Below are 49682 nucleotides of genomic sequence, written 5' to 3' on the forward strand. Positions count from 1 at the left end.
CGGCTGCGGCACGATCCGGCCCTGGCGCGGCGCCGGCAGCGGGGCTGCAGCCGGCGCCTGGATCCGCGGGCTCTGGATGCGGCGGCCCGCGACGGGCGCGGGATCCCGGGCCGGCGGCGCGAGGTCGTCGTCATCCTCCTCGGCCGGGTAGAAGTCGTCCTCAGGGGGGTAATCCTCGTCCGGCGCGGGCCCGTCGGGGCTCGCGTCCGCCTGGCGCTGTCCCTGGAATCCGGAAAGGACCGGCTCCCGTCGTGCTCCGCCCGCCGGCGATGCGACGGGCTCGATTCTCGGCTGGCCGCCGCGCTTCCGCTTCGAGCCGAAGCGCCGCGCGAGGCCGGCCCGGAACGAAAGACCCCAGTGGGCGAGAAAGCCGGCCAGAAGCCGGAGGCGCCCGCTCTCTCCATCGTCGTCTTCGCCGTCGAACGCGGAGGAAGGCGCCGCGACCTGCGTCGGCGAGGCCTTCGGCGCCTTCTGGCGGCGCGGACGGTTGAGGCGCTCGGCGAGCGGCTCGGTTCGCGCGAAGCTCGCGACGAGGAGCGGCAGCGAGACCATGCCGCAGACGATCCCGATCGCCGCGCGCGCGCCGGCGCTCATCATCTCGCCGGACATCGCTTCCGGGACCCGCAGCACGAGATCGCCCACCGCGCCGCCGAGTCCGACCGGGAGCGGCCAGCCAGCCGGCGTGGGGAAGCAGGCGAGCGCCGTCGAAAGCAGCAGGATCCCCCCGAGCCAGTAGGCGGACTGAATGCGGATCTGGCGCGGCACGCGGAGCCGGAAGAGCTTCCAGCCATGCCCGGCGACCGGGAGCACGAGGCCGAGAATGGCCAGCCCGAGAAACTGCATCGCGAGATCGGCGAAGATCGCTCCCGGTCCGAGGAGCAGGTTCCGGACCGGGCCGTCCGCCGCATAGCTGAGGCTCGGGTCGTCGGCGTGCCAGCTCGCGAGGCTCACCGTCATGGCGAGCGCGACGAGGATGAGGAGAAGCCCCGCGAGCTTCGTGCCGTTGCGGGTGGCGAACTCGCGAAATCGGCCGTGGCCGCCGTGGAAGTCGGCGAGAGTTCCGTAGGTCATGTCGGTCTGACGCACACTGCTGGGGCCAAGCGGCCGTCCCGATCCGGACCGTAGTGAACCCCGGTAAATCGTGCATTAACCACGCGGCCCGGGGGCCGGCTTCCGTGAACGCCAAACGGCCCGGCAGTTGCCTGCCGGGCCGTCCAGGTCCGCTCGCTTGGGAGGGAGCGAGGAAGTCTTCTCAGCTGTGGTACGCCGCCTCGCCGTGCGAGCTCAGGTCGAGGCCGGTCCGCTCGGCCTCGGTGCTGGCGCGCAGGCCGATCACGAGGTCGGCGATCTTGTAGGCGATCGCGCTGCCGATGCCGCACCAGACGATGGTCACGCAGACCGCAAGGAACTGGGTCCAGACCTGGCCGGCAATGCTGAAGTCCTCGGCGCCGGTGCCGCCGAGCGACGGCGCGGTCAGGATGCCGGTTCCGAGCGCGCCGATGATGCCGCCGATGCCATGGACCCCGAAGACGTCCAGGCTGTCGTCATAGCCGGCCGCGGGCTTCACCACGGAGACGAAGAAGTAGCAGCCTGCGCTCGCCACGACGCCGAGGATGATCGCGCCGACCGGCCCGATCGTGCCGCAGGCCGGCGTGACGGCCACCAGGCCGGCCACCAGGCCGGACGCGGCGCCCAGCATCGACGACTTGCCGCGCACGACGGCCTCGATGATCGACCAGGCCACGATCGCGCCGGCCGTCGCCGTGAAGGTGTTGATCATCGCGAGCGTCGTGCCGCCGTTCGCCTCGAGATTGGAACCGGCGTTGAAGCCGAACCAGCCGACCCACAGGAGCGAGGCGCCGACCATGGTGAGGGTCATGGAATGCGGGGCCATCATATCGCGCCCGAGGCCTTCCCGCTTGCCCACCATGAGGCAGCCGACGAGGCCGGCAATGCCCGCATTGATGTGGACGACGGTACCGCCGGCGAAGTCGAGGGCGCCCCAGTTGAAGAGCAGGCCGCTGCCCGCCCAGACCATGTGGGCGACCGGGAAGTAGACGATCGTCACCCAGATCGCGGCGAAGAGCATGATGGCGCCGAATTTCACCCGCTCGGCGAAGGCGCCGACGATGAGCGCCGGGGTGATCGCGGCGAACGTCATCTGGAAGCAGATGAAGACGAACTCCGGGATGACCTCGTCGGAGAACGTCGCCGCGGTCGAATCCGCCGTCACGCCTGCCAGGAACATCTTGCCGAAGCCGGAGATGAACGCGTTGCCGCCGTCGCCGAAGGCCATGGTGTAGCCGTAGAGGACCCAGATGATCATCACCATCGCGGTGATCATCATGACCTGCATCAGCACCGAGAGCATGTTCTTGGCGCGGACGAGGCCGCCATAGAACAGGGCGAGGCCGGGGATCGTCATCAGGAGGACGAGCACCGTGGCCGTCATCATCCACGCGGTGTTGCCGGGGTTGGGGACCGCGGGTGCGGCCTCTGCCGCCGCCGGCGCGGCGTCCTGGGCGAACGCGGCCATCGTGCTCGCCGCGACCAGGGCGAGCGCGGCCGGAATGATCCTACTGAACTTCATCGTTTCCCTCGCGAATGGATAGTGCCCGAGATCAGAGCGCATCGATGTCGGTCTCGCCCGTGCGGATGCGCACCGCGTGGTCGACAGGCACCACGAAGATCTTGCCGTCGCCGATCTGGCCGGTCTTCGCGGTCATGACGATCGAATCGACGACCTTGTCGGCGTCGGCGGCGGGCACCGCGACCTCGATCTTCACCTTCGGGATGAAACTGACCGCATATTCAGCGCCCCGGTAGATTTCCGTATGGCCCTTCTGGCGGCCGTATCCCCGAACCTCCGTGACGGTCAGGCCCTGGACTCCAAGTGTCATGAGCGCGTCACGCACCTCGTCCAGCTTGAATGGCTTGATGATCGCAATGATGAGTTTCATGCGGTCGCTCGCTCCTGTCTGGCGGCTTCGGATGCCGCGCTCGAACGCGGGCGACTGCCCGCTGCGAGGAGCTGTCCAAATTGCGTGCCAGTTTCAGCGTTTGCGGCGGAACCGCGGCGCCGAAGCGCCTACAGACTGATCGAATGCACAAATCGTGGGCAGAATCGGTCGAAAGGCGAATCTTTTAGTCAGACTGCCTCACCCGGATCAGCCCTTCCTGGGCCACGGAGGCCACCAGCGTTCCGTCCGGCGCATAAATCGCGCCCCGCGTGAGGCCGCGGCTGCCCGAGGCGTTCGGGCTGTCCTGGTCGTAGAGGAGCCAGTCGTCGGCGCGGAACGGCCTGTGGAACCACATCGCGTGGTCGAGGCTTGCGACCTGCAGGTCGCTGTCGAACACGGAGCGCCCGTGGGCAAAGAGCGACGTGTCGAGGAGCGTCATGTCGGACGCGTAGGCGAGCACGCAATCGTGGATGGCTGGATCGTCCGGAAGCGGGCCGGTCGCCCGGAACCAGACGCGCTGAACGGCCTCGAGCTTCGTGCGGCTGACATAGTGCTTCAGGCTGACCGGGCGGAACTCGAGCGGACGCTCGCGCTCCCAGTAGGCGCGGATCGGCTTCGGCGCGCTCGACATCATGAGCGCCTTCATATCCTCCTCGGACATCAGGGATTCGGGCCGTGGCACGTCGGGCATGGCCATCTGGTGCTGGAGCCCGCTCTCGCGGACCTGGAACGAGGCCGACATGGAGAAGATCGCCTGGCCGTGCTGGATTGCGACGACGCGGCGGGTCGTGAAGCTCTTGCCGTCGCGGATGCGGTCGACCTGATAGACGATCGGAACCGTGGGATCGCCGGGACGCATGAAATAACCGTGCAGGGAATGCACGTTCCGGCCCGGCTCGACGGTCCGGGTCGCGGCGACCAAAGCCTGCCCGATGACCTGGCCGCCGAAGACGCGCTGCCAGCCGGCCTGAGGGCTGCGGCCGCGAAACAGGTTGTGCTCAAGCGGTTCGAGATCGAGAATGTCGAGCAGGTTCTGAATGGCGTTTGGCATGGACCTTCCGGTCGTCGCGGATCCCAGTCGGGGCTCGGCAAGGTCGGCAGAGTGCCGGGCTGAGTCAAGCAAGCGGGGACAAGGAATGGCGAACATGGGAGATCGCGAGGCCCCGGAGGTGGTCGTTGCGGGCGGCGGCTCGGCCGGCCTCTGCCTCGGCCTTGCGCTCAAGCGCTTCCTGCCCGATCTCGCCGTCGAGGTGATCGATGCGCGCCCGTCCGGCGCGGCATCCTCCGACGAGCGCTCCTCCGCGATCGCCGCGGCCGCCCGCCGCATGCTCGAGCGGCTCGGCGTGTGGGATGTCCTCGCCGACGACGCCCAGCCCATCCTTTCGATGGAGGTGACGGACAGCCGGACGGGCGACGCGACGCGCCCGGTGTTCCTCACCTTCGACGGCAATGTGGCGGAAGGCGAGCCGTTCGCGCACATGGTGGGCAATGCGCCTCTCCTGGAGGCGCTGCGCGCCGAAGCGGAGGCGGCGGGCGTGAAGACGACCTGGAGCGACGGCGTCGCCGGGTTCTCTCCCGAGCCGGGCGCCGTGCGGATCGACCTTTCGTCGGGCAAGCGCCGCAGCGCCAGGCTGCTGGTGGCGGCCGACGGCGTCAGGTCGCGGCTGCGCAGCCTCGCCGGCATCAAGACCGTCGAGTGGAGCTATCCGCAGATGGCGCTGGTCTGCACGGTGGGCCACGAGCGGCCGCACCACGGCGTCGCGGTGGAGCACTTCCTGCCGGCGGGCCCTTTCGCCATCCTGCCGCTCAAGGGCAACCGGTCCTCCCTCGTCTGGACCGAGCGGAAGGAGGATGCCGAGCGGCTCCTGAACGGCGACGAGTTCGTGTTCCTGGTCGAGCTGGAGCGCCGGTTCGGTCACCGGCTCGGCAGGATCGAGCTGGAGAGCCGGCGGCAGGGCTATCCGCTCGGCCTGATCCTCGCCCGCGATTTCGTGAAGCCGCGGCTCGCCCTTCTCGGCGATGCGGCCCATGGCATCCACCCGATCGCCGGCCAGGGGCTCAATCTCGGCTTCCGCGACGTCGCGGCGCTCGCCGAAACGCTCGTCGATGCGGCGCGGCTCGGGCTCGACATCGGCGGTATCGACGTGCTGCGCCGGTACGAGCGCTGGCGGCGCTACGACACCTGGCAGATGGGGGTCACGACGGACATCCTGAACCGCCTGTTCTCGAACGACATAATGCCCGTGCGGGCGTTCCGCGATTTCGGGCTCGGCCTGGTCGACCGCATGCCGCAGCTGAAGCGGATGTTCATCGGCGAGGCCGCCGGCCTCGGCGGCGACCTGCCGAAGCTCCTCGCCGGCCACGCGATCTAACGGCGGGAGGCGGGGCGCCTATTCTTCCAGGGGTCGCGCCTCCTCCTCGAGAAGGATCGGGATGCCGTCGCGGATCGGGTAGGCGAGCTTCGCCGCGCGGCTCACCAGCTCCTGCCTGGCGCGGTCGTATTCGAGCGTCGTCTTGGTGACCGGACAGACCAGGATCTCGAGCAGCTTCGGATCGACCTGCCGCGGCTGTGAACGCTCTTCCATGTCTGCTTCCTCCGAGCCGGCCTATTGCAGCGACGGCGATGCGCGGCCGCCGGCGAGCGCGATCTCGGTTATGGCGATCAGGGTCTGCGCGCGGCGCGCGTGGTCCGGCGCCTCGAGGAGCGCCTGCTTCTCGGACGGACCCCACGGGCTCATCATGGAGAGCGCGGTCACGAGGCTTGCATTCGATGCCTTGTTGACGCTCTCCCAATCGGCCTCGAGCCCGTGCGCGTCGAGATAGGCCCGGAACGTCTTCAGGAGCGCCTTGCGGTCCACCCCCGCCTCGCCCTGCCGCGGCTCGGCGATGTCGAAGAAGGAGGCCGTGCTCACGCGCGCCTGCCGGAACGGCGTCTCCACCTCGATCTCCTCGACGACCTTGAACCGCGTGATGCCGGCGAGCGTGACGAGGTACCGGCCGTCGCCGCTTTCGGAGAACTGGACGATCCGGCCGGCGCAGCCGATCTCGCAGAGGTCCGGGTCGCGCTCGTTGGCGATCTGGTCGAGCTGGGGCTGGATCATGCCGATGATGCGGTCGCGTCCGAGCACCCAGTCGATCATGGCGACGTAGCGCGGTTCGAAGATGTTGAGCGGAAGCTGGCCGTTCGGCAGGAGCAGAGCGCCGGCGAGCGGAAAGACGGGGATGACGTCCGGCAGATCGGACGGCTCGTCGTAGCGCTGATTGCCCGCTTGCACCGTCACGTCTCGCCTCGCGCCGCACCGCCTTTCAGAGAAGTTAGGCGAAAAGCAGGGACGACAAGCGCTGGCGGCCCCTGATCGTCGCCGGATCCTTCGGACCCCAGGCCTCGAAGAACTGCACGAGCTGCTTGCGCGCGCCGTCCTCGCTCCACTCGCGGTCGCGCCGGATGATCTCGAGGAGCTGTTCCACCGCGCCGAGGCGGTCGCCGCGGGAATTGAGCGCGAGCGCGAGATCGAAGCGGCTCTGGTGGTCGTGCGGGTGCCGCTCGATGCGGGCACGGAGCTCCGCCGGGCTGCCGAGCTCGGAGGCCTGCTCCGCCAGCTCCAGCGCCGCCCGTGCACCGGCGACGGCGGCATCCTTCGCCAGTTCCGGGGGAAGGCTGTCGAGGATCGCGCGGGCCTGCTCGACGCCCCCGAGCGCGATCTCGCAGCGTGCCAGGCCGGCGACCGCCTTGGCGTTCTCCGGCTCCTCCTGCAGCACCGCGCCGTAGAGGTTGGCGGCACCCGCATAATCCTTCTCGGCGAAGGCCGCCTCGGCCGCCTCGAGCGCCTGCTCGGCCGCGCTCGGTCCGATCGGCCCGGCGACGCGTTCGATGAAGGCGAGCACCTGGCTCTCCGGCAGCGCGCCCATGAAGCCGTCGAGCGGCTGGCCGTTCTTGAAGGCGATCACCGCCGGAATCGACTGGATGCCGAGCTGGCCCGCAATCTCCGGGTGCTCGTCGATGTTCATCTTGACGAGCCTCACCTTGCCGCCGGCCTGGCGGACGGCCTTCTCGATGACGGGACCGAGCTGGCGGCACGGGCCGCACCAGGGCGCCCAGAAGTCGACGAGAACGGGGACGGTTCGCGAGGGCTCCAGCACGTCCGCCCGGAAGGTGCGGGTCGTGGTGTCCTTGACGAGCTCGTCCTGGCTCGACGGCGCGCTCTGCCGGCCGCCGGTGATGAAGCTGTCGCTCATGATGTCGGTCCTTGTCAGGTTCGGCTCAAATGTGGCGTCGCGGCGGCCTTCAGGGAAGCCCCGCCGGCACCGTCTCCGACAGGGCGACGATCAGCGGCTCGTGCCCCGTCGCGCGGAGGAAGGCGATGAGATCCGCGCCGGCGATCGCGGTGGTGGCGGTGTTCTCGAGCGGATGGAAGTTGAGCGGATCGTGCGAGAGCAGGGCCTCGTCGAGCACCACCGTGACCCGGCGCTCGCTGTCGTTGAGCGCGCCGAACGGCGTCACCGAGCCGGGCGCGACGCCGAGCGTCTCGTAAAGCAGTTCCGGCCGCCCGAACGAGAGGCGGGCGCTGCCGATCCGGCCGTGGAGCGACTTCAGGTCGATCGCCGTGTCCTCCTCCGCGACGACGAGGAACAGCCGTTCCTTCTTGTCCTTGAGGAACAGGTTCTTGGTGTGGCCGCCGGGGATTGCGCCGCGCAGGCGCTGCGATTCCTCGACGGTGAAGAGCGGCGGGTGCTCGTGCGTGGTCGTGGCGATCCCGAGCCGGCCCAGGAAGTCCATAAGGTCGCGGCGGCTCATCGGCATGGCTCTGTTCCTGCAGGCGTGCGACGGCGCGGGTTAACGCATGCCGGCGCCCTCGACAACTCCCGCCCCCTGGCCCCGCGCTGCGCGGGATGGCGCCAAGGGGCGGGACATGCCGCGCCCGCCGAAGGGGCCCCGGACCGCAGTCACTCCGCTGTTGCATTCGCCGGGGCCTTGCGCCATATACGCGCCACTGGATGCGTATCGCGCGTCGACGCGGGTGTAGCTCAGGGGTAGAGCACAACCTTGCCAAGGTTGGGGTCGAGGGTTCGAATCCCTTCGCCCGCTCCAGTTTTCTTCAGCAACTTCAGAGACTTCGAAGCGGCCCTGCGGGGCCGTTTCTGCTTCCCTGGCGTCTCTACAAACTCCGGGGAAGCATGGGGGAAGCAGCCGTCAGGGAAAGTTTGCGCGCTCCGCACAGCCGTGGCGTAGAACGGACGCCCCTGATGTTCGCACAGGGAAGTGCTCCGCGGCGCAGAGCGCGCTGCTTCGCAGTGCTTCCCCAAACTTGCTTCGATCGCCATTCGGCTTCCCCGAACTGCTTCCCCGGCTGAATCGTGTCCTGACGGTATCACCGCGCCAGTAGCAAAATCGCTTGCCCTGCACGGCGATCCACCGTACAATCTATCGCAGATTGGAGGTGATATGGCAAGCTCATCCGAACGCAGACAGGCGCCCAAGGACCGGGAGTACAAGACCGAACGCCTGGAACTCCGGCTGGCGCCGTCGGCAAAGCAGCTCATCCAGCGAGCCATGTCGGTTACCGGCCTTAATGCCGGCGACCTAGCCTACGAAGGCGCGCGGCGCGTGCTCGATGAGCACGAGCGAATGGTTCTGACCGGCGCGGACCGTGAAGCTTTCCTGGAGGCGGTAAGAAATCCGCCTGAGCCAACAGACGCACTCGTCGAGGCCCTCCGGCGTCACCGCACCGTGGTCGGCTGACCGCCCCTTGCCCGTGACCATTGAGCCGCTCGGCCCGCATCATGAGCGGCGTGCCTTCACCTGCGGTCAACCTGCCCTTGACATCTGGTTCCGCGAACGCGCTGGCCAGGACGAGAAACGCAATCTTGCGCGCGTGTTCGTGGCGACCGACGACCAGGGCATTGCCGGATTCTACTCGCTCAGTACCTATACGCTGAGCCTCTCCGACCTGCCGACTGACCTCGCGCGCAAGCTGCCCCGCTATGAGGCCTTGCCCGCTGCCCTCGTGGGGCGCCTTGCGCGGGCCGAGCGCGTCCGCAGGCAGGGCGTGGGCGAGCTACTGATCGCCGACGCCCTGAGGCGCACGCTCTCTGCTGCGCAGAGCGTGGCTGTCTATGCCATTCTGGTTGACTCGAAGGACGAGCGCGGATCGGCATTCTACAAGAGGTTCGGATTTCAACCTTTTCCGTCAAGGCCAAGCCGCTTGTTCCTTCTGGCCGAAACCGCCGCAAAGGCACTTAGACGGCTCGGATGAAGTTGCGCCATCCAAGGCGAGACCCCCGTGGCTTTGCACTCCGAAGGCTGCCAACCTCTTGGATTTGGGTTTTTACATCAGCAGCTTAAAGCCTGTTTGGAGTCTCCCTCCAGAGCCTTGCAACCACATTGCAACCACCTGAGGCGCACTCTGATTCCGTTTAGGCGTCCTGGAACGTCTTCGGAACGGTCGGACCTAGCGCCGCTTTGAACCGCCTCGCTCGCCACTTCGCACAACGAGACGTGCGCTGTGCCGTTGCTCCTCCACCCTCGAAAGAAGCTTCGCTCGTGCGCACAGTCTCCGGATAGGTTGGCCCTAGTAGCTTGTCACCAGCCGGCCAGGCGCCGGGAACACGGAGGATGACAATGACCATCGACAGCCAGACCAGCGACCGCCTGCTAACCGAGATCGAGCGGCAGCAGAAGTACCTCGACAAGTTGCCCGAGGACTTCGAGTTTCCGCTTTTCAATGCGGCTCAGGCTCTCGAGTCGCAGCGCCGTAGCGGCTACCGCAACACCGCCGCCGCCGCGCGCGAGATCGTCGACAACGCCATGGAGGCCGGCGCGAGCCGCATCGACGTCTGCCTCGCGAAACCTAAGCAGCTAAAGCAATATCAGCGCTCGGAATCGATCAACGCGATCGCGTTCATCGACAACGGCTCGGGCATGCTGCCGAAGATGGCGCAGTATGCGCTCTCCTGGGGTTCGGGCACCCATTTCGACGACCCCTCCTTCATCGGTAAGTTCGGCTTCGGGCTGCCGAACGCCTCGATCAACCAGACGCGTCAGGTCGAGGTTTATACCCGCACCAAGGCCGATGAACCGATCACCATGGCCAAGCTCGATGTCCGTGAGGTGAAGCAGCACGGGCTCCAGACCATCGGTGACCCGGTCGAGGCTTCGTTGCCCGATTTCGTGCAAGCCTATCTCGACAAGCATGGGCTGCCCTTCGATCACGGGACCGTCGTGGTCTGGGTCGAGCCGGACCGGCTCACCTACCGCACGCTGTCGACCATGCGCGAGCACCTGCTCGATGACTTCGGGGTGACATATCGTTATCTCCTGGATCGCGCCAGCATCTACATTGATGGCAAGAAGGTCGAGCCGGTCGATCCGTTGTTCCTGACTCCAGGCGCCCGCTACTATTTGGACCCGGACAAGGGTGGAGCAGAGCAGAGCGCGGAATGGAACATTGCGGTCAAGTACGCGCTCGATCCCGAGACTGGTCAGATGGTGCTGTCGAGGGTCGCGGACGAGGCCGAACTCGACGCCGCAGATCCCAACGTCGTCGCCATGGGCGCGATCTATGTGCGGGTCAGCCGCTTTCCTTACGGCTTCGCCGAGCACAAGGATGGTAAGGCCGAGACTGACGCCCATCGCCGCTTCGAGATCCGTAAGAGCCGACGCGGCATGGCCTTCGTGCGGGCCAAGCGCGAGATCGAGACCGTGGACGTCTTTCCCAAGTCGCTGCGCGATCAGGCGAAGGGACTGGGCGACTGGCCACTCCTGCAGTCCTACGCCTATCACTGGGGCGTCGAGGTCCGCTTCGAGCCGGCGCTCGACGAGGTCTTCGGCATCACCAACGACAAGCAGACGGTCCGTCCGATCGAGGACCTGTGGCGACTGTTTGCCAGCAAGGAGATCGGCATCGACGCGCAACTCGGTCGCGAGCAGACCTTCCAGCGCAAGATGCGCAAGGCTGAGAGCGACAAGCGCAAGGCGGCCGAAGCTCGCCAAGCTGACGCTCCCACCTTGGGCGAGGCGGCTGCCGCGAAGGCCGACAGCGTGGCGGGCCAGCGTCCGCGCGTCGCCGATCACGGCAAGGCTGACGCGCGGGAAGCGTTCGAGGAGGAAGCGAAGCGCCGGTCGAAGGTCAATAAGGTCTCAATCGACGCTGCGCGGAAAGCGCTTGAGGATGAGGCCAAGAAGCGGCCCTATGTCATCGACTTCTACGACGAAGCGCGCGGGCCGTTCTACAAGCCGGAGTGGCGGCACGGCACGCAGGTGGCCGTTCTGATCAACCGCCAGCACGCTTTCTTCCAGACGCTCTATGGCCCACTTCTCAAGACGCCCGATGTCGGTCAGGCCAAGCACGCGCTCGATGTGCTGCTGATCGCCCTGGCTCGCGCCGAACTCACGGTCGACGACGAGCAGGCGTCGCTCTGGTACGAAGCGCAGCGCGAACGCCACTGGAGCAGCTTCCTCAACGACGCCTACCGTTCGCTCCAGCAGACGATGGCACCAGTGGACGAGGAGACCGCCGAGCACGAGACCGCTGGCAACCCACCCGGCGAGGACGGCGACTTGGAGAAGGCGGCGTAGCGCCAACAGACGTTACGTCGAAGGCCAGCTTGGCAGGTCGCACCGCGGCCTGCTAGGCTGGCCCTAGTAGGTGTACAGCTCGAGACCAGTGTAGGTACGGCCAAGTGCCGTCATGTCCCCGGACGCTGCATCGGCCTTCAAGCTGATCTGAAGGCCAACGCAGCGAAAGGAGGACTCCGTGAAGAACGGCGTCTCGACGATCACGTTTGCCGCCCTGATACAGGCGGCCCTCACTGGCACCCCCAAGTACAATAACCAGCGCTTCGGTCTCGCGGTGCTCGCCTATGCCCGCCGCATGTGCCGGGCCCGTGCGCCTGACCTCCCTGATCATTTGATTGAGGATGTGGCACAGGAAGCGATTGCCAATCTCTTTGCCTCCGGACCGAGCGCCCTCAGCATGACGCCGCCTATGAAACTGCTCCGGCACGCCATGCTCGCCGCCATCCGCAAGGTGCGGGCCGACCACGCCCCTCCCGGCCAGCGCACGCGTCGCTACCGCGAGGAGCCTCGCGACCGGGTCGCGGCCGAGGACGCCGCGCGCATCCCGAACACCGCCACGATCGAGGCCGCGACCGTCAGGCAGGGCGAGCACGCGGCCATCGACGTCAACGACTTTCCCTGTCCCGCGGCGGAACGCGCTATCATGGAGGCCGAGCAGCGGATCACGATCGACCGCGCGCTCGCCAAGTTGCCGCCGAACATCGCCCAGGCGCTTCGGCTCGTCCGTTTGGAGGAGCGGCCAATGTCGGAGGTGGCGGCCCTTGCCGGCATCAGCCGCTTCGTCCTGCATCGCCGCATTGAGCAGCACTGCGCCGTGTTCCGCATGGCGGCCTGAGCCGTGTCGGGCATCACTGGTTCGCTGCGGGGAGCGGGCTTCGCGCCCGCCCTCGCGGCCCAGCGCGCCTACCTCGAGCAGGGCGGCGCGCGATTGAGATTCGGCCTGATCGTGCCAGAGGCCTTCGTCCGCGGCATCCGTGACCTCGGCTACCGAAGCAACGGTGATGCGATATCCGAACTGATCGATAACGCCGTCCAGGCCTACGCCGACCGCGTCGACGTGCTATTCGGCTTCGAAGGCGGCACTTCGCTCAAGAAGCCGGCGCAGCTCGCCGTCGTGGATAATGGTCACGGGATGGAGCCCGACATGATTCGCATGGCGGTCATGTGGGGCGGCACCCACCGGGAGAACGATCGTGGCGGACTGGGCCGCTACGGCTACGGTCTGCCCTGCGCCTCGGTTAGCCTGGGCCGCCGGTTTACCGTTTATTCGGCGGTGGAAGGCGGTCGCCTCTTTGCCGTGACAGTCGACCTCGATCGCCTCGCCTCCGGCGACTATACCGATCCGACCGGTGAGATAGTTGTTCCAGTTGCGGAGCCTGCCACCCTACCGCCGTTCGTCGCGGATGCGATCGCTGCGGCCTATCCAGCGGGCTGGAGATCCGGCACGGTGATCCTCATTGAGAAGCTGGATCGGCTCGAGTGGACCACCGCACAGGGATTACGCGAGAACCTGTGTCGACAGTTCGGCGTCACCTACCACAAGCTGCGCGGCGACGCGGCAATCTACGTAGATGGGCAGTTCGTCGAGCCGATCGACCCCCTGTTCCTTACACCTGGTTTCAGGTTCTTCGACCTCGACGCTGATCGAGCTGTCCCGCTCGATCCGATTCGGCTCGAGGCCCGGAACCCCGAGGACCGCACGTACATGGGCGCGGTTACGCTGCGCTACGCTTGGCTGCCCCCGAGCTTCGGCTCCGTCGACAAGGCCCGCGACGCCGTAGGCGTCAACGCTAATGATCGCTTCGCGGTCATGAAGGACTACCACGGGCTCATCTTCAGCCGGAATGGCCGGCTGATCGACGTGCAGACACGGACTCCCTGGACCAGCTTCATCAACAATGACCGCTACATCAAGGTGGAGGTCGAGTTCTCGGCCACGCTCGACGAGGCGTTCGGCGTAACGACCTCGAAGCAGCAGGTGACTGTGTCCCCGTTCGCCTGGGACTTGCTCCTTCAGGCCGGCCTGCCCAAGGCGATCGAGCAACTCAGGATGAAGGTCAAGGAAGCCAAACTCGAGCGTCGCGCGCGAGCTCTGTCGCCGTCGCCGGGCGAACGTCGCCTGTCGGAGCGCGCCATGAGCGCACCGACTGGCCTCGCGTCGGGCCAAGGGCAACTCGACCTGCGACCGCCGCGCTACCGCACCGTGCTAGAGCATGTGCCCGACGAGCCCTTCTTCAAGGTCGATCGCAGCGGTGACCTTCGCACCCTGCGCCTCAACACGGCCCACCGGTTCTTCAGCGACATCTACGATGCGCCGGCGGCCACGCCCGAGTTGCGCGCCGCGCTTGAGGTTATGTTGTTCGCATTCGGCGATGCCGTTCTATGCGACGAGCCCCGAAGCGCGCACGGCACCGAGGGAGGCCTCGCGCCATGGTCGCAACGCCTTAACCAAGCTTTGGAAATGCTTGCTGCGCATCTACTTTCCGGTGAAGAAGAGGACGTTGGAGCGGGTGCTTGGGACAATGCCCGCTAGCGGCTCCCCGCAGGATCGGCCATAGAATAGGAGGGTCGTGATCGGCCCAGAGGCGATTCTGGAGGCGGGGTGACGGCAGATAAGGACTTGTACGGGCCGGGGCGTCAGCGGCTCTTCTCCCCGTATCTCGCGCCGGGTGAGCGCGACCGCCTTCATGACGTTCTGGATTTTGGACGCGCCGTGCCACCCAGCTTCGCGAACGAGCTTCGCTCGCTCGCGCGGCGCTTTGTTGACGATGGCGACAGTCTCAAGCTGCGGGCGATCTGCCTGCTCATAGCGGATCTCCACGAACAAGGTTGGCAGATCGACTTCGCCAAGGGTAGGATCACCTTTGCGCCGCCCGGCATCGGGCGCGAAAACCAGCAGAGCATCGAAGATATCAAAGAGCGCGTCCGCACCTCCTTGCAGGCGGCTCGCCAGCGGCAACTTGCCGAGCCATCCGTACGGCAGTTTCTCACACGCATGGAACGGCGCACGGCCCGGCCAGCCGGCCGGTTCTCCGTACTCGACTTGGTGGACAGCGGCGCCGACCTCGCTCGCGAAATTCGGGCGCTCTCACGCTTCGGCGATCTCGACCGTGAGGCTGCGCTCGCCCGCCTCATCGACCCGGTGATCGAGGTCTGTGAGGCCGGCGCCAAGTGCCCCGACACCGGCCTCGCTCTGACCGACATCTGGCGTTACTTCCGGCACACCTGGGCGCACGAGTATCGGGCCATTCCGGGGCGCCAGATGCTGGTGCTCGTCCGTAATGCCGCCAGGCCGCGCAGGCCGATTATCGGCATTGCCATGCTGGCGAGCCCGGTCATGCGTCTCGCCTGCCGCGATAATTGGATCGGCTGGCTGCGAGAAGCTGCGCGGGATCGGGTTGAAACGGGCCTGTGGGATGCTCCGGCGCTCGGCGGCGCTCTTCTCGACCGTCTCACCGAGTCCATCGCCAACATCCGCTCAGACGACTTGGTGACGGCAAAGGAGCTCAGGTCACCGTCTGAGGCCGTATGCCTGCGCTTGGAGCAACGCGCGGCCGGAGCAGCGGCTGCACGCGACGTCCAACTCCGAAGGCACTACGAGCAGCACCGGGACGAGGACGGCCGGGTGAAACCCCACCGTGGTGAGGTGAAAAGCGCCGGCCATGACGTTGATTGGCGGCGCGCGTCGGAGGACCTCCTATTCGTCCGCAAGCGCGCCGAGAGCTTGGCACAGCTTCTTTTCGCCAAACGCACCTTCAACACGGCGCGCGTGGCGCGCGATCCGGTCGCTGGGCTGGAGAACCTATTCGCCTCCACTACGGGTCAGCGCGCGCTCGACATAGCCTTTGCCGAATTCCGCAAATCCGGCTTATCGAGCCAAGTCGCTGACGTAAGCATCTGCGGGGCGGTTCACCCCTACAATCAGTTGCTCGGCGGAAAGCTGGTTGCCTTGCTCCTCGCGTCTCGGGAGGTCAGCGACGCTTACGCCCGGCGCTACGGCGGGCAGGTCAGCGTAATAGCGTCGCAAATGGCGGGACGCCCGATCAGCAAACCCGCCGACCTGCAGATCCTGACCACGACCTCGCTCTATGGCGTCGGCTCCAGCCAGTACAATCGCCTCGCGCTAGCGAGTGCCGATCATCCTGAACTCGAATACGATTTGCGCTGGGGCGCAATTGGTAAAAGCTTGACTGGCGGCTTTGGAACACTGCACCTCGGGACAGAAACCGCCCACGCGTTACGTAGCATGGCTATGTTCCGGCACGACGCCCGGCGCGTTAATAATCGCTTCGGTGAAGGTACTAGCCCAAGACTTCGCCAGATTCGCGAGGGTTTGGACGCGCTCGGCCTTAAAAGCGATTCCATCCTTCACCACGCGACTCCCCGCCTGTTCTACGGCTGCGAACTCAACCCGCAGGCGCGCGAGGCGCTCGTGGGGCTGACGAGCGTCGAAGTACAGGGTCCCGACGTACGCAGCGTTGCCGCCGCATGGCGCCGGCGCTGGCTCAGCAAGCGCGTTCTGCGAGAGGAGACGCTGGTAAGGCTCTCCTCGCTCGGCCCCACCAGCGTCCTCGCCGCGCTCCACACCGATGCGAACGGCCAGTTCTCGCTGGCGCTCAACGATGGCTGAGCCGGACGTCATTTTCGGGTTGGCACCGCGAATAAGGACGGTGGCCAGCGCAATGATCCTTCGGCCCCGGCTGTGTGGTCGAGTGCTCTAGATTTAGGAGCCACTTCAACTCTATCGTGCATCGCGGGAAGGCTATGAAGTGGTCGCCACAGGAGGCAGAGGGGATATCGTGAAATGCACCGAGGACATATGTCCTCTCAAGGCGAGCCGACGGAACCAGACCTCGGGGTGATAACGTCGCCCCCCGGCGTCCCTACTCTTAATGACTGGCAGAGGCGGCTCGAAGAGCATTTCGCCTCCCTGTCGGCCGTGCGGCGCGTGCGTAACCTCCCGCTTTTCGCGCTCGAGCATGGGCTAGATCGCCAAGAGCGCGCCAGCATCGCGACGGCTCTTCACGAAAGCCTGCGATCCGGCGAGCGGCTCGGTAAGCACTGGCTCGTCTGGGTGGTCTACGCGGCCGAGCAGGGCTACGACTACGACGGCGAGGAGTTCTGGTCGACCTTCGAGGCCAGAACACCTTTGTGGACCCAGCGCGCCGACCGCACCTCGCTGCGCAACTGGTTTCGCAAGTTCCACACCGCCTACGGCGGGTTCAAGCCCACCGGCCCCTGGGCGAACTGGTTCTCGATCATCGCCTGGCCGATCACACACGCGCTGCTGCCCAAGGATCTCCAGCAGCAGCTGGCCCGCGCCCTCTACCAGCTTCGCTTTCAGGTCGCCGCCCGCATCGAGAGCCCCCCAGCCGACCTCGGCCGCTATATCGCGCGCTTCTCCCAAGATGCCAGTTCGCGGTTTCGCAACTTCCTCGAACAAGAGGAGATCGTCGGCCGCATCGTCCTAGCGCTATTGGGCGGACGCGCCGCCGAAGCGCAGCACTTCATCCACCCCCCGACGCTGGCGCGGGTCGTCGAGGACTTGGAGCGGGCTCGAAGCGCCCGGGCCTGGCTACGCGACGCTCGTCAGGCGGTTGAGCGCGCCCAGATGAAGGGAGCGTCCCGAGGACTGGTGGTCACGCGCGGCCAGGCCGCCAACGAGCAGTCCGAGCCACAGAAGTCCGCCGCACCCTACATTCGTCCGCGCCTAACGCTGCGTCGCACGGGAACGTCCGAATGGACGCCAGTCGTCGAACTGCCGAGCTTGAGGCCGATTGCCGACCTCCATCCCGATGTCGGTCATTTCCTTCGGCGAACGCGATGCACGGTGGCCGGCTCGGCCGGCGCGCTCCCAGCCGGATGGCTCGCCTCAGGCGATCAGCGGCGCGTCCTCGCCGAATGGCCCGCGACCGGCCAACCGATGGTCCGATTCGAGAGCCAGAATGCCGTCGTCGAGAATCTTCTGCAAAGCGATGGCTGCATCAGCTCAGGCCCGCTCTGGGTCTTCCGCGTCGGTCCTGACGGCCTCGCGCATGAGATCATCGGCCGCTTGGTGCGACCAGGCCGAACCTACGTGCTGGTCTCAAGAGAGACGCTCCCTATACCTGCCCTCGCCGAGGCGGCGGTTCTCCGCTGCGCGGGCGTGCAGGCGTGGGTGCTCCGGGTGCCGGATCAACTCTCGGCCGCTGACATCGTCGCCTTCAAGGCCCTTGGTCTCTCCGTCGCCCAGACGGTCCGGATTCGGCCCGCTGGCCTCGATGCCCGCCGCTGGGATGGCGAGGGATTTAGCGAATGGGTTGAAGGTGAAACACCCTGCTTTGCCCTAGAGAGCGACTTCCCTCTCGCCGCGTACGACCTTCGCCTGAACGGAGAACAGTCCGTCCGTGTGTCGGCCGCCGGCGGACAGTTGCCACTGTTCATCAAGCTGCCGGCGCTCTCGACCGGGCAGCATCAGCTTATGGTCCGCGCCATCAGAGCCGACGGTGGTGGCGACGCCGCGTTGGCGCCGGTCGAAGGTTTCGTGTCGCTCGTCGTGCGTCCACCGCAGCCGTGGAGCACCGGGAGCGCGGGTCACAACGGCCTCGTCGTAACAGCGGAGCCGGCCGAGCCCAGCCTGGATCGCCTCTGGGAAGGCGAAGTGGCACTCCAAATCTTCGGGCCTTCTGGGCGCCGCGTCAGCGCGTGGGTCGAACTGCTCGACGGCGGAGGCGATCAGTTGTCCAGCGAGAAGGTCGCCGAACTCACGCTACCAACGACGCCAAGCGCATGGGAGCGCGCGTTAGCATCGTTCCTGCAGAGAGACCGTGATCCCTGGGCGTATCTGAGCGCGAGCGCCGGCACTCTCATCGTCGATGGCGAGGCGCTCGGCAGCCACCGCGTCCCGCTGACCCGCGACGTTAGCCCCGTCCGCTGGGTGTGGCACAAGACGCAGCGCTCGACGGCGCTTCGCCTTGTCGATGACCACGAGGGTGACGATCCCCTCCATGTAATGTTCTATCCCTTCGCCGCGCCCGCCGAGGGGGTGCCGATCAGTCGCGACGTCCTCGCGACCGCGTGGGTTCCCGACGGGATTGGCGGCCTTTGCGTCGCCAGTTACGGCGCTCAGCGTCAAGCCCTCGTCGCGAGCATGCCGCAAGTAGTGGGCGGGTTCGCCGGACTGCTCGTCCAGCCGGTCATAAGGTCGCTACCGACCGGCGACGAGGCTGTGCTATTGCTCCACGACCTCATTCAACTCTGGTCTGGCGCGCGCCTCACCGGCCCCCTGGCTGGCCAGCGCCGTGACCGAGCCGTAGAGGGTCTCGCGGAACAGCTTATCCGATTGCTGTGCGGCGCCGACTGGGCGGCGGCCGAGGCTGCCTACAAGCGGTCATCGCGCGGCGAGCACGATCTGCGGCGCTTGGCAGACCGGGTCGGCGGGCCGCCGGCTTTTGCCTTCGTTCTCGCGCGCGATGCCATTCTCTACCGATCAATGGGCCGGGACGAACGGCTCAATCACTTTGCTGGCCTAGCCGATCGGTACGGCGTTGCCCGGCGGGAGGCCTGCTCGGCGGCGCTCGACCTGTGTGACACCATGGGTCGCTACGCACCGCTGGATCGGCCGGCGGTCAGCCGTCTCGTCGCCGCCTCGCGGCCTTGGCCTGCCGTCATCCGGGGTGCGCGGCTGATCCACATCGCGACCCCGGTGCGCAGCGCCGCGCCTCTTGCGACGTCCGCGCCGAGGCGCGGATGATCGAACTCGCGAAAGCTGAGGACGTCGTCCGCGCGGCGCGGACGAACCTCGGCCTTGAAGCGTCGGCAACAATCGACGGCGAGTACATCGCTGCAGGACTGCGACGCCTGGCCGGCTTCCTATGCCCTTGCTCGCCGAAAACACTGCTTGGATCCATGGTGGAGAGCCACCGCGGGCTGGCCGGCGATGATTTCGCCGACCGCGTCGAGGAGGCTATCGATGCCTTGGTCGCTATCGGCGACCTGCTGGAGTTGAGCGACGTCACGACGCTTGATGAAACGGTCAAGTCGACTTGGCTGTTCGCCGCCCCGCCGTCGTTCGTTCTGCGGGCCTCGGGAACCGCCTTTCTGCTGGGCTTGGCACCTGACGAGGCGACGCCGGTGCCCGTTGACCTTCAGCGTCGGCTGCGCACCCGCGGCACCACGCGCACGATCGATCCCTCGCCCGGCGAGGATCTCGAGACCCTGCTCACAGGGCTCGGGCTTCGACACCTCTCCATGGAGAATTGGCTCCGACATCCCAAACAGGAGGCCGCACGAGCGCTCGTCGCGTCGCTGGACTCCCTGCTGGACCGTCAAACCCGTTCCGGCGAAGTGGCCGACCTTCGCGTTCTCGACGGGAGGCGGCCCTCGCGACGGTACCGGGCGCGTTGGTGCGAGCCCGGCACGCTGAACGGCCGGTATATCGTCCGCCGTCCGCAAGCCTACGGGGCCGATCTCTGGGGCTACGCCGAACTGGCCAACGGAGCGGCGGTTAGGCTGATCGACTTTCCTCCCGCGGGCAGTCGTTGGCGCGGCTGCGACATCGCTTGGCGCGCCCAAATGGCCGTCGACGCGCTCTCGGGTGACTGTCAGCTCTATCGCCGGCAGGCCTCGGGTGACGCGGTGACCATTGACCTCTTCTCGCCGATTCCCGACTGGGCGCGACGCCGCCTAGCGTTCGTCGGAGAGGAGTTGGAGCCCGAATCCAGCCTGCTGTCCTACCGCTTTTCTCCGGCAGAAGCGGCAACGGAAGAGCAGTTCCTGCGCGACTTCCTCTTCCTGCAGTCAGATCCAGCGTGGAAATGAAAAGACACATGGCCCGAACAATCCAAGACACGATCGATCATCTTCACGCTTCGCTGAAGGACTACATCGAAGCAACCTATCATATCGGGAACCCGGCTCTGATCTGGCAACGGCGTAAACTCCTCGAGCGTGCGGGCGTTACTCACCAAATACCCTATCTCGAGTCGACCCCTAAGTATCAGGCCGGGAAACGGTTTGCCGAAATGAGCGGGCTACCGCCCGCAGCGCTCGCGATTTACACCACGCTGGCCAAGCCCGGAGACGAAGGTCCGAGGCTCCTGTTCGATCCGCCCTACCGGCACCAGGGCGACGCGATTACGCACGCGCTGATCGAGTCCAAGAACCTCGTCATCATGACTGGTACCGGCTCGGGCAAGACCGAGTCCTTCCTCATGCCGATCCTGGGCAAGTTCGCGCGCGAAGCCGCGGAGCGACCCGGCGGCTTCAAGCACAATGCCGTGCGCGCGCTCCTGCTCTATCCTATGAACGCGCTGGTCAATGACCAATTGGGGCGCCTCCGCGCGATCTTCGGGGACCCGCGACTGGTCGAGATGTTTCGCGGTTGGGCCCAGCGACCGCCGACTTTCGCCCGATATACGAGTCGTACGCCCTACGCCGGCGTGCGGTCCGGAAAGCGGGACGGCAAGAAGCTGGCCTCGTTCGAGGAGTTCTTCGTCGAGATCGAGCGGCAGGCGTCCGGGCCGTCGTCCGAGGAGCAGGCCCGCGCGGTGGAACTCCGCGCGCAGTTGAAGGCTCGTGGGAAATGGCCCGCCAAGCCCGATCTCAAACGTTGGTTCGGCGACAAGGGCGCGCGTTGGGTGAACCCGAAGACCGGCGAGTTCCTGCGCGCGGTCACGCTCGAAAACGATTCGGAGTTGATCACCCGACACGAGACTCAGGTTGCGGCCCCCGACCTCCTAGTCACCAACTACTCGATGCTCGAGTACATGATGATGCGCCCGATCGAGCGGCCGATCTTCGACCAGACTCGCGCGTGGCTGGCGAGCAATCCGGGCGAGAAGTTCACCGTCGTGCTCGACGAAGCGCACCTTTACCGCGGCGCCGCGGGAGCCGAGGTCGGATTGCTGTTGCGTCGCTTGCGTGATCGGCTGGACATTCCGGTCGAGCGCTTCCAGGTCATTTGCGCGACCGCCAGCTTCAGCAGCCGAGACTACGCCAGCGACTTCGGCGCTCAGTTGTCGGGTGTGCCCGCGGAGAGCTTTGTTCCCGTCACCGGCAAACTCGATCTGCGCTCGCACGCCGCTTCCGGGTCGGTGCACGAGGCCGAACTGCTCGCATCGCTCGATCTTGTGCGCTTCTACGCAGCCGATCCCGCTGATCGCGCGGCCGCCGTCGCACCCCTCCTCGCGCATCGATCCGTCGAGCCCACCGGCGATGTTGAGAAGGACCTCCACGCTGCGCTCGTCGACTTCCCACCGCTCGGCCTGCTCGTGAACATGACCATGAAACAAGCGCGGCCCGTCGCGAGCCTCGGCGGCGCGCTCTTTCCTGACAGCCCGGCGCTCGCCGATCAGGCGGTGACAGCCCTGCTGGCGCTCGGCAGCGTCGCCCGCGAGTCGCCCGAGGCGGCCGGCCTGCTTCCGTGCCGGATCCACAATTTCTACCGCGGCCTGCCGGGACTGTGGGTGTGCATGGACGCCGATTGCACCGAACTGACGGACGAGGAGCGGTCGGGGATCTGCGGCCGCATGTACAGCCAGCCGCGGGAGACGTGCGGGTGCGGTGCGCGCGTCCTGCAGTTTTACACCTGCCGCAACTGCGGTGCCGCGCATGCACGGGCGCATTCCGATGACGTCGACACGCCGAACGCGCTCTGGTCGGAGCCCGGCCGCCGGCTCAGGATGCAGGGTGGCGAAACAGCGCCGTTGCTTGACCTCGACCTGCTCCTCGAAGCGCCGCGCCTAACCGACCTAGCCGAACTCGCCGACTACGACCTCGAGACAGGCCGCCTAAATCCGCCTAAGCTGGGTGCTCGCGCGCGGTCGGTCTACATCCGCAAGGACCGCATCACGCCGGCCGCCGACGATGACGGCGAGGTCGACACCCGGGCGGAGGTTCGCGGCCAGTTCACCCCATGTGCGGTCTGCGGCGAGAGCGCCGCCTACGGCCGCACCTCGATCCAGGATCACCAGACCAAGGGTGACCAGCCGTTCCAGGCGCTCGTAGCGCGGCAGATACAGGTCCAACCGCCCGCCCCGCAACCGGCAACCGGTTTCGCGCCACTTCGCGGTCGCAAGGTCCTGGTGTTTTCCGATTCCCGGCAGGTCGCCGCGCGGCTGGCGCCCAATTTGCAGATGTACTCCGTGCGAGACGCGCTGCGCTCGCTTATCGTCTGGGGCTTCGACCGGCTGCGGCAGCATCCGATGATCCCGGCGATGCTGAGCCTCGACGACCTCTACCTCTCGGTCCTGCTCGGCTCCAAGGGGCTCGGCGTCCGCCTTCGGCCCGAACTCAAGCCGGGAGAGAGCTTCGCTGCCGAGGCGAGCGTCGACACGGCGGTCAGGGACGGCGCGCTCGACGACCCCATGAAGCTCCAGATGCTCTGGATGGAGGTGCGCAACGAGACCCCGCCGGAGGCGCTGCTCGACGACATCGTCAAGACCGTGCGCGACCGCCATCTCGGCTTAGAGGCGCTCGCGCTCGCCTCGCTGCGAGAGGCAGCGAACAAGGCCAAGGACGTGCACGCGTTGCCCGCGATCGCGGGCGTTGCTGAGACCAATGAGGACAAGATCGCGCTCGCGCGCGCATGGCTGCGCTGCTGGCGTTCCGAAGGATTCTGGCTGAACGCCATGCCGAGCACCTGGTACAAGCGGCCAAAGGGCCGGGGGACCAGCGTCAAAGCGCGCAAGGGCTCTTTCCAGGCGATGCGAACGGTGCTCCCCGACAAGGCCGCTTACAAGATCTTCGACAAGAGCTGGCACCCGACGCTGATGACCATATTCGCCGCCGATATGGAAAGCGGGTACAAGCGGCTCGCCGGGAAGAATCTCTCGCTTGAGCTGGACGGAGATTGGGTGCGCTGCTCCGCCTGCCGCTCGGTGCACCGGCCAGTTCCCAAGCTCCCGCATTGCCTGGATTGCGGAAGCGCGGACGTGGCCGCGCTCGACCCCGAAAACGATCCCGTCTTTGCCGCCCGCAAGGGCTACTACCGGTCTCCGGTCGTCGCCGCGCTGACCGATCCCAGCGGCAAGCCGATGGCACTCATCGCGGCCGAACACACGGCGCAACTGAACGCCCCGCAAAGCGAGGACGTGTTCTCCAAGGCGGAAGAGAACGAGTTGCTGTTCCAGGACGTGGAGATGAACTGGGGCGCGGCAGCGAAGCGTGCAACCGCCATCGACGTGCTGTCGAGCACGACGACGATGGAGGTCGGCATCGACATCGGGGCGCTCTCTGGCGTGGCCCTTCGCAACATGCCCCCTGGGCGCGCCAACTACCAGCAGCGCGCCGGCCGCGCCGGCCGCCGCGGCAACGCCGTCGCGACGGTCGTGGCCTTCGGGAGCGCCGATAGTCACGACGAGCATTACTTCAGCGAACCAGACGCGATGATTGCGGGGCCGGTCGTCGACCCCAAGCTCACGCTCGACAACCCCGACATCGTCCAGCGGCACATCCGGGCCTTCCTGCTCCAGAGCTACCACCAGGATCGGATTCCCGCGTTCGATCCGACGGCGGATCCTAACCTGTTCTCGGTTCTCGGCACGATCGAGGACTTTCGGACCACGACCGCCCGACTCAACCGAAGTGACTTCGCCGATTGGCTGGCTTCGAATGCTCCGGCGCTTCGGGCGCGCGTGGCGAGTTGGATCCCGCACCAATTGACTCAGGGGGATCGCGCCAAACTGCTCGACGAGATGGCGTCCGACTGCTTGGCGGCGATCGATGAGGCGATGCGATCGCAGGCGCTGGGCGGAGACAAGTTCACCGAAGAGACGGAGGACACCAACGACAACTCCGTCGAGGAGAGCGCTGAGGCACCTCCCGAAGCGGGCGAGGAAGCGCCGCCTCAGAAGGCGCTCACCGGGAAGCTCTTGGACCGGCTGCTCTATAAGGGAGTGCTCCCGCGCTACGCGTTCCCAACCGATGTGGCGCCCTTTAACGTGTTCGATGTCGACCGTTCGACCCCCCACCGCCCGATCATGAAGTTCGCCCCGTCGCAGTCGCTACCCGTTGCGCTTTCGCAGTACGCGCCCGGCAAGACGGTCTGGATCTCGGGCAAGTGCTACACGTCGGGGGCGATCTATTCGCCGATGGCGGAGGATCGCTACGATGCCTGGCAGAGTCGTCGCCTCTATCGCGAGTGCTCGGAATGTAGCTTCGCCGAGACGGTACCGCTCGACGCCGGGCTTGAGCCTGGGGTTGCCAAGGACTGCTACGCGTGCGGCGCGGAAGGGACGTTCGGGCCGACCCGCTACTGGCTGCGCCCGCCGGGGTTCGCGCATCCCGTCTACGAAGAGGAATTAACCTCTCCCGACGACATGCCGGAGACGGCGTACGCGACGCGCGCCAAGCTGACGATGCCGACGCCCGCCGACGACGCGAAGTGGATCGCGGTCAACGAGCGCATCCGCGCCATGCCCGACCGCAAGCATCTGCTCGTCTCGAACACGGGGCCCAAGCACGACGGCTACAACTACTGCACCAAATGTGGGCGGATCGAAGCGACGGCCGAAAGTTCCGCGGCGATGAGCGGCCCCCACCGTAAGCCCTATCCCAACGACAAGGAGCCGGACTGCCCAGGGTCCGGCACCACGCGCCACCTGGTTCTCGGCACGGACTTCATCACTGACATTGCGCTCTTCTCGCTGCGGGTGGCGGCCCCGCTCAAGCTGAAGCCAGGCTTTTACCCGACCGATGTGGCGCTTCGTACCGTCAGCGAAGCGCTCGCGAAAGCGGCCTGCGAAATGTTAGAAATCGAAGCCGGCGAGCTAATGGCGGAGTACCGACCGGCACTCACGCCGGGTGGTCGCAACGGCCTCGAGGCGGAGATTTTCCTCTACGATACGCTCCCGGGGGGCGCCGGCTTCGCGGGCCAACTGGCGGGGCAAGGCGAGGAGTTGTTCCAACGAGCTCTAGCGCTCATGAAGACCTGCCCGGAGAGTTGCGATGCATCCTGCTATCGCTGTCTGCGCAGCTTCAAGAACAAGTTCGAGCACGGCTTCCTCGACCGCCATGTCGGTGCTGAACTGCTCGACTACCTGCTTCACGGTGAAATACAGCCGTTCGACCCGGGACGCATCAAGGCGTCGACGGAGCTACTGAAACAGGATTTGGAGCGTCAAGCAGACAGCACGAAGTTCACGCTGGAAGAGGAGATCAGCGTACCAGGTGTAGGCCAAGTGATCGTTCCCATCCTAGCCACCCGACCAGACGGTCGCCGCTACGCCATTGCATTGTCGGGCGCGCTCACCACCGATCATCCCGCTGACCCCCTGATCGCGCAGATGCGCGAGGAATGGGATGGAGTCACTGTGATCTCAGTCAATGAATTGCTGGTGCGCGGTAACCTGCCTGCCGCCACTCGCGCGGTGCAGAGCCAGATCGCGAACTAATACCCCGCTGCGGCTGCGTGAGTGAGATACGCGTGATCCAGATCCTAGGTGTTCAGGAAGGCCAGGAACATGAGGCGGCGATCCATCTTCGTCGCCTCATGCTCAATCGGTGGCCGGACCTCGCCCAGAGCAAGGTAGACATTGTAAAGATATTCGTCGGGCTGAAATTGTATGGCTACAGGGTCGAGGATCTCGACCTCGTCGTCATTGGCAACTTCGCCAGTCCACGTCCGTTTGATGTTGAGTTCCAATTCCACCCCCGAGACGGAGAGCCGTTCGTTCCGAAGAGCGCCAGCGTGAAGAACTTCGCTCTGGTGGTCGAGGTTAAATCCCATGACGCCACCGGTGTCCGATTCGAAAACCGGGTCGCGTCGGTCCGGTACGTTCGGAACGGTCGTTCGACATGGGAATGCGTGACGGAAAAGAACCGAACGCAGATGTTCGAGTTCAAGAAGTATCTGTCCCGCCAGGGCGTCGAGCGGGTTCACGTCCAGGACCTCGTTCTCTTCACGGGCCTTCGGGAGAGCGATTTACCCAAGCGGCCCCACAACTGCGTCGCCGGTGACGCAAGCTTCGAACGTGTCCTGAACGTCCTCGGGCAAATCTCGCGACCCGTGCGCAAAGGAAGCGCGGTCGACCTGATTTTTGGTTCTGATGATGTCTTCCGGGAGCTTTTGTCGCCGAACTTCCCGTTGTTCGAGGAGTTGGAGCCAACGCCGCTCGATCGTCGACGCATGGACATGATCGCCAAGCGCTCGCTCCCAGACGCTTGGCTGGACGATCTTGGTGAACGCCAAGTCATCCTCAAAGGCCGCGGCGGGGTCGGAAAGACCGTTATCATCCTTCAGATGGCCTATCGCGCATACGAGTTGCGCCAATTGCGGTCGCTCGTCTTAACCTTCAACAAGGCCCTTGTCGCTGATCTGCGTCGAACCATGGCGCTTCTCGGCGTACCGCGCGGCGTCGGGGGTGGCGGCATCGGTGTTGAAACGGTTCACAGCTTCTTCGGCCGGCTGATGCTGGGGCTTGGCGTCATCAACTCGTATGATGGCTTTCTAGAAGGCTACGACGGCCATAAGGCGACGTTACTGAACTATCTCGAGAGTGGTGCCATCAGCCCTGGCGACCTTGACGCCCTTCGCCAACGGCAACCGTCCGACTTCGACTGGGATCTGGTTCTTGTCGACGAAGGGCAGGATTGGCCACGGGATGAAGTTGCGATCCTGCGCGCGGTTTTTGGTCCCGATCGGCTGACCGTCTCCGACGGTGTCGACCAGTTCGTGCGCGAGTCGGTTGCCGACTGGTCGACCGGAGTCGGTAAGTCCTCGCTCAGGGCGCGTCGCCTTACCCGGTGCATGCGAATGAAAGCCAATCTCGCGGCTTTCGTCGGCGACATGGCGGTTCATCTCGGCCTTGAGGGCTGGGACCTTGAGCCCAATTCTGAGGCGTCGGGCGGCCGGGTGATCATCGTCGAGGGCGACCTGGCATCCGACCCGGCGATGATCAAGCGACTTTGCGCCGAAGCGCGTGATCTCGGTAACTATCCCGTCGACATGCTCGCGTGCGTGCCGCCTTCGATGGTCGATCCCTCAGGGCCTGATCAGCTATGCCGGCCTGCATCGCAGTTCGTCAAAGCGGGTGGTGAGGTCTGGGACGGCACCTCGCGAGACATTCGCGAGCATTTTCCCACGCACCGCGATCAACTGCGGTTCGTCCAATACGACTCCTGCCGCGGTTTGGAGGGATGGACCACGATCAACTACGAACTTGACGGCCTGTGGGAGTACAAGCGGCGCCAGTGGCTGGTAGAGCGTCACACAGTCGATGACCTATACCAAACGGCTGACGAAATGGCGCGAGCCCATGCATCTCGCTGGGTGATGATTCCGCTCACGCGATCAATCGATACTCTGGTGATAAACGTGGGACTACAGCAGAGCTCCTTTAAGGAGGCGCTGCTTAAGACGTCGGCTATGCGCGGTGACTTCGTCCAATGGCTCAGGGTTCCCGCTCAGGCGGAACCGGCCCCGCAAACGTTCGGGAGCCCGCCCTGAGCGAGAGGCGCAGCGGGTGCGGACGTCGCTGAAGTTGTCCAACCTGCCCGTCGGGCAGACCCTGGAGAACTTCGACTTCGCCTTCCAGCCGGCCATCGGGCGCTCGCGCATCGACACGCTGGCCACCTGCGCCTGGGCCGGGCGGCGGAGACGGTCCTGATGCAGGGGCCGCCCGGCGTGGGCAAGACACACCTTTGCGTTGTGCTCGGGATCCGGGCGGTGGAGCAGGGCTTCTCGGTGCAGTACTTCCGCTTCGACGAGCTGATGGTGGCGCTTAAGGCCGACGCCGGGCAGGCGCCGACCCGGCTCAAGCGGCGCAAGTACATGTCGACGGCGCTGCTGCTGGTGGACGAGTTGGGCTTCGAGCCGATGACGCGGCAGGAGGTCAGCCTGTTCTTCCGGCTGGTGGCATACCGGTACGGCCGCGGCGCGATCCTGATCACCACCAACAAGGGGATCCGGAACTGGACCGAGCTCCTGGCGGGCGACGAGGCGCTGGCGACCGCCATCCTGGACCGGCTGCTCCATCGGGCCGACGTCCTGAACATCAAGGGCCGCAGCTACCGGCTTCGAGACCTCGAGGAGGCCATGAAGCACGCCTGAGGAAGCCGCCCGAGCAGGACGGTTCGTAGACCTGGGTGTCGCCTTAGTTCGCAAAGCTGGGTGTCGCTTGACAGCTGGACCTATTGCGGTGCCGCGGCGCCGAACCTGCCACCTGGATCGTGGAGTTGTCCGGGAAGGAGCGAAGCGCGTGGTGGCTGCCGCGGACGCCGCAGTGCAAGCCCCCGCGGCGTCCGCGGCTGTATGACCGTGGGACCTTACCGAGAGAGAGACCATTCAATGCGATACAGCCGACGGGGACACGCCTCAGGCGAAATGGAGGTGTCGGCCGGGATGCGACAGGCGCGTTGATTCTGTTATCATACTCCGATGAAGAAACGATCCCCGAATCGCGCAATGCAGGACGCGCCAAGCCCAACGCCTGCTGCCAAAAGCCGGCCAACCGACGACTTCCGCAACCTAGTTAGGGAGCAGCCCGCTGGGCTTGATGAGCTACCTTCCGTGCATGTCACCGATGGACTTGGGTTCCGCTCGATTATGCAGGAGAGTGCTCTCTCAGCAGAACCCTGTTCGGTGTTCAACGATGAGCCACTCCTTTATCTGTTTTACGGGCGGCCATCGTATCGCGTGAACAGCCAGATACTCGCCTCAGCGATCCGCGCCTATGCACCAGTGTGCTTCGTGCTCAAGCCTGGGGTCGTCCAATCACCTAAGAGGGTCTTTCCGTTCGACAGCGGTGCCTTCCACAATGAACTCTTCCGCGCGTCCATGCACCGAAAGATGCAGCGCGACGACTTCGCGCTGGAGCCTGATCCCGCCTCGGCGCAACGCCTGATCAAACTCTTCTTCGGCGACAACCAGAGCTACTATGACAATAAGCCGATCACCTCGCTCGACCTCCCGCCACTGGCGTTCGAAGCGTCGAGCTATCACGCGTTGATCACCGACCGTCAGGAGAATGTCTACGACGAGCGCATCTCATCGATCGAAATCCAGATCGCCGAAGACCTACCCCTGAAGGGTGCCGTCGAGGCAGTGGTCCTGCCGGACGCCTTTCTGGTCAGGGAGGTCGTCGACTCGGTCAGCGCCATCGGTGCTGACGCGATACCCTATGCCTTCATCGACCGGCTCCGGCCCGAACTGTACGCCGCGACCATTTACCCTATCGTGAAGGACTATTATCGGCGCCGAGGCTACCTCTGACCAGCTGCCTGGAGACCTATCGCCTCTACGGGACTATCGATCCGGTCGGCGTGCCGCCCGGCTTCGTGGTACCGCTGTTTGTCAACACGGCACCTGACAATCGCCTTTATGTCCAGCAGATCACGCAGGATGACCGCATCAGGAGCTTCGAGGCGATCGACATCGGGGATGCTCGAGTTACGCCATATGATGGCGGATCCATTCGCGCGCCCGGCGACCTCGCACTGTGGAGTTTCCAGTTCGAAGACGAGAGTTGCGTGGTCGACATTCGCCCGGCCTTGCGCGCGACCCTTGCGAAGGGCGAGAGCCGCTTCTCCCCGCTTCTGCGACTTCAAATCGCCACGTTGTTCGAAGCGAGTGATCTGGCGGCGCACGTGGGAGCTGCTCATCGCTTCCTAGGCCAGATCGCGCCCCGATCGGCCGATCTCTGGCGCGATCTGGTCATCCTTCTGCCTCGTGTCCGCAAGACCGCCTCGGGCAGCTTGAAACACTTAGATTCTCGGCTTCACGCCGCAATCAACGCAATTGACCTCGAAACGCATGGCGATACGCTCAGGGTCACCGTTCCAGCCAATCTGGTCGAGAACGCGGGCGGAGAAAGCGCGTTCGCCCGGTCACTTTCGGCGCTTAAGCCCATCTTCGCGGCGCTGGGAATTGTCCATCTCGACATTCAGCAGCGCAGCTTCGAGGCGCCGTCAGGCCCGTTGTTCCGACCAAGCGGACTGGCGATCGTGCATTGCTTGCGCGAGAGCGAGGCGGCACCGGCCAGGAAACTTCGTGGCGTCCGACACCTGGTTCAGCCGGACATCGTCGATTCCCAAGGCGTCCTCAACCGAGCGAAGCTACCCGACCCTCGCGAGATCGTCTTCCTCTTGGTGGAAGATGAACCGGAGCAACTTCGCGCCGCCGCTTTGATTGCGCAGGCGACGGCCGGCCTCAGTTCGATGACTGCTGCGCTGATCGTTCCCCGAATTTTTGGAAAGGGGCGGCAGCAACTCCATACGCCGATCCGGAAGACCGTCCAGGTGTCTGCATTGGGGAGTCACTGTCGATGGGTTGCCTTCTGCGGCGACGTGATCGACTATGACGACGATGGATATGAGCCGCTTGGCACCAATCCGCATTTCGATCGCCAGATCAGCGACGTCGCTCGATGGACGCCGCACGCCCTGCGCGCATGTCTTCGTGCGGGGCAAACAGGCGTCTCAGCACTGCATGCGCTAAGTAACGCCACCTCCGAGTCCAAGAGCGCGTCAATCGCAAGCGCCGCTTCACGCGGAAAAGATGCCGGCGCGGTGGCCGCCACTGCCGCACTTACCGCCAGCAGGCGCACCGAGCACCCTGCGGCGAGGGCAAAATTGATCGTCCTCGTAGCTTTCCACAATCGAGCGATCAGTGCGCAGACGCGCGACGAGATCGAGCATGCTGCGCGAGCGCACAATCCCGAAGCCAAGATCTTGGTGGTCGAGGAACATCGCGAAGACATGCTCAAGCGGGTCCGTGTCGTTGCTTTCAGCACCGGATCGCGGCGGGTCGCTCGCGACACCTACACCCCGCCGGCTCGATTCATGCCGCTCGTGAGAGCAGGATGGAAGGTCGGCCCATCACCGCCCCGATCTCCTTGGCAAGCTCATACCATTATCCATGGCGGCCATTCGTACCCATTACGCTTCGAGCCCCAACTCGTCGTTACAGAGGGCAACGTCGATGACATCATCCGCTCTACGCCAATGCATCATGGCGAAGTGGCGTTGCTCGTTCAGACTATCAGCGATGACCCAGCAGTCGATCGCCTGCTTACCTCTGGCATCTTTTGCGCGGAGATCAGCAGTCGCCAGTCCTTCGATCGGTTTGGACATCACCCGGGTTCGGCCATTCGGTCTGCACAGGCAGGGCTGAGCCGGCCGCTCATTTGTGAGAGATTAAGCCACCTCACCCGCCACTTTGTCCTGTCCGCGCTCGTGGATTTGATGATCCGCTGGCAAGTTGACGGCAAGACTTACACACATTGGGTAGCCAGCGGGAATGAGAGTGAACCGACGCTTGAGCAGTTCGAAATGTACAGAGTGACGCAAGACGGAACCTGCTTTTTCAAAGGTATCATTCGCCTGGACGCTGCCGAAACCGACGTTCCAAAGCTTCGCTACGCTTTTGGGATGGCTCTCGAGAGAACTGGGGTTCGTCTCACCCGATTGAAGGCCGTGGAAGGTGAATACGACGTGCGCGCGGAAGCCCGCCGCCGCTTTGATGATCGTTTCGATGCTTCGCATGGACGCGATCATCGGAAACGCGTCGCGCGAAGCGATACCGCCAGCGCCGGCGCAGACGCGCAACTGGAACTGCCCGGACTGTCTGACCCAGAGCGGTCGCCGGACAACTGAGCCTTCTCACCCCGTGAGGGAGCTTTGCGGCGCCCGCCGATCCTCCCTGCATCTGACGTTTCGGCACGCGTACGGGGGGGGCGGCACGGAGGGTGCCCTGCCGAGCCCCTTAGGCGAAGTCGGTTCAGCGGGTCTCCTGGCTGGTCCGGCTTCGGGGGCGTGATCTCTCGCGGGCGCGATCTCCTTGGCTGACGCCGGGGAACTCTCGCCCGGACCTCGGCGACGATCTTCATGCAGTCCGCCTGAACCGCTTGGAGGCGGCAAGGATCGGTGACGATCTTGACGGCCAGGTGTTCAATTCGGCCTCGATCTTACCGACGGCTTCGAATGCCTTCACCTGCTTGACCTGCTTCAGACCCATCTGAAGCGCCTGCCCATGATTGGCAGTCAATGTTCATGGCCATGAGAAACCTGCGCCTTTCCTGCCGGCCATGTAGCAAGCGCGATCCGGGAATCCAGGATCGGGGAGGGGAAAGCCTTCCCCTGACGGCGAGCCGCGGTCTCGCCGGACCCCTTCAGCGGGGCCGCGCCCCGCAACGCCCCGCGAGAGGAAGAGGCCGGCGGCTGTCGCCGTGACGGGTTTGAGGGCTGCGAGAGAGGCTCGCGGCCGGCCCGTCACGGAGATCAGCCATGGCGCGTTCAGCCGCTCGCGGCCGCCCCGGTCCTAACCGGGCGAGCCTCTACCAGGAAATCACCGACAAGATCATCGCCGAGCTGGAAGCGGGGCGGTTGCCCTGGGTCCAGCCCTGGGGGTCGAGCGCCGTGGCCGCGCCGCTCGCCATGCCGAAGAACGCCGCCACCGGACGGGCCTACTCGGGGATCAATGTTCTCATCCTCTGGGGCGCGGTCGTCGCCCGCGGCTTCTCCTGCCAGAGCTGGCTGACCTTCCGTCAGGCGCTCTCGCTCGGCGGCAACGTGCGCAAGGGCGAGCGCGGCACCATCGTCGTCTACGCGGACCGCTTCGTACCGGACGACGAGCGCCGCCGCGCCCGCGAGACCGGCGAGGAAGCCGAGGCGATCCCGTTCCTGAAGCGCTTCACCGTGTTCTCGACCGACCAGTGCGAGGGCCTGCCCGAGGACCTCGTCACCGCGCCGCCGCCCGTCCCCGAGGGCCTGATCCTGCCCGAGGTCGAGGCGCTCATCCGGGCGAGCGGGGCCGATCTCCGGCTCGGCGGCGACAAGGCGTTCTACTCGCCGGCGCTCGACTACATCCAGGTGCCGCGACCCGAAGCGTATTTCGAGCCAGTCAACTGGCACCGCACCGCGCTCCACGAGCTGGGCCACTGGACCGGGCACCCGACCCGGCTCGCCCGCGACCTATCCGGCGGCTTCGGCTCGGAGGGCTACGCCAAGGAGGAGTTGGTGGCCGAAATGACGGCCGCCTTCTGCTGCGCGTCGCTCGGCATCACACCGACGGTGCGGCACGCGGACTATATCGGCTCCTGGCTCGGCGTGCTGCGCGAGGACGACCGCGCCATCGTGCGCGCCGCCTCATCCGCATCGAAAGCCGCCGACTTCATCCTGGCGTTCCGGCCGGAGCAGGCCGGGGCCGCGGCGCTCGCCGCCGAAGACGAGCGGGAGGCAGCGTGATGCGCTTCCGCCGCTGGCCCCGTGTCGAGCCCTACAACGACACCTCGCGCAAGCGGGCGGCATTCCACCGCTCGCAGCGCCAGAAACGAGAGAAGCTGCCGCTCTTCGCCGAGCTGATTGCGGAGACGCAGCACGACGTCGACACCGAGATGGCGCGCCGGGCCGTCTGGTGGCCCGCGGAGCAGCAGGAGGGGCGGGACCGCCGCGCCGCCGAATGGCGGCGGGCCCGCGTGCGCCTGTTCGCGCACGGCGGCAATGTCCGCGCGCGGCTCACGGAGCTCTGGCGCACCTGTCCCTATCCGGCCGATCCCGTGTACCTCCACCGGCTTCTCACCGACTTCGATCGCGGCAGGCTCGACCTCGACGCGCCGCCCTGGACGCCGAAGGCGCTCCAGCCCCGCACCGCGCCGAACCCGGCGCGCTTCGACGAGGCGTTCCGGCAGATCGGCCGCTGGCAGGTCGGCGGCGGCCCGAAGACCACCCCTGCCGACGAGCTCCTGTTCTGCGGAAACCTGGGATCGGGGATCATCTTCCTCACCACGCGGGTGCGCCTGATCGAGCCGAACGAGAGCTTCTACACGCCCTCCAACATGCGGCTGCGCGACAGCCATGTCGGCCGCGCAGGGCATTGGGTGGACATTGTGGTGCGCGGCGATTGCTCGGACGCGGACCTCGCGCTCATCGAGCGCCTGGCGCGGGACGCCGACGAGCGGCCCATCCGCGTCCGCCGCGCCTGCGACCTGCCGGATCGTGAGGTGCTGCCATGAGCACGCGCCTCCTCATCCTCGCCTGCTCGGGCACGAAGCGAGCGGATCCTGGTTACATGCCGGCGCGCGAGCGCTACGACGGCCCGCTCTGGCGCACCCTGCGGTTCGTCGATCCGGACGGTCCCAAGGCCAAGGTCGCGTTCCTCTCGGCGCGCTATGGCTTCCGGGCCGCCGACACCCCGATTGAGGACTACGACGCTCGGCTCACGGCCGAGCTGGCCGAGCGCATGATCGCGGGTGGCATGACGACCCGCTGGCCACGGCCGCCGTCGCCGCGCAAGCCCGACACCTACGGCATGCACCCGGGAGCTGAGATCGCCTCGCTCAGCCGCTACGGCGCCGAGCCGTTCGACGAGGTCGCGCTCGTCGGCGGCTCGCTCTACCTGGCCGTGATGCGCGCCATGCTCGGCGGCTTCCGCGACATGCGGTGCGTAACACCGGACGCCGTGGTCACGGAGATCAACGGCCCAATCGGGATCATGCGCCGCCGCCTGCGCACCTGGCTTTTCGGCTGGACGCTCGGGCCGGGAGAGCGGCCATGAGCGCGGGCCGGACCCCTGGCCTTGGCCACAACGGCGGCCCGCCGCTCGATGAGCCGGGGAGCGAGGCTCGCCGCTGTTGCCGCGACTGCCGGCACTGGCATGCGCCGCCAGAGACCGAGCAGCGCGCCTACGAGTGGTTCCGGCTCGGGCTGTCGCGCCGGCGGGTGCGGCGGCCGACCGGCGCGTGCGACCGCGTCGTGCTGAGCGCCGGCCGCGCGCCGGCCTTCTCCGCCACCACGGCCGAGTTCGGCTGCATCAACTTCGAGCCGAAGCCGGAGCAGCCTCGGCCTCGAGGCGGCGGGTTCGTCACGATCTACGAGGGCGGCCGGATCGTCTGGCAGGGGCCGGAGGACGCCGTGCCCGCGCGGTTCAACAGCCAAGAGCTGGACCTGTTCGGGCCCGGCGATCCGTAGAGACGGCTTTCCGGCTCCGCGTCTTTCTTGATCTCCGGGTCTCCGGCGCAGCTCTCCCGAGAGGAAGAGGGCTGCGCCGGGCTTCGTGACGGGCTGGGGCGCCGAGAGAGAGGCTCTCGGCCGGCCCGTCACGGAGACTGACCATGGCTCAAGCTGCCAAGAAGATCGTCCTGAGCGCGTCCCGGGACATTCCCTTCAACAAGCTCATCCTCTCCCAGTCGAACGTCCGACGCGTGAAGGCCGGCGTCTCGATCGAGGAACTCGCCGAGGACATCGCCCGGCGGGGTCTGCTGCAAGGCCTCAGCGTCCGGCCCGTGCTCGACGGCGAGGGCCAGGAGACCGGCATGTTCGAGGTGCCGGCTGGCGGCCGGCGCTACCGCGCCCTCGAGCTCCTCGTGAAGCAGAAGGGCCTCGCCAAGACCGCGCCGGTCCCGTGCGTCGTGAAGACGGCGGATGACGGCATCTCGGCCGAGGAGGACTCGCTCGCCGAGAACGTCCGCCGCATCGACCTGCACCCGCTCGACCAGTTCCGCGCCTTCCAGTCCTTGCGCGAGCAAGGCCAGTCCGAGGAGGAGGTCGCCGCCCGCTTCTTCGTCACGCCCGCGGTGGTGAAGCAGCGCCTGCGGCTCGCCGCGGTGAGCCCGAAGCTCCTCGACCTCTACGCCGAGGACGGGATCACGCTCGACCTCCTGATGGCGTTCACCGTGACGAACGACCATGCGCGCCAGGAGCAGGTCTGGGAGGCGCTCGCCCGCCAGGCCTACAAGGAGCCCTACCAGGTCCGGCGCATGCTGACCGAAGGCGCCGTTCGCGCCTCCGATCGCCGCGCCCAGTTCGTGGGGGTCGCGGCCTACGAGGAAGCCGGCGGCGTGGTGCTACGCGACCTGTTCCAGGCCGACGATGGCGGCTGGCTGCAGGACCCGGCGCTCCTCGACCGGCTCGTGGTCGAGAAGCTGCAGGCGGAAGCGCAGGCGATCGCCGAGGAGGGCTGGAAATGGATCGAGGTCGCGACCGACTTCCCCTACGGCCACAGCTCGGGCCTTCGCCGGCTGCGGGCGACCGGTCCGGTCCTCACCGACGAGGAGCAGGCGACCTATGACGCGCTCCAGCAAGAGTACGGCGCGATCGAGGAGCAATGGGCGGATTCGCCAGACGACCTGCCGGACGAGGTCGACCAGCGGCTCGGCGAGATCGAGGCGGCGCTCGACGCCATCCACAACCGTCCGCCGAGCTTCGAGCCGGCCGAGGTGGCGCGCGCCGGCGCCTTCGTCAGTATCGACAGCGCGGGCAACCTGAAGGTCGAGCGCGGTTTCGTGCGGCCCGAGGACGAGGCGCCGGTCGAGCCGGTAATCCTGGCCGGCGGCACGGGCGATGAAGAGACCGCTACGGCGTCCGGCTCCGACGTCGGCACGGCGCCCGCCGTGCAGCGCGCCGTCATCACCATCGGCGGCGCGAGTGAGCCCGAGCCGGAGGAGGACGAGGGGCTGAAGCCGTTGCCGGAGCGGCTGATGCAGGAGCTGACCGCCCACCGCACGCTCGCGCTCAGGGACGCGGTGGCGAACGATCCGCACGTCGCGGTCACCGCACTCTTGCACAAGCTCGTCACCGACACCTTCGTCCGCACCTCGACCGCGGGCGGGTGCCTTGAGGCCTCGGTCCGGCACGTCTTCTTCCCCGCTCAGGCGGCGGACCTGAAGGACAGCCCGTCCGCCCGTTCGGTGGACGAGCGGCAGAAGGCGTGGGCGGCGGACATGCCGGTCGGCGACGACCAAGCGCTGTGGGACTGGCTGGATGCGCTCGACGAGGCGAGCCGGCTGGCGCTGCTCGCCCACTGCGTCAGCTACGGCGTCAACGCCCTGTTCGAGAAGGTCGACCGCTATGGCGGCGCGGGCCTCTCCCAACACGGGCTCGAGCGCCGCATGCGCCAAGCCGACCGGCTCGCCCGGGCGGTCAACCTCGACATGGCCGAGGCCGGCTGGACGCCGACGACCGAGAACTATCTCGGCCGCGTCACCAAGGGCCGGATCCTGGAGGCGGTGCGCGAGGCGAAGGGCGAGCAGGCGGCGCAGCTCATCGACCACCTCAAGAAGGGCGATATGGCGAAGGAGGCCGAACGGCTCCTCGCCGACACGGGCTGGGTGCCCGAGCCGCTGCGCACGCCGGGCGGTCCCGAGGAGTCCGTCGATGCCGGGCAGCCCGAGGCCGATGCCGCCGAGCTGCCGGCCTTCCTCGCCGATGACGAGGACGGGTCCGCTCCGGGCGAGGAGCCCGAGCCGGTCCACGCGATCGCCGCCGAGTGAGCGTCGGCTGCCGGGGTGCGCCCATCGCGCCCCGGCAGCTCCTTTTCCGAAGGAGACATTCCATGGATACCTGCCGTTACGGCGAGGTCTCGGTGCTGCATCTCGAGCCCGAGACCTACGCCAGGCTCCTCCACCTCGCCGAGACCGGCCCCGGCCGGCCGGGCGGCTCGCGCTACGATCCCGAGGATCCCTGGCACGGCCTGATCGTCGAACCGCACTCTTACGGCTGCTGGGTTCACACCGGCATCGTCGAGGACGGGGACACTGAAGGCCTGCCCGCTTCGCTTCTGGCCGTGTTGCGCGAAGCGCACGCGAGCGACGCCGCTTGGGTGCTCTTCGACGCCGATCTCGAGCCGATGCTCGACCTGCCCGTGTTCGAGCATCCGGACGGGCCGTCGAGACCGGGCCGCGGCGGAGCTCCTCCGCCCGAACCGCGACGGGTCGTCTTCTCCTACCTCGTCCCGGTCCATGTCGAGGTGGAGGACGACCAGGTGACCAGGGTCGTCGTGATCGACGAGACGCCGGTCACCGACCCGAAGGTCGTCGAGGGCGACCCGGCCTACCTCGATCAGGCGCTCGCCGCGTCCGACAACGGCCAGGACTGGCCGAGCTGGCGCTTCGGCTACTGACCACCAACCGTACCGACCAACCCCACGAGCCCGGCCGCGCCGGGCTTCGTCGTTTCTGGAGATCGATCATGAACGACACGACCCAGGCGGCTGCGTCCGCCCCGACCATCAACCCCGATTACTCCGCCTACCTCGCTCGGGAAGCCGAGCGCGACCGCCTCGCCGCCGAGCTGCTCCCGGCCAACAAGGCCTCGCTGTTCGGCGCGCTCGAAGCCGCCGGCATCGTCATCGTCGTCGTCACCTTCGACGGCTGCGGCGACTCCGGTCAGATCGAGTCCATCGAAGCGCGCGACACGCACAACAATGTCGTCGCTCTGCCCGAGGATCGGATCGAGGTCATCAAGGCGCCGTGGGAAGGCACCGAGCCGGAGCGGCAGACGCTCCCGGCGCGCGAGGCGATCGAGGAGATGGCCTATCGCTTCCTCGAACAGACGCACGGCGGCTGGGAGGACAATGAGGGCGCCTATGGCGAGTTCAGCTTCGACGTCGCCACCCGGACCATCACGCTCGAATACAACGAGCGCTTCATCGACACCAAATATTCCGAGCACGAGTTCTGAGGAGGGCGCGATGGGACATTGCTATCACCACGCGCTTTCCTCGGCGAAAAAGTGGGGCGGGACGGCCGAAGACTATCTCGCGCTCCACCAGTGGTTCGACGAGTCGAAGGCGATCACCGCCGATTTCCGCCACCGGGCCCTCCGCCACCATGCCGAAGGCATCTTCATGCTGGAGCGCTTCTTCGGCGCGACCATCACGGTCTCGACCGGCCGCGTCGTGCCGGTCCGGCTGATCGGCGAACAGCACGTCCGCGAGGATCTCGGCTTCATCCCGAGCTTCGCTGACTGGGTGCGCTGCATCCGGGCCGAGCCCTGGATGGGCCGCGCCCAGCCGATCCACCGCGACGTCGATCCGTTCGAGGCGACGACGAGCCCCGCCGCCGCCTGACCTTCCATCACCAGCAACCATTCGAAGAGCCCGGCCGTCGCGCCGGGCTCTTCGCATTTCAGGACATGAGAAAGGAACTACGCCATGGGCTGGCTCTACATGCAATCCCTCAGCGGTCACTCTGGCCCGCGCCAATATCTCGACGCTCAGTTCACCTACGAGCGTCCCGATCATCGCTCGACCGTGGTCAAATCGGCGCTCGTCGGCATGCGCGTCTACTATGCCGCCGTCGAGCACATCCGGACGGACAGCGGACAGCGCGAGGTCTTCGCAGCCGTCTGCCTCGTCCGCTACAACCCGCGCGACCGCGAGGGCTACATCTTTGGCTACAAGGATATGGACGAGGGCATGGGGCCTTGCGAGGCCGACTGCCCGGAGTCGATCCTCGACCTCCTGACGCCGACCGATCGTCTCTATGCCGTGAAGTGGCGCGCCCGCTGCCGCGAGAACGCGGCGGCGCGCCAGGCGCTCGCCGCCAAGCCGACGCCCCGGCCCGGGCAGACGATCGTCTTCGAGGAGCCAGTCGCCTTCGCCGACGGCCGCAGCTTCGACCGGCTCGAGGTCGTGAAGAACCGGCGCAGCCATCGCACCGTGCTGTTCCGGGACCCCGAACGTGGCGGGCTCTACCGCATCCCCAACGTCAAACGTCGGGAATACCGGCTCGTTGACGCGCCGCGCGCCTGAGCGCGGCCGTTCCGTCCACCTCCAGGCCCGGCGCGTCCCTGCGTCGGGCCTTTTCTCTTGGGGCGTCGGAGAGTGAGAGGCGGGCCGGGACGGGGTGAGCCGGGCGGGTCGAGAGAGCGCCCAAGTCCGGCCGATCCCGTCCCCGCTCTCCGAAAGCTCAAAACATGACCCCGATCTCGTCTGCGGCGGCGGCTCCGGCCGCGTCGCCGCTTCCGTTTGCGTCATCCCCCGCCGACCGTGCCGTCGCACTCTTCCGTGCCGGCGAGCAGCTCTTGCCCGTCCTTGCCCGCGGCGAAGCGGTCGACGCCCGCGCGCTGCGCACCACGATGGAGTCCGCCTTCGGCGGCTCCGACGCGGAAGGGCTGTGGGGCTGGAAGGACGCCTATGAGGCGTGCGAGGTCGCGCAGCTCCTGTTTCTCCGCAAGTTCGGCCCGGCCATGCGCGCGAGACCTGTGGCCGCGCAGCTCGCCATGCTGGCCAAGGTCGCGGCGCTGTTGCCGTCGCAGACGCGCCGTTCGGAGGAGAGCCAAGCGCTCCAGCAGTTCTCGACTCCGATCGCGCTCGGCTTCGTGGCGGGCGTTGCCGCCGGGGTCACGCCCACCGATCTCGTGCTGGAGCCCTCGGCCGGCACGGGCCTCCTCGCCGTCTTCGCCGAGCTCGCCGGCGCGTCGCTCGTCCTCAACGAGCTCGCCGAGACCCGCGCAGGGTTGCTCGACCGGCTCTTTCCGGACGCGCCCGTCACCCGGCACGACGCGGCCCACATCAACGACCATCTCGACGCCGCGATCCAGCCCACCGTCGTGCTGATGAACCCGCCCTTCTCGGCGGGCGCGCACGTCGAGGGTCGCACCGCCGACGCCGCGTATCGGCATCTCGCTTCCGCGCTCGCGCGCCTCGCCGAGGGCGGTCGCCTCGTCGCGATCACCGGGGCAAACCTCTCGCCCGAGAACCCGTCCTGGCGCGACGCCTTCGTGCGGCTGCAGGAGCGCGGGACGATCCGGTTCACGGCGGCGATCGACGGGCGGGTCTATGCGCGTCACGGCACTTGCGTTCAGACGCGGCTCACCGTCATCGACAGCGTGCCGGCCGCCGATCCATCCTCCTTCCCGGCTTCGCCCGGCATCGCGGCGGACGCCGCCACCTTGCTCGCCCGGGTCACTGAGCAGGTTCCGCCCCGCGCCGCCGTCACGACGAGCCGGACAGGCGCACCCCCGGCTCTCCGCAAAGCCGCTTCTCCGGCTTTGCGCCCGCGGGCGCATGTCGCGCGTCCGCTCGCGCCAATCGCGGCCGATGCCGTCGAACTCGCTTACGAGACCTGCGACTGGGCGCCGGCCGAGGGGCGGCCGATCAGCGAGGCGCTCTACGAGCCCTATGCGCTCCAGTCGATCCGCATCCCGGGCGCGCAACCGCATCCGACGCCGCTGGTCCAATCGGCCGCAATGGCCTCCGCCGCGCCGCCCAAGCCCAGTTACCGACCGCACCTGCCGGCCTGGCTTGTCGCCGAAGGGCTGCTCTCGGAGGCGCAGCTCGAGACCGCCATCTACGCCGGCGAGGCCCATTCCGGTCATCTCGCCGGGTCGTGGACGGTCGACGAGACCTTCGATCAGGTCTCGGCCGCCCCGGACGATGCCGAGGCCGCGGTCCGCTTCCGGCGCGGGTTCATGCTCGGCGACGGCACCGGCGCGGGCAAGGGCCGCCAGGTCGCCGGCGTCATCCTCGATAACTGGCTGAAGGGCCGCCGCCGCGCGCTCTGGGTCTCGAAGAGCGACACCCTGATCGAGGACGCTCAGCGCGACTGGTCGGCGCTCGGCCAGGAGCGGTTGCTCATCACGCCGCTGTCGCGCTTCCGCCAGGGCACGCCCATCCGGCTGGAGCAAGGCGTCCTTTTCACCACCTACGCCACGCTACGGTCCGACGCGCGCGAAGAGAAGGTTTCGCGCGTCCGCCAGATCGTCGACTGGTTGGGTTCCGACTTCGACGGAGTGATCGTCTTCGACGAGAGCCACGCCATGCAGAACGCCGCCGGCGGCAAGGGCGAGCGCGGCGACCAGGCGCCCTCGCAGCAGGGCAAGGCCGGTCTGCGGCTCCAGCACGCGCTGCCGAACGCGCGCGTGCTCTATGTCTCGGCGACGGGCGCGACCACGGTCCACAACCTCGCCTATGCCCAGCGTCTCGGGCTCTGGGGCGGCGAGGACTTCCCGTTCGCCACGCGCGCCGAATTCGTGCAGGCGATCGAGGCCGGCGGCGTCGCCGCGATGGAAGTGCTCGCGCGAGACCTCAAGAGCCTCGGCCTCTACACAGCCCGCTCGCTCTCCTACGAGGGCGTCGAATACGAGCTCGTCGAGCACGAACTCACCCCCGAGCAGGTCCGCATCTACGACGCCTATGCCGGCGCCTTCGAGGTCATCCATAACAACCTCTCCGCCGCGATGGAGGCGGCGAACATCACCGGCGCGGAAGGCACGCTGAACCGGCAGGCGAAGTCGGCGGCGCGCTCGGCGTTCGAGAGCGCCAAGCAGCGGTTCTTCAATCACCTCATCACCGCGATCAAGACGCCGACGCTGATCCGCTCGGTCGAGCGCGATCTTGCTGAGGGCCACGCCTGCGTCGTCCAGATCGTCTCGACCGGCGAGGCGCTGATGGAGCGCAGGCTCGCCGAGATCCCGACCGAGGAATGGGGCGACGTCTCGATCGACATCACCCCGCGCGAGTATGTGCTCGACTATCTCGCGCACTCCTTCCCGACCCAGCTCTTCGAGGCGTTCACGGACGGCGAGGGCAATCTCTCCTCCCGGCCGGTCTATCGCGACGGCCAGCCCGTCCAGTGCCGCGAGGCGGTTGAACGGCGTGATCGCATGATCGAACGGCTCGCCTCGCTGCCGCCGGTCCAGGGCGCGCTCGACCAGATCGTCCAGCGCTTCGGGACCGAACAGGTCGCCGAGGTCACCGGCCGCTCCCGCCGCATCGTGCCCAAGGTCGGCAGCGACGGCGAGATGCTGCTTGCCGTGGAGAGCCGGGCGGGCTCGGCCAACCTCGCCGAGACCTCGGCCTTCCAGGATGACGACAAGCGCATCCTTATCTTCTCCGACGCCGGCGGCACGGGGCGCAGCTATCACGCCGACCTCGGGGCGAAGAACCGCCGCCTGCGCGTCCACTACCTGCTTGAGGCCGGCTGGAAGGCCGACGCCGCGATCCAGGGGCTCGGGCGCACCAACCGCACCAACCAGGCGCAGCCGCCGCTGTTCCGGCCGATCGCCACTGACGTGAAGGCCGAGAAGCGCTTCCTCTCTACCATCGCGCGCAGGCTCGACACCTTGGGCGCGATCACGCGCGGCCAGCGCCAGACCGGCGGCCAGGGCCTGTTCCGTGCCGACGACAATCTTGAGAGCGTCTACGCCCGCGCCGCGCTGCGCCAGCTCTACATGCTGCTCTACGCCGGCAAGGTCGAGGGCTGCTCGCTCGGACGCTTTGAGGACGCGACCGGCCTCTCGCTCACCGACCGGGACGGCTCGCTGAAGGAGGAGCTGCCGCCGATCACGCAGTTCCTCAATCGCCTGCTCGCGCTCACCATCGACCTGCAGAACACCCTCTTCGAGGTGTTCGAGGGCTTGCTCCGCGCCAAGATCGAGGGCGCGATCGCGTCTGGCACCTACGACCGCGGCGTCGAGACGATCACGGCCGAGAGCCTGACCGTCGCCGAGCGGCGGACGATCTACACGCATCCCGGCACCGGGGCCGAGACGCAGGTGTTCACGGTCGCACGCCGCGATCGAAACGACCCGCTGACGCTCGCCCAGGCGCTGGACCGCGCCCGCGAACGCGGTTGCCGGATGCTCGTCAATGCCAAGTCGCACCGGGCCGCCGTGCAGGTCCCGGCGCCGAGCCTCGTGCTCGACGACGGCGAGGTCGAGCGTCGCATCCGGCTCATCCGCCCGATGGAGCGCGTGTCGCTCGCCGCGGCCACGCTGCCGGCGACCTCTTGGGAGGAGGCGGAGGAGAACGTCTTTGCCGCCGCATGGCAAGCGGAGCTGGCCGAACTGCCCGCGTTCGCCGAGAGCACGATGTATGTCGTGACCGGCTTGCTGCTGCCGATCTGGCGCCGGCTGCCCGACGAGGGGTGCCGCGTTTACCGCCTCCAGACCGATGACGGCGAGCGGGTGATCGGGCGGCAGGCGTCGCCGGCCTGGGTGGCACAGGCGGTTGGCTCCGATGCGCCCACGATGGCCGCAGGCGATGCCTGGACTGCCGTGCTCGCCGACGGCGCGACGCTCCATCTCGCCGACGGGCTGACCGTCCGACGCGCCACCGTGATGAACGCCTCACGCGTCGAGCTTGCCGGCTTCAGCGACGGCATGGTTGACCGGCTGAAGGCGATGGGGCTCGTCTCCGAGATCATCGCCTGGAAGCTGCGGCTGTTCATCCCAACCGGCGCACAGGGGCCGAGAATCCTCGGGCTCCTGCTCGGCCGGCACCCGCTCGCGCGGGTCGCCGCGCGGGCGGCGGCGTGAGGAGGGGCCGATGCTGAGCCCCGCTGCCGACCTGGCGCACCGTCTCGCGCGCCACGCCGAGGCGGTGTGCCGCCACTATCTCTCCAACGGCCGCAAGGACGGCCGCTACTGGCTCGTCGGCGACGTGTTCAACACGCCGGGCCGCAGCCTGTTCGTGCGCCTGACCGGGCCGACCTCAGGCAAGGGCGCGGCGGGGAAGTGGACCGACGCCGCCACTGGCGAGCATGGCGACCTCCTCGACCTGATCGCGCTGAATCAGGACCTCGACTCGCTCAAGGACACCCTGGACGAGGCCCGCCGGTTCCTCTCGCTTCCGCGCCCGGTCCGCGAGGCGGAGCTGATAGCGCCTGCGCCGCAGGGATCGCCCGAGGCCGCACGCCGCCTGTGGGCGATCTCGCAGTCCATCGCCGGCACGCTCGCCGAGACGTATCTGCGCAGTCGCGGCATTATGGATCTGCGGAATGTCGGATCGCTCCGTTTCCACCCGCGCTGCTACTACCGCGCCGACGAGGACTCACCGACCGAGACCTGGCCGGCGCTGATCGCCTCCGTCCGTGACCTCGACGGCACGCTCACCGGCGTCCACCGCACCTGGCTCGACCCGACCACGCGCGGCAAGGCTCCGGTCGCCACGCAGCGCAAGGCAATGGGTGACCTCCTCGGGCACGCCGTCCGCTTCGGCACGGCTCTCGACATCATGGCGGCCGGCGAGGGGATCGAGACGATGCTGTCGCTGCGACAGGTTATGCCCGATCTGCCAATGGCCGCGGCGCTCTCGGCCAATCACCTCGCCGCACTGCTGCTGCCCTCGACGCTGCGCCGTCTCTACATCGCTTGCGACGACGATCCGGCCGGTCACCGGGCGACGGTGCAATTGACCGAACGGGCGGAGGCGGCCGGGATCCAGGCGCTGACGCTGGCGCCGGCCTTGGCCGACTTCAACGAGGACCTGCGCACCCTGGGCGCCGGGGCGCTCGCCGCGGCGCTCCGGGTGCAGCTCGCCCCGGAGGACGTGGACCGCTTCCTTGCCGCCTTCATAGCAGGCAAGGACCGGGAACGGGTGGCAGGCTCGTCGTTATCGGTCCCGGGCAATTCGGTCGCGGCCGGACCTGAGCGCCGGGAGAGAGCCCCGCCCACGGCCTTCTGAGAGGGCGATCGGACCGGAAGCGGCCCGGGCCGGCAACGGCTGCGGCCAAGTTTCTTCCCCGGCGCCGTGCCGGCGCCTCCTCGCGCGACAACAAACTTGGCCTTCGCCGCCCTCCGCTGCGCTGCGGCCGCTCGGACGTCGCCCGGCGGTGCAGTCCCGGTCCGCCCCCGGTCTTCGTCGCCTGCGAAGGCCGCGATGGGCGCGGCCACCCGCCGAGAGGACCCGACCATGACGACCGACCACCTTCCCGACGACGAGCCCGCGCACGCCGACTCCCCGACCTCCTCGCTCCTGGCCGAACTCCAGCTCTACGGCCACCGTCCCTTCCAGGACGAGCCCGATCCCCGGCCGCTCCCCGAGGAGCCCGTCGTTCGCGGCGCGCTGGCTGACATCTTCGACGCCCTGGTCTCGACCTTCCAGGACACGCGCCTCGAACCCGACCTCGACGACCTCCTCTGGTCCACGGTCAACCTCTTCCACCGGGCGACCGACCGCATCGAGCGCGAACTCGACGACAACGAGCAGGCCCAGAAGCGCTCACAGCGCGAGCAGGATGGCTCGGAGGTGAAGTCCGTCGAGCTGGAACGGCTCCTGGCCGAGGGCCTGACCCTCATCGAACGGCGCAACGCCTTCGAGCTCATGCGCGACCAGGCCGCCGACCTGTTCGAGACCCACACCGGGTCGATGTGGCGCCCGCACACCGGCTCGATGGTCAACCGCCGCACCATGACCGCCGCGATGATCGACAGCCGCGACTTCCTCGCCGCCCGCCGCCGGGCCGAGACCGAGGTGATGCTACCCAGTGGACCCAAGGTCGCCTTCACCGGTGGGCTCGACTTCAACGACCACCGGGCGATCTGGACCGCGCTCGACAAGGTCCACGCCAAGCACCCCGGCATGGTCCTCCTCCACGGCGGCAGCCCCAAGGGCGCCGAGCGCATCGCCGCCTGCTGGGCCGACAACCGCAAGGTCACGCAGGTCGCTTTCAAGCCTGATTGGACACGCCACGCCAAGGCGGCGCCGTTCAAGCGCAACGACCAGCTCCTTGAGGTCATGCCGATCGGCGTCGTTGTCTTCCCGGGCTCGGGCATCGCCGACAACCTCGCCGACAAGGCACAAAAGCTCGGCATCCCGCTTTTCGACTTCCGCAAGGGAGGCGGCGCGTGAGCGCCGCCTACCGCTCTCGCTGCACTCGGAAACTACCGGCCGGAAGCGGACGAAGCAGCTCCTCCTCAGGCCTGGTTGGGTCGAGCCAGTCCATTCGATCCTCCCGCCGCATCACCACCATCTGCCGCCCGCTGTAGGGCGCGACGTCCGGATTGGCCGCGATCGTGAGGACCGCGTAGGACTCCGGCCAATCCTCCGACGCCGGCCGCCAGATGCCCGCAAAATAGAAGGAGTCGCCATCCGCCAGGCTGAACTTCCATCGGGTGCGCTGCGCCCCGGAGCCCGTGGAGAAGAAGAACTCCGAGGCGGGCACAAGGCAGCGATGGCTCGGGAAATGCCGTCCCTCCGAGCGGATGTTGATCGCCGGACGATCCTCCGGGCACCTCGGCTTCAGGCCCCAACGGAGCTCGACGAGCTCGATGTCGTCGCCCGTCCGCCGAATGACCGACGCAGGCTCGCCGGCCTTGTTTCGTGTCCAGTCCCCCCAGAAGCTAAGCTGCTGACGCATCGAACCCAGTATATACGCAACCCAGCACCGAGTATTGGGCCTCTCATGTGCAATGACTACCGCAGCCGCGTCGACCTGGACACGATCCGGCAGGACTTCAGCGACATCAAAGTCCGGATCCGTTTCCCGGAAGGCATCCCGAACCTGGAGCCGCGGGACGACATCAAGATCACCGACATCGGAGCGATCGTCAGGGCCACGCCCGACGAGCCCGGGACGGCCGACCTCCTCCAGCGCCGCTGGAGCTGGCCTGGTCCGAACAAACAACCGGTCTACAACTTCAGGTCCGACGGTCGGCACTTCACGAACGGCCGCTGCCTCATCGTCGCCGACGGCTTCTATGAGTTCACGAAACACACGAACCCGAAGAGCAAGACCAAGCACAAGTGGCTCTTCACCAAGGCCGACGAGCCCTGGTTCTGCATCGCCGGCATCTGGCGCTCCACGGACGTCGGCGAGGCCTTCACCATGCTGACGACGGAGCCCGGTCCCGACGTCGCGCCTTACCACGACCGGCAGATCGTCGTCCTGCACCGGGCGGATTGGACGCGCTGGCTCGACCCCGACGACTCGGCCAAGGATCTCTTGAGGCCCCTGCCAGCCGGAAGCCTGCGCGTGGAGCAGGTTGCTTGAGCGTCGTCACTCCTCGGAGGGCGGCCACCCCGCTCTTAGAGGCGCAATCCTTGGTCCGGCGCCTGGCCTGACGCCATCAACCCGTGAAGGGTCCGCTTACGCTGTCGCGTGCGGCCGCTGCGGCTGTGCCTTCGCGGTGATCGCGGCCAGCCTCCGGACGCATCGGGCGCCTGTCGAGCGGGGATGGTCCCCGCTCCGAAGACAGGAGCCGACCGATGTCCGACAACCTCAGCCTCGCCCAGCAGCTCGCCTGGGACCTCGCCAGCACGCTCATGGCCTGCATCACCGTGTTCAAGGCCGGCAACGGCCTCTTCAGCGTCTGCCCGTCGGCCGAGTTCGATGGCGACCCCGACACCATCGTGGCCGAATATGACCCGTTCGCCGCCTGAACGGGTCATCCGCCGGTCGGCCCGGACCTCCTAAACCGGATTCCGGGCCGGCCGCTCACCTGCTATTGCTGCCGACGCGCCGTGGAGGAGGTGGGAAGCGCGTCCGATGATCCATTCGTCATGGAGGACGCCATGTTTCTCGCCGTCGCGCTGACCATCCTCGGCCTTGGCTTCATCTGCTGGCTCCTGTTCACCCTTGCGGTCTACGCGCTGCCCTTCTTCGCGGCCGTGACCGCCGGCCTGTGGGCCTACGGCACCGGCGCGGGCGTCCTCGGCGCCTTGGCGGTCGGCCTCACCGCGGGAGTCGCCACGCTCGTCGGCGGCCAAATCCTGTTCAGCACCATTCGCTCGACCCTCATAAGTGTGGCGCTCGCGCTCGCCTTCGCCGCCCCGGCCGCGATCGCGGGTTACCACGCCATTCTCGGCATCTCCGCCATCGGCATCCCGTCCGAAACCTGGCGTCAGGTGTTCGCCGTCGTGGGCGCCGCCGTCGTCGGCTTCACCGCAGCCGCGCGCCTGACCCTGTTCACGGACCAGTACGGAGGCTCATCGCCGTCCGCTAGGGAAGCTCGGCCAGAGCCGGCGCCGGAGCCGCTGCGGCTTACGGCCCCGAGCGCCGAATTCACCCTGTCGCGGCTCGACCGCTGATCTTTCGCTCCCGCTATCCACAACCCGACCCGCCCTGCGGCGGATTGACTCTGCGGCGATCTGAAGAACATAACAGGAACATGGATCGGCTCGCAGCCGTTGGAGGACCATGGCGCATCCGCGGCACACCCGCGTTCTGGATGACTTGCGCGCGCAGATCGCGCGCGTCGAGCGTTCGGGCCGCACCCGCCGCGCCGTCCTGCCGTTCGGGGTGCCTGCCATCGACGAGCGCTTGCCGGACGGCGGTCTGGCGCTCGGCGCTTTCCACGAGGTCGGGCCGTCCGGCCCTGAGCTGACGCACGCCGCCGGCGCGGGCCTGTTCGTCGGCGGCATCCTGGCGCGCCTCAAGGGGCCGGTGCTGTGGTGCCTCAGCCGCCGCGACCTGTTCGCGCCGGCGCTGTCGGCGGTCGGCCTGAAGCCCGAGCGCCTCCTGTTCGCCGAGACTCACGGCGGTGACTCGAGCGTGCTCCTCGTCATGGAGGAAGGCCTGCGCCACCGCGGCCTGGCCGGCGTCGTCGGCGAGGTCCGCAAGCTGTCCTTGACCGAGGCGCGCCGCCTGCAACTCGCCGCCGAGGCTTCCGGCGTCATCGCCCTCGCGATCCGGCGCTGGACCGGGGCGACCGTCGCCGACCCGACCGCCGCGGCGATCCGCTGGCGGCTGACGGCGCTGCCCTCGACGCCGCTGCCGGTCGCCGGGGTCGGC

38 protein-coding genes, 1 tRNA gene and 1 pseudogene are annotated in these 49682 nt (G+C 67.1%); 31 read left to right on the forward strand and 9 right to left on the reverse strand.

Annotated features, from left to right (window positions below; genetic code table 11):
* The 4 genes from E4O86_RS09060 to tesB form a co-directional block, all read right to left on the reverse strand.
* On the reverse strand, positions 1 to 1071 hold a 1071-nt coding region (locus E4O86_RS09060; protein ID WP_205520797.1), incomplete at its 3' end, for a DNA translocase FtsK 4TM domain-containing protein.
* Between the two features lie 181 nt (positions 1072 to 1252).
* A complete protein-coding gene (locus E4O86_RS09065) occupies positions 1253 to 2590 on the reverse strand; it encodes an ammonium transporter (RefSeq protein WP_161140213.1) in 1338 nt (445 codons plus the stop codon).
* 31 nt (positions 2591 to 2621) lie between these two features.
* On the reverse strand, positions 2622 to 2960 hold the full coding sequence (locus E4O86_RS09070) for a P-II family nitrogen regulator (protein WP_161140214.1): 339 nt from the start codon (positions 2958 to 2960) through the stop codon (positions 2622 to 2624).
* Between the two features lie 184 nt (positions 2961 to 3144).
* On the reverse strand, positions 3145 to 4011 hold the full coding sequence (gene tesB, locus E4O86_RS09075; protein WP_161140215.1) for an acyl-CoA thioesterase II: 867 nt from the start codon (positions 4009 to 4011) through the stop codon (positions 3145 to 3147).
* A gap of 94 nt (positions 4012 to 4105) precedes the next feature.
* Between tesB and E4O86_RS09080 the strand changes: the two genes are divergently transcribed.
* A complete protein-coding gene (locus tag E4O86_RS09080; RefSeq protein WP_161140247.1) occupies positions 4106 to 5332 on the forward strand; it encodes a ubiquinone biosynthesis hydroxylase in 1227 nt (408 codons plus the stop codon).
* Positions 5333 to 5350: 18 nt separating this feature from the next.
* Here E4O86_RS09080 and E4O86_RS09085 read toward each other — a convergent pair whose 3' ends face one another.
* From E4O86_RS09085 to E4O86_RS09100, 4 genes are read right to left on the reverse strand one after another with little or no spacing between them, the layout of a single operon-like run.
* Positions 5351 to 5545: a Trm112 family protein gene (locus tag E4O86_RS09085; RefSeq protein WP_161140216.1), complete on the reverse strand. Its 195-nt coding sequence runs from the start codon at positions 5543 to 5545 to the stop codon at positions 5351 to 5353.
* A gap of 21 nt (positions 5546 to 5566) precedes the next feature.
* Positions 5567 to 6235 carry an LON peptidase substrate-binding domain-containing protein gene (locus E4O86_RS09090; protein WP_161140248.1) on the reverse strand — a complete coding sequence of 223 codons (669 nt, stop codon included), beginning with the start codon at positions 6233 to 6235 and terminating at the stop codon, positions 5567 to 5569.
* A 40-nt stretch (positions 6236 to 6275) separates the two neighbouring features.
* On the reverse strand, positions 6276 to 7196 hold the full coding sequence (gene trxA, locus E4O86_RS09095; RefSeq protein WP_161140217.1) for a thioredoxin: 921 nt from the start codon (positions 7194 to 7196) through the stop codon (positions 6276 to 6278).
* Positions 7197 to 7245: 49 nt separating this feature from the next.
* Positions 7246 to 7761, reverse strand: coding sequence for a prolyl-tRNA synthetase associated domain-containing protein (locus tag E4O86_RS09100; protein WP_161140218.1), 516 nt, complete (start codon positions 7759 to 7761; stop codon positions 7246 to 7248).
* A gap of 213 nt (positions 7762 to 7974) precedes the next feature.
* Here E4O86_RS09100 and E4O86_RS09105 point away from each other — a divergent pair.
* The 26 genes and pseudogenes from E4O86_RS09105 to E4O86_RS09235 all read left to right on the forward strand — a co-directional run bounded on the left by E4O86_RS09105 (position 7975) and on the right by E4O86_RS09235 (position 46801).
* Positions 7975 to 8049: transfer RNA gene (locus E4O86_RS09105), tRNA-Gly, on the forward strand.
* Between the two features lie 354 nt (positions 8050 to 8403).
* Complete coding sequence (locus E4O86_RS09110; RefSeq protein ID WP_161140219.1) at positions 8404 to 8700, forward strand: type II toxin-antitoxin system TacA family antitoxin; 297 nt, start codon at positions 8404 to 8406, stop codon at positions 8698 to 8700.
* A gap of 13 nt (positions 8701 to 8713) precedes the next feature.
* Positions 8714 to 9214 carry a GNAT family N-acetyltransferase gene (locus tag E4O86_RS09115; RefSeq protein WP_343039131.1) on the forward strand — a complete coding sequence of 167 codons (501 nt, stop codon included), beginning with the start codon at positions 8714 to 8716 and terminating at the stop codon, positions 9212 to 9214.
* A 365-nt stretch (positions 9215 to 9579) separates the two neighbouring features.
* Positions 9580 to 11535 carry an ATP-binding protein gene (locus E4O86_RS09120; protein ID WP_161140221.1) on the forward strand — a complete coding sequence of 652 codons (1956 nt, stop codon included), beginning with the start codon at positions 9580 to 9582 and terminating at the stop codon, positions 11533 to 11535.
* Positions 11536 to 11713: 178 nt separating this feature from the next.
* Positions 11714 to 12370 carry an RNA polymerase sigma factor gene (locus E4O86_RS09125; protein ID WP_161140222.1) on the forward strand — a complete coding sequence of 219 codons (657 nt, stop codon included), beginning with the start codon at positions 11714 to 11716 and terminating at the stop codon, positions 12368 to 12370.
* Positions 12371 to 12373: 3 nt separating this feature from the next.
* Positions 12374 to 14068, forward strand: a complete 1695-nt coding sequence (locus E4O86_RS09130) for an ATP-binding protein (RefSeq protein WP_343039130.1) — start codon at positions 12374 to 12376, stop codon at positions 14066 to 14068.
* 69 nt (positions 14069 to 14137) lie between these two features.
* The gene (locus E4O86_RS09135; protein WP_161140223.1) at positions 14138 to 16165 is read left to right on the forward strand and encodes a Druantia anti-phage system protein DruA; all 2028 of its coding nucleotides are present in this window, start codon (positions 14138 to 14140) and stop codon (positions 16163 to 16165) included.
* Between the two features lie 318 nt (positions 16166 to 16483).
* Positions 16484 to 19267: a hypothetical protein gene (locus E4O86_RS09140; protein ID WP_161140224.1), complete on the forward strand. Its 2784-nt coding sequence runs from the start codon at positions 16484 to 16486 to the stop codon at positions 19265 to 19267.
* A complete protein-coding gene (locus E4O86_RS09145) occupies positions 19264 to 20334 on the forward strand; it encodes a hypothetical protein (protein WP_161140225.1) in 1071 nt (356 codons plus the stop codon). Before E4O86_RS09140 ends, E4O86_RS09145 begins: the two co-directional genes overlap by 4 nt.
* 8 nt (positions 20335 to 20342) lie before the next feature.
* The gene (locus E4O86_RS09150) at positions 20343 to 25907 is read left to right on the forward strand and encodes a DEAD/DEAH box helicase (protein WP_161140226.1); all 5565 of its coding nucleotides are present in this window, start codon (positions 20343 to 20345) and stop codon (positions 25905 to 25907) included.
* 32 nt (positions 25908 to 25939) lie between these two features.
* Complete coding sequence (locus E4O86_RS23930) at positions 25940 to 27961, forward strand: DEAD/DEAH box helicase (RefSeq protein ID WP_161140227.1); 2022 nt, start codon at positions 25940 to 25942, stop codon at positions 27959 to 27961.
* 16 nt (positions 27962 to 27977) lie between these two features.
* A pseudogene (gene istB / locus E4O86_RS09165) lies at positions 27978 to 28564 on the forward strand (IS21-like element helper ATPase IstB).
* 459 nt (positions 28565 to 29023) lie between these two features.
* Entirely contained in the window at positions 29024 to 29725 is a 702-nt protein-coding gene (locus tag E4O86_RS09170) for a hypothetical protein (protein ID WP_161140230.1), read from the forward strand.
* A 50-nt stretch (positions 29726 to 29775) separates the two neighbouring features.
* A complete protein-coding gene (locus E4O86_RS09175) occupies positions 29776 to 32106 on the forward strand; it encodes a hypothetical protein (RefSeq protein WP_161140231.1) in 2331 nt (776 codons plus the stop codon).
* 630 nt (positions 32107 to 32736) lie between these two features.
* Entirely contained in the window at positions 32737 to 33696 is a 960-nt protein-coding gene (locus E4O86_RS09180; protein WP_161140232.1) for an ArdC family protein, read from the forward strand.
* Positions 33696 to 34463, forward strand: coding sequence for a hypothetical protein (locus E4O86_RS09185; RefSeq protein ID WP_161140233.1), 768 nt, complete (start codon positions 33696 to 33698; stop codon positions 34461 to 34463). The genes E4O86_RS09180 and E4O86_RS09185 overlap by 1 nt, the downstream gene beginning before the upstream one ends.
* Positions 34460 to 35005 carry a hypothetical protein gene (locus tag E4O86_RS09190; protein ID WP_161140234.1) on the forward strand — a complete coding sequence of 182 codons (546 nt, stop codon included), beginning with the start codon at positions 34460 to 34462 and terminating at the stop codon, positions 35003 to 35005. Before E4O86_RS09185 ends, E4O86_RS09190 begins: the two co-directional genes overlap by 4 nt.
* Positions 35002 to 35418 carry a hypothetical protein gene (locus E4O86_RS09195; protein WP_161140235.1) on the forward strand — a complete coding sequence of 139 codons (417 nt, stop codon included), beginning with the start codon at positions 35002 to 35004 and terminating at the stop codon, positions 35416 to 35418. The genes E4O86_RS09190 and E4O86_RS09195 overlap by 4 nt, the downstream gene beginning before the upstream one ends.
* Positions 35419 to 35561: 143 nt before the next feature.
* On the forward strand, positions 35562 to 37718 hold the full coding sequence (locus tag E4O86_RS09200) for a ParB/RepB/Spo0J family partition protein (RefSeq protein ID WP_161140236.1): 2157 nt from the start codon (positions 35562 to 35564) through the stop codon (positions 37716 to 37718).
* A 62-nt stretch (positions 37719 to 37780) separates the two neighbouring features.
* Positions 37781 to 38347, forward strand: coding sequence for a DUF5983 family protein (locus E4O86_RS23535; protein WP_246206313.1), 567 nt, complete (start codon positions 37781 to 37783; stop codon positions 38345 to 38347).
* A 68-nt stretch (positions 38348 to 38415) separates the two neighbouring features.
* The gene (locus E4O86_RS09210; RefSeq protein WP_161140237.1) at positions 38416 to 38907 is read left to right on the forward strand and encodes a DUF6878 family protein; all 492 of its coding nucleotides are present in this window, start codon (positions 38416 to 38418) and stop codon (positions 38905 to 38907) included.
* 10 nt (positions 38908 to 38917) lie between these two features.
* Positions 38918 to 39295: a DUF6915 family protein gene (locus tag E4O86_RS09215; RefSeq protein WP_161140238.1), complete on the forward strand. Its 378-nt coding sequence runs from the start codon at positions 38918 to 38920 to the stop codon at positions 39293 to 39295.
* A gap of 84 nt (positions 39296 to 39379) precedes the next feature.
* A complete protein-coding gene (locus tag E4O86_RS09220; RefSeq protein WP_161140239.1) occupies positions 39380 to 39979 on the forward strand; it encodes a DUF6927 domain-containing protein in 600 nt (199 codons plus the stop codon).
* A gap of 164 nt (positions 39980 to 40143) precedes the next feature.
* Positions 40144 to 44487, forward strand: coding sequence for a strawberry notch-like NTP hydrolase domain-containing protein (locus E4O86_RS09225; RefSeq protein WP_161140240.1), 4344 nt, complete (start codon positions 40144 to 40146; stop codon positions 44485 to 44487).
* A gap of 10 nt (positions 44488 to 44497) precedes the next feature.
* The gene (locus tag E4O86_RS09230; RefSeq protein ID WP_161140241.1) at positions 44498 to 45634 is read left to right on the forward strand and encodes a DUF7146 domain-containing protein; all 1137 of its coding nucleotides are present in this window, start codon (positions 44498 to 44500) and stop codon (positions 45632 to 45634) included.
* 228 nt (positions 45635 to 45862) lie between these two features.
* Complete coding sequence (locus E4O86_RS09235; RefSeq protein WP_161140242.1) at positions 45863 to 46801, forward strand: DUF2493 domain-containing protein; 939 nt, start codon at positions 45863 to 45865, stop codon at positions 46799 to 46801.
* 7 nt (positions 46802 to 46808) lie between these two features.
* Here E4O86_RS09235 and E4O86_RS09240 read toward each other — a convergent pair whose 3' ends face one another.
* Positions 46809 to 47309 (reverse strand): SOS response-associated peptidase family protein, encoded by a 501-nt coding sequence (locus E4O86_RS09240; RefSeq protein WP_161140243.1) that lies wholly within the window; start codon positions 47307 to 47309, stop codon positions 46809 to 46811.
* A gap of 45 nt (positions 47310 to 47354) precedes the next feature.
* On the opposite strand from E4O86_RS09240, the gene E4O86_RS09245 reads away from it, so the two are divergent.
* The 4 genes from E4O86_RS09245 to E4O86_RS09255 form a co-directional block, all read left to right on the forward strand.
* On the forward strand, positions 47355 to 47942 hold the full coding sequence (locus E4O86_RS09245; RefSeq protein WP_161140244.1) for an SOS response-associated peptidase: 588 nt from the start codon (positions 47355 to 47357) through the stop codon (positions 47940 to 47942).
* A 215-nt stretch (positions 47943 to 48157) separates the two neighbouring features.
* Positions 48158 to 48331, forward strand: a complete 174-nt coding sequence (locus E4O86_RS23180; protein ID WP_205520799.1) for a hypothetical protein — start codon at positions 48158 to 48160, stop codon at positions 48329 to 48331.
* Between the two features lie 132 nt (positions 48332 to 48463).
* On the forward strand, positions 48464 to 48979 hold the full coding sequence (locus E4O86_RS09250; RefSeq protein WP_246206314.1) for a hypothetical protein: 516 nt from the start codon (positions 48464 to 48466) through the stop codon (positions 48977 to 48979).
* Between the two features lie 109 nt (positions 48980 to 49088).
* A partial coding sequence (locus tag E4O86_RS09255; protein WP_161140246.1) for an ImuA family protein occupies positions 49089 to 49682 on the forward strand: 594 nt, incomplete at its 3' end.

The sequence above is a fragment of the Propylenella binzhouense genome, assembly GCF_009866965.1.
GTDB classification, from domain to species: Bacteria; Pseudomonadota; Alphaproteobacteria; order Rhizobiales; family Afifellaceae; genus Propylenella; species Propylenella binzhouense.

Coding starts and splice junctions, on each gene's coding strand:
- E4O86_RS09065 (WP_161140213.1), bottom strand. CDS start 2,590: ATGAAGTTCAGTAGGATCATTCCGGCCGCGCTCGCCCTGGTCGCGGCG.
- E4O86_RS09070 (WP_161140214.1), bottom strand. CDS start 2,960: ATGAAACTCATCATTGCGATCATCAAGCCATTCAAGCTGGACGAGGTG.
- tesB (WP_161140215.1), bottom strand. CDS start 4,011: ATGCCAAACGCCATTCAGAACCTGCTCGACATTCTCGATCTCGAACCG.
- E4O86_RS09080 (WP_161140247.1), top strand. CDS start 4,106: ATGGGAGATCGCGAGGCCCCGGAGGTGGTCGTTGCGGGCGGCGGCTCG.
- E4O86_RS09085 (WP_161140216.1), bottom strand. CDS start 5,545: ATGGAAGAGCGTTCACAGCCGCGGCAGGTCGATCCGAAGCTGCTCGAG.
- trxA (WP_161140217.1), bottom strand. CDS start 7,196: ATGAGCGACAGCTTCATCACCGGCGGCCGGCAGAGCGCGCCGTCGAGC.
- E4O86_RS09100 (WP_161140218.1), bottom strand. CDS start 7,761: ATGCCGATGAGCCGCCGCGACCTTATGGACTTCCTGGGCCGGCTCGGG.
- E4O86_RS09110 (WP_161140219.1), top strand. CDS start 8,404: ATGGCAAGCTCATCCGAACGCAGACAGGCGCCCAAGGACCGGGAGTAC.
- E4O86_RS09120 (WP_161140221.1), top strand. CDS start 9,580: ATGACCATCGACAGCCAGACCAGCGACCGCCTGCTAACCGAGATCGAG.
- E4O86_RS09145 (WP_161140225.1), top strand. CDS start 19,264: ATGATCGAACTCGCGAAAGCTGAGGACGTCGTCCGCGCGGCGCGGACG.
- E4O86_RS09150 (WP_161140226.1), top strand. CDS start 20,343: ATGGCCCGAACAATCCAAGACACGATCGATCATCTTCACGCTTCGCTG.
- E4O86_RS09180 (WP_161140232.1), top strand. CDS start 32,737: ATGGCGCGTTCAGCCGCTCGCGGCCGCCCCGGTCCTAACCGGGCGAGC.
- E4O86_RS09185 (WP_161140233.1), top strand. CDS start 33,696: ATGCGCTTCCGCCGCTGGCCCCGTGTCGAGCCCTACAACGACACCTCG.
- E4O86_RS09190 (WP_161140234.1), top strand. CDS start 34,460: ATGAGCACGCGCCTCCTCATCCTCGCCTGCTCGGGCACGAAGCGAGCG.
- E4O86_RS09195 (WP_161140235.1), top strand. CDS start 35,002: ATGAGCGCGGGCCGGACCCCTGGCCTTGGCCACAACGGCGGCCCGCCG.
- E4O86_RS09200 (WP_161140236.1), top strand. CDS start 35,562: ATGGCTCAAGCTGCCAAGAAGATCGTCCTGAGCGCGTCCCGGGACATT.
- E4O86_RS23535 (WP_246206313.1), top strand. CDS start 37,781: ATGGATACCTGCCGTTACGGCGAGGTCTCGGTGCTGCATCTCGAGCCC.
- E4O86_RS09210 (WP_161140237.1), top strand. CDS start 38,416: ATGAACGACACGACCCAGGCGGCTGCGTCCGCCCCGACCATCAACCCC.
- E4O86_RS09215 (WP_161140238.1), top strand. CDS start 38,918: ATGGGACATTGCTATCACCACGCGCTTTCCTCGGCGAAAAAGTGGGGC.
- E4O86_RS09220 (WP_161140239.1), top strand. CDS start 39,380: ATGGGCTGGCTCTACATGCAATCCCTCAGCGGTCACTCTGGCCCGCGC.
- E4O86_RS09225 (WP_161140240.1), top strand. CDS start 40,144: ATGACCCCGATCTCGTCTGCGGCGGCGGCTCCGGCCGCGTCGCCGCTT.
- E4O86_RS09230 (WP_161140241.1), top strand. CDS start 44,498: ATGCTGAGCCCCGCTGCCGACCTGGCGCACCGTCTCGCGCGCCACGCC.
- E4O86_RS09235 (WP_161140242.1), top strand. CDS start 45,863: ATGACGACCGACCACCTTCCCGACGACGAGCCCGCGCACGCCGACTCC.
- E4O86_RS09240 (WP_161140243.1), bottom strand. CDS start 47,309: ATGCGTCAGCAGCTTAGCTTCTGGGGGGACTGGACACGAAACAAGGCC.
- E4O86_RS09245 (WP_161140244.1), top strand. CDS start 47,355: ATGTGCAATGACTACCGCAGCCGCGTCGACCTGGACACGATCCGGCAG.
- E4O86_RS23180 (WP_205520799.1), top strand. CDS start 48,158: ATGTCCGACAACCTCAGCCTCGCCCAGCAGCTCGCCTGGGACCTCGCC.
- E4O86_RS09250 (WP_246206314.1), top strand. CDS start 48,464: ATGTTTCTCGCCGTCGCGCTGACCATCCTCGGCCTTGGCTTCATCTGC.